Genomic DNA, 57,671 nt, shown 5'->3' on the forward strand with positions numbered 1-57,671 from the left:
GCTTAACTAATGAGTGTCCGTTTTAAAAAGGAACTCAAAATTTAGTCGTTAAAAGCTTAACCTTCCCGACTTGCGCTAAAAAGACAAGTATTATGAGTCCATATTTCTACTTCACCGTTTGCTCTTTGCAATTCGTTTTGAACCCTTTTTGATAAATTATCAAGTGTGGTTCCATAAATCAGAAGAATGGCGCGCTGATAGTTTGCGTGTTGAACAAACGCATTCAATGTTTCAATGTCTTTAGCTATGCCTTTTGATGAACAGTTTCCAGGCTTTACTTCCATCACTAAATAGTTTTCATCCATCGTACCTGGAACATGAACTAAAAAATCAGGCTTTAAGTTATCTAGTCCATTACCACGAACTAAGGGATGACCACCTTTATCAATTTCACCACATAGCGAGTACATCGACTCCTTAGGCCAATGAACTCTCATTTGGTGATATAACTCGTAACAGTAAACTCTCTCTCGGTACGTTACTTTTTCGGAACCAGCTATTGGGAGCTGAAAGTAATTCTCCTTCAAATTAGCTGTAGCTTTTCTTAAAGTTTCATCAAATTGATCCATAGAGAAGGTCCAGGTGAAGTTATTGAGTACGACTCTTTATCACTGCCTGATACTGTTCCCAAACACCGTTCTCCACATCTCTTTGCGCCGTATCAACTAAAGCTTTAAGTGGATCAATTCCACCTTCGATTGCTGCATCTCTCTGAGTAAGATCTTCAACCATATATGAGTATCCATTAGCAGGCTTCCCATCTAAAAATGCCTTCACTTTTATTCTGTTTTCATCAGCCATAATTCGTATTTCATATTCTCTTCCTTGATGAACAAAATACCTATTATCAAATTCCATATGTATTTCCTTAATGTCTGAAAATAATTTTTAGATGTAAAACCTATACTGCCTAGACTTTAATCACCTATCAATTAATTCATTGGTTAAACTGCTACGCACAATGGATCTGGATAAAAAGTTACCTCTCAAACAAAAAATCCCCACCCAAACCGGAGTGCGATTTGTAGCAAGGATTTTAGTATGAGACTTTATTCTCAAGTATGATTCTTTATTACTAGGTATGAAACTTTATTACTACGTTACAAAAAGGGCCTTGCGGCCCTTTCTTATCACTCTACGGTAACTGACTTCGCCAGGTTCCGCGGTTGGTCGACGTCGGTGCCTTTGATGATGGCGACGTAGTACGACAACAATTGTAGCGGTACGGTGTAGATGATGGGGGCGATAAGCGGGTCGCAGTGGGCGACGTCGAGCACGTGCAGCGAGTCGTCACTGCCGAAATGCGCGTTTTTGTCGGCAAACACGTACATGATGCCACCGCGCGCGCGCACTTCTTCAATATTCGATTTCAGCTTTTCTAGCAGCTCATTGTTCGGTGCCACTACAATCACCGGCATATCTTCGTCAATCAACGCCAGCGGGCCGTGCTTAAGCTCTCCGGCGGCATAGGCCTCGGCGTGAATGTACGAAATCTCTTTTAGCTTGAGCGCCCCTTCCATGGCAATCGGATACTGGTCACCACGTCCCAAAAACAGGCTATGATCTTTATTAGCGAAGTCCGATGCCAAGGTTTCGATGGCCTCTTCCAGCGCCAGCGCTTCCTCAATTTTGGCCGGTAGTGACTTCATCGCGGCGACAATTTCGGCTTGCTTATCGGCGCTCATACCACGGTGTTTACCAATCGCCAGCACCAGCATCAATAAACCGGTTAACTGAGTGGTAAAAGCCTTGGTTGAGGCGACGCCAATTTCGGCACCGGCGCGGGTCAAAAACGCCATATCCGACTCGCGTACCATCGACGACGAGCCAACGTTACAAATGGTCAGGCTTGCCCGGTAACCCAGCTCTTTTGATAACCGCAACGCCGCCAATGTATCGGCAGTCTCGCCGCTTTGCGAGATAGTGACTAACAAGCTGTTTGGATGCACAAACGATTTGCGGTAGCGGAATTCGGACGCAATTTCGACGTTACAGGACACATTGGCTTGTGACTCTAACCAGTAGCGCGCCACCATGGCGGCATGGTAGCTGGTGCCACAGGCGACAATTTGCACATGCTCAATGTCTTTTAAAATGTCTTCCGCGCCCTGACCAAAAGTGTCGCTAGCAATACTGTCGGTAGTCAAGCGCCCCTCGAGTACATTGCGAATAGCAATCGGCTGTTCGTGAATTTCTTTCAACATGAAGTGACGATACTGACCTTTGCCACCAGCGTCGTATGTCACATCCGATTCATGCTGCTCACGCTCAACTAAGTTGTCTTGCTGGTCATAAATACGAATTTGCGTACGAGTAATTTCCGCAACATCGCCCTCTTCAAGGTACATAAAACGATGCGTGACCGGCAGTAAGGCTAATTGGTCAGAAGCAACAAAGTTCTCGCCCAACCCCATACCGATCACCAGCGGACTACCCGAACGTGCGACCACCAGTGTTTCTGGCTCACGGGTATCCATAGCAACCATGCCGTAGGCACCGTGCAATTGTCGCACCGCCGCTTTCACGGCTTCCAACAGGCTGCCACAAGTTTTTCGTTCATGATGAATTAGGTGAGCAATCACTTCGGTATCGGTTTGCGAATCAAACTGATATCCCTCGGCTTTTAAAAACTCACGCAAGTGCTCGTGGTTCTCGATAATACCGTTATGCACCACCGCTAATTCGCTACCCGACATGTGCGGATGCGCGTTACACTCAGTAACGCCGCCGTGAGTTGCCCAACGCGTGTGTGCAATGCCGATAGTACCGTTGGTGCCAGCGCTGGCTTGCGCATCAACTAAGGCTTGCACTTTACCCACCCGACGCAGGCTGTCCAATTGTCCGTTGGCATCAATCACGGCAATACCGGCTGAATCGTAACCCCGATATTCCAGGCGCTTTAAGCCCTCAAGCAAAATACTGCTAATACGACGCTCTGAGGTAGCTCCCACAATTCCGCACATAAATGACTTGTCCTATCTTGGTTTATTTTTGCTTTTGTGGACGTTGCCATCCACTGATATTGCGCTGTTTAGCGCGTGCCACCGCCAGTTCACCGTCAGCGACGTCGCGGGTGATGGTTGAACCGGCGCCCACGGTCGCTTGCTGACCAATGCTAACCGGTGCCACCAACGAGCTGTTTGAACCGATAAAAGCGCCATCAGCGATGTCGGTAACAAATTTGTTCACGCCATCATAATTGCAAGTAATGGTGCCCGCACCAATATTCACCTCGGCACCGATGTTGGCGTCGCCTAAGTAGGTTAGGTGGCTGGCTTTGCTGCCCGCACCCATGCGCGTTTTCTTAATTTCCACGAAGTTGCCAACTTGTACGCCATCGGCTAGTTCAGCGCCGGGCCGTAAGCGCGCGTACGGTCCAACGTTAACCGTTTCGCCCAGGCTAGCCCCTTCAATGTGAGAAAACGCCCGGACCCGACTACCACTGCCAATGCGACAGTCTTTTAACACCACGTTAGCTTCGATAACCACGCCATCACCAAGTTCCACATCACCCTCAAAAGTAACGTTGGCATCGATGACCACGTCTTCACCGCAACGCACGCGCCCGCGAATGTCGATACGGGCTGGGTCTAGTAGGGTGGCGCCAGCGAGCATCAACTGTTCGGCTTGACGTAACTGATAAGCCCGCTCTAAAGCGGCTAACTGCACGCGATTATTAGCGCCCTCGACTTCGCTGGCTTGCTGCGGTTGGCAACTTGCAATTTTAACGCCTTCACCGGCGGCCATGGCGACAATATCGGTTAAGTAATATTCGTTTTGCGCGTTGTCATTCGACAACTTGGCTAACCAACGCTTTAAATACTGCCCCGAAGCCACCAAAATACCGGTATTAGCTTCGCGAATTTGTAGTTGCTCGGCATTGGCGTCTTTTTGCTCGACAATCCCCTCAATCGCACCGGCCTTATTGCGCACGATACGACCATAGCCAGTCGCGTCGGGCAGCGTCACGGTTAATAACGCCAGCGCTGACTGCTGCGCCTGTTGCAATAACTGCTGCAAGGTTTCACTGCGGATCAACGGCACATCGCCGTATAACACCAACACCCGATCCTGAGGCTGAATGTAATCTTGCACTTGCTGCACGGCATGGCCGGTACCCAACTGTTGGCTTTGCTCAACCCAATTTAGGCGGTGATGTTGCAGCGCTTGTTTTAATTGCTCACCACCGTGGCCATATACCACATGAATGGCATCGGCATTGAGACTGCTGGCACAGTCGATAACATGCTCAACCATCGGTTTTTGGGCGACCGGGTGCAACACTTTCGGTAACGCCGAACGCATGCGGGTGCCTTTGCCGGCGGCTAATATGACGACGCGTAATGTCATGCTAGATTCTCAACTGGTTGTTTTATACAAATGTAAAGATTGTTAGTGTCCGCCATTCTAACGGTTTTCGGTAACATTTGCAGGCAAAAAGAAAGGCCCACTGGCGTTGCCAATGGGCCTTTTCGTTTACTTTACGGATACTGTCGTTTTAGCGACGCAATTTACGCAACACTTCTAGCTGCGCCAATGCACGTGCCAGCTCGGCAGCCGCTTCGGCATAGCTCAAGTCGGTAGACGAATCGGCAATCGCTTCTTCGGCACGCTTTTTAGCGGCCAGCGCTTGCTCTTCGTCTAGCTCGTTGGCGCGTACCGCGACATCGGCCAGTACCGTGACGTTATGGGGTTGAACTTCCAACACACCACCAGCCACATACATTAACTGCTCAGCACCGTCTTCTTTAACCAAGCGCACCATACCCGGTTTGATCTTGGTTAATAATGGCGCGTGACCTGGGTAAATACCCAGCTCACCCTCGCTACCCGTAACTTGCACGGTAGCCACTTTGCCCGAGAACAATTTTGCCTCGGCGCTGACTACCTCAAGCTGTACCGTTTTAGCCGCCATGCAAACCTCCTAAGTGCTTACAGGTTTTTGGCTTTCTCAGCAGCCTCTTCGATGCTACCAACCATGTAGAACGCTTGCTCAGGCAAGTCGTCATAGTCGCCATTTAAGATGCCACTAAAACCATTAATGGTATCTTTCAGCGAGACATATTTGCCCGGCGCACCGGTAAATACTTCGGCAACGAAGAAAGGTTGTGACAAGAAACGCTGGATTTTACGAGCACGTGATACGGTCAGTTTGTCTTCTTCTGACAGTTCGTCCATACCCAAGATAGCGATGATGTCTTTCAGCTCTTTGTAACGCTGCAACACAGTCTGTACGCCACGTGCAACGTTGTAGTGCTCTTCACCAACCACTAATGGGTCTAACTGACGCGAGGTTGAGCTTAATGGGTCAACCGCTGGGTAAATACCCAAAGAAGCGATATCACGGCTCAACGTAACGGTTGAATCCAAGTGCGCGAAGGTGGTTGCTGGTGACGGGTCAGTCAAGTCATCGGCAGGCACGTATACAGCCTGAATAGACGTGATTGAACCGGTTTTGGTCGAGGTGATACGTTCCTGTAACACACCCATCTCTTCCGCTAGAGTAGGCTGATAACCTACCGCTGAAGGCATACGACCCAGCAATGCAGATACCTCAGTACCGGCTAGGGTGTAACGATAGATGTTATCGACGAAGAACAATACATCACGACCCTCGTCACGGAATTTCTCGGCCATGGTCAAACCGGTCAAGGCAACGCGCAAACGGTTACCCGGAGGCTCGTTCATCTGACCGTAAACCAACGCAACTTTATCCAGTACGTTAGAATCGTTCATTTCGTGATAGAAGTCGTTACCCTCACGCGTACGCTCACCAACACCAGCGAAAACTGAGTAGCCGCTGTGCTCGATAGCGATGTTACGGATAAGCTCCATCATGTTAACGGTTTTACCAACACCGGCACCACCAAACAGACCGACTTTACCACCTTTGGCAAACGGACAAATCAGGTCGATAACCTTGATGCCGGTTTCCAGCAGTTCGTTGGTGTTTGATTGCTCTTCGTAGCTAGGCGCAGCACGGTGAATCGACATCCGATCGTCGGCGCCAATAGGGCCGGCTTCGTCGATTGGTTCACCCAGTACGTTCATGATACGGCCCAGGGTTTTAGTACCCACTGGCACCATAATCGGTTCGCGTGTGTTGTCTGCAGAAGCACCGCGACGTAAACCGTCGGTTGTACCCAGTGCGATGGCACGTACAATACCGCCACCTAACTGTTGTTGTACTTCAAGTACTAAGCCTTGAAGTTCACCATCGGTCACTTTCAGTGCGTCGTAAACTTTAGGCACGGCACTTTGTGGGAACTCAAAGTCCACCACGGCGCCGATAATTTGTACGACCTTACCTTGACTCATGATATTTCCTCTAACTCTTAATTCTGTGGACCTTGCCGTTATACAGCTTCGGCACCAGCAACGATTTCCGAGATTTCTTGGGTAATCGCTGCCTGACGGGCTTTGTTGTAAACCAGTTGCAGCTGATCAATCAGATCTTCAGCATTATCGGTAGCGGCCTTCATGGCTACCATCCGTGCTGCCTGTTCACTGGCTGCGTTATCAACAACCCCTTGGTATACCTGCATTTCAACGAAGCGACGAATCAATGTGTCGAGAATCGATTGCGGATCAGGTTCATACAAGTAGTCCCAGCTACCCGATTGAACTTCATCCTCAGACGTTGCCGCTGGCAACGGTAATAACTGATTCACAACAGGTTTTTGACTCATGGTGTTTACAAAACGGTTGTAAACCACATACAAACGGTCAATATTGCCTTGTTCAAACGCTTGCAGCATGACCTGCACCGAGCCGGTCACTTGGCTAATCGATGGCTTGTCACCCAGGCCCGATACTTGCGCCTGTAATTTGCCACCAAAACGTTTGAAAAATGATGTCGCCTTGCTGCCAATGGCTGCAAAATCGGCTTCTACACCTTGCTCTTTCCAGTCGTTAGCGTGTTTTACCACGAGCTTGAACTCGTTGGCGTTCAAGCCGCCACACAGGCCCCGATCGGTAGAGATAATGATGTAGCCGACGCGCTTCACCTCACGCTCTTCCATAAAAGGATGGCGATATTCGAGGTTGCCGCGTGCCACGTGGCCAATCACTTTGCGAATAGAGTCGGAGTACGGACGGCTTTCAGCCATACGCTCCTGCGCCTTTTTCATTTTTGACGCAGCAACCATCTCCATCGCACTGGTGATCTTCTGAGTATTACCAATACTCGCGATCTTCGTTTTGATTTCTTTACCGCCGGCCATGACGAATCTCCTGTTAACTCAACGACAAATGGCCGCTAACACAGCGGCCACCGACTGTTACCACGATTGCGTCTGCTTGAATTTTTCAAGCGCCGCTTTCAATTTGGTTTCGATGTCGTCGTTATAGTTACCGGTTTTATTAATCTCGGCCATCAGGTCTTTTTGCTCGCTGTTCATATAAGCCAGCAATGACGCTTCAAAATCGCCGATCTTGTCTTGCGCAACGTCTTTCAAGAAGCCTTTCTCAACCGAGAAGATAGACACCGCCATATCGGCAACGCTCATCGGCTCAAATTGTTTTTGCTTCATCAGTTCGGTTACGCGCTGACCATGCTCTAACTGCGCACGAGTCGCTTCGTCAAGGTCAGAGGCAAATTGCGCGAAGGCCGCCAATTCACGATACTGAGCCAAGGCCAAACGAATACCGCCACCCAATTTCTTGATGACTTTAGTCTGTGCCGCACCACCTACACGCGATACCGAGATACCAGCGTTAACCGCAGGACGAATACCTGAGTTAAACAAGTCAGTTTCTAAGAAAATCTGACCGTCGGTGATCGAGATAACGTTGGTCGGTACGAATGCCGATACGTCACCAGCTTGAGTTTCGATGATCGGTAATGCGGTCAATGAACCGGTTTGACCTTTCACTTCACCGTTGGTGTATTTTTCTACATAATCGGCGTTAACTCGCGCTGCACGCTCTAGTAAGCGTGAATGTAGATAGAAAACATCACCTGGATAAGCTTCACGACCTGGCGGACGACGTAACAGCAATGAAATTTGACGATAAGCAACGGCTTGCTTAGACAAATCATCATAAACGATTAACGCATCTTCACCGCGGTCACGGAAGAATTCACCCATGGTACAACCGGCATATGCTGACAGATATTGCAGCGCGGCTGATTCTGACGCCGAAGCGGCAACCACGATAGTGTTTTCCAGTGCGCCGTGCTCTTCCAGCTTGCGTACTACCTGAGCGATAGTCGACGCTTTCTGGCCGATAGCCACGTACACACACTTAATACCCGAGTCTTTTTGGTTGATGATGGCATCAACAGCCAATGCGGTTTTACCGGTCTGACGGTCACCGATGATCAACTCACGCTGACCACGACCGATTGGGATCATCGCATCGATAGACTTATAACCGGTTTGTACCGGCTGGTCGACAGATTGACGATCGATAACGCCGGGGGCGATTTTCTCGATAGGTTCACGGCCTTCGGCTTCGATAGGACCTTTACCGTCAATCGGCTCACCCAGCGTGTTAACCACACGGCCCAGCAGGTTACGACCTACTGGCACTTCTAGGATACGACCCGTTGTTTGAACTTTGTCGCCTTCTTGCAAATCTGCGTACGGGCCCATAACAACGGCGCCGACAGAGTCGCGTTCCAGGTTCAAAGCGATAGCGTAACGGTTACCCGGTAATTCAATCATTTCGCCTTGCATACAATCGGCTAAGCCGTTGATGCGAATGATACCGTCGGTAACAGACACGATGGTGCCTTCGTTACGAGCTTCACTGCTTACGTCGAACTTCTCAATACGTTTTTTGATCAGTTCTGCGATTTCATTTGAATTCAGTTGCATGCTCAAGTCCCCATTAGGATTGCAGTGCATGGGCAAGACGTTCAAGCTTGCCGCGCACGGTGCCGTCAATCACGGTATCACCGGCTTTAATGACTAAACCGCCGACAATCGACGAATCCACACTGCAATTCAGCTTAATTTTGCGTTGCAGACGCTGTTCCAAAGCTTTTGAAATAGCCGTTTGTTGTGCTTTCAGCAGTTTCACTGCCGACGTCACATCAACCGTAACTTCGCGCTCATACTCGGCACGAAACGTCTGATATAAAGTGTCCACCGCCGGTAAGGCCAGCAGCCGATCGTTGTCGGCCATGACGCGAATGAAGTTCTGCGCGTGAGCGTCCAGTTGTTCTTCGCAGACGCCGAGGAATACCTCGGCGACCTTATCAGCAGCGGCAGCGCTTTTCAGAAAAGCGACCATGGTGTCGTCTTTAGCTACCGCGGCAGCAAAAGCTATCATGTCACTCCACTGTTCTACTGCGCTGTGCTCTATTGCAAAATCAAAAGCTGCTTTTGCATAGGGGCGAGCGACCGTAGTCAAATCTGACATATGCGCAAACCCCTCGATTACAGATCAGCGACCAGTTTTTCAACAATGTCACTGTGAGCGCTTTTATCAATTTCACGCTCAATGATTTTTTCTGCGCCAGCGATTGCCAGAACAGCCACTTGCTTGCGTAATTCTTCACGAATACGGTTGCGTTCAGCTTCAACTTCAGCGTGACCAGCAGCAACGACTTTCTCGCGCTCCTCGTGACCGCGTTGAATTTCTTCTTCAACGATGGTGTTGCCACGCTTTTTCGCCTGCTCGATGATCTCAGCAGCCTGTTGTTTAGCTTCTTTCAGCTGTTCAGCGATTTCCTGCTGGGCCTTTTCATAGTCTTTTTGGGCACGTTCGCCCGCAGACAGGCCATCAGCAATTTTTTTCTGACGCTCTTCGATAGCGTTGATGATCGGTGGCCACACGAATTTCATGCAGAACCACACGAACACGATAAACGCGATCGTTTGACCTATAAGAGTAGCGTTGATATCCACAACGGACCTCCTTTACGTTGGTGACCGTCGAATCGCAATTAGCCTGCTACCTGAGTTAAGAACGGGTTTGCGAAAGTGAATAACAATGCAACAGCAACACCGATCATCGCGATAGCATCGATAAGACCTGCAACGATGAACATTTTAACCTGCAGCTGAGGTGCCAGTTCTGGCTGACGAGCTGCTGCTTCTAGGAACTTACCACCCAGCATACCGAAACCTAACGCGGTACCTAAAGCAGCCAGACCGATCATGATTGCAACAGCGATAGCAGTAAAAGCAACTACAGTTTCCATTGATTTCTCCAGTTTTTCAGTAGATTAAAGTTAAAAAATAAAAGTTAAAAAGGATTAATGCTCAGATGAAGCCATGCTTAGATAAACAATGGTCAACATCATAAAAATAAATGCCTGCAAAGTAATAACTATGATGTGGAACGCCGCCCAGATAAAGTGCGCTGGTAACTGGAACAGCCCCATCATGGCAATCAAAATAAAGATCAATTCACCGGCGTAAAGGTTACCGAATAATCGCAACGCTAACGATGCCGGTTTGGCTAACAAGGTAATGCTTTCTAGCACTAAGTTAACCGGCGCCAATGCCCAATGGTTAAATGGCGTTAAGGTCATTTCTTTGGTGAAACCTTTTAAACCTTTGTACTTGATCGAGTAAATAATGATCAGGGCAAAGACACTTAAGCTTAAAGCGAATGTCGTATTCAGGTCGGTGGTCGGTACCACTTTCATGTAAACATCGTGCGGATCGTCGACAAAACCTAACCAATAAGCACCGTACATGGCAGCCGACGGCAACCAGTCAACGGGGATCAAATCCATCAGGTTCATCAAGAAGATCCAGACAAAAATGGTTAACGCCAACGGCGCAATCAGTTTGTCTTTACCATGGAAGGACTCACGCACGCTCTTGTCGACAAACTCGACAATCATTTCGACAAAGCATTGCCACTTGCCCGGTACACCGGTACTGGCTTTCTTTGCCACGGCACGGAACGACCATAAGAAAAGGACACCTAGCAATACCGACCACACAATCGTGTCGACATTCCAGGTCCAAAACCCTGAGCCTATCTGACCATTTTGCAAATGGTGCTTGATATACTCAGTAGCGGTTTGCTCTCCACTTACCATAGTGTTTCCCAATTTACGTTGATTTTAAAAGTAAAATCGGTGCTAGCCACTGCATGGCCAGCGCTGCAACAAAGCCGCTAAATAAAGGCGCTAATGGCAGCGCAAGCAGGCTTAAAACGGCAGCAAATAATCCAGCCGTGAGGATAATTTTTAACCCTTCACCGGCAAAAAAACTTCTTACCACTTGTTGGCTCGAACGCGCGCCAGCATAAGCAAACGCAAATGCGGCAAAGACCATATTTGGCACCACGCTGATCAAGCCGCCAACAATTGCTGCTAAAGCGCTGAAGCTGTCTTTCACGACCAAAAACAATAGCGCGGTCAGCAATGTGGCTAAAATTTGTACCCGTAATAATCGCCGAGCAAGTTGTTTTCCCGTCACATTCATGGCGTTAGACAAGGCGAATTACCCACGGTTGACGCCCACGTAAAGGGCATACTAAAAAACTCGCGCTAGTATAAAGATTTGTCTCGTAAATGCAAACGAAATCGGCGCCCAGCAAGCGAAAGTCGGGCGTTCAACAATTCGTTAACAAGCCCTAAGTCTCTGCTGAGGTTGATTATTTTATGTGCGACAGAATGCCATCAAGTTCATCCAGACTGGTGTAACTGATGACCAGCTTGCCTTGCCCTTTGCGACCATGATTAATCGCGACCCGGGCACCTAGCTTATCGCTAAGGTTTTGCTCGAGGTGTTGGATATTGGGGTCTGGCTCGGCTTTGGGGGTGTCTTTGGGTGGTTCAAGCGTACGTCTTACCAGTTTTTCGGCTTCACGTACGGTCAGTTCTTTAGCCGCGATGGTGTGTGCAACATCACGCTGCTGGTCGCCCTGTAGCGCTAACAATAATTTGGCGTGGCCCAAATCGATGTCGCCACGTTCCAGCAACGTTTTAACATCACTTTCTAAGTTATTTAAACGCAATAAGTTGGTCACCGTAGTCCGCGACTTACCGACCGCCGAGGCGACATCCTGGTGGGTCATTTGAAATTCGTCTAACAAGCGTTGCAAGGCAATCGCTTCTTCCATCGCATTTAAATCTTCACGCTGGATATTCTCGATCAGGGCAATCGCGATTGCCGCTTCGTCGGGTACGTCTTTGACCAAACACGGCACATCACTGAGCTTGGCCAGTTGTGCCGCACGCCAACGCCGTTCGCCGGCGATGATTTCGAAACTGTCGGCGCCCAATTTGCGAACCACGATAGGTTGGATAATACCTTGCGCTTTTACCGATGCGGCTAAATCTTCTAACGCCTCGGGCGACATGTCTTTACGCGGTTGATATTTGCCCGGAGTCAGCTGCTCGACCGGCAGTTTCTGCAGCTCGCCTTTTACCGCTGGCTGTTTACCACTGGCATCGTCGCTAGCCGACTGACGCTGTTGGCTGTTGGTTAAAAGGGCATCTAAGCCGCGTCCTAAACCGCGTTTTTTAGCTGACATGTTTTTGCTCAATCCTTGTCATGACTTTCTTAAAACAATGGCCCGCAAGCCTTAATTAGCGGCTGCTTGCGCTTGTTTTTTGCTTTGCTCTGCACGCCGAATAATTTCACCGGCTAACGATAAATAAGCGCGCGCACCGGTGGACGATTTATCATAATACATCGCCGGCGCTCCAAAGCTGGGGGCTTCCGCCAAACGCACATTACGTGGAATAACGGTACGATACACTTTATCGCCAAAGTGCTGTTTTAATTGTTCCGACACATCGTTCGCTAAGCGATTACGTGGATCGTACATGGTCCGCAAAATGCCCTCGATGGTTAACTTAGGGTTAACCGCATCGGCCAGTTGGTTAACGGTATCCATCAACGCCGTCAGACCTTCTAAGGCATAGTACTCACACTGCATTGGCACCAAAATCGAATCGGCAGCGGCCATTGCGTTAACCGTCAGCATACTTAACGACGGTGGACAATCGATAAAAATGAAGTCGTAGTAATCTTGTACCGCTTCTAGCGCTTTACGTAGACGTAATTCACGGGCAAACACTTCCATCAACTTGATTTCTGCGGCGGTGGCATCACCGTTGGCGGCTATCAGGTGATACTTGCCGTTAGTTTCGGCAACTAACACCTCTTTGGCCGGTTTTTCATCGACTAACAAGTCGTAAATGGTATGTTCGACGTCGTATTTATCGACACCGCTTCCCATGGTCGCGTTACCCTGCGGGTCCAGATCGATGAGCAATACTTTGCGCTTGGTCGCCGCCATTGAGGCCGCTAAATTGACAGCCGTCGTGGTTTTGCCGACGCCGCCTTTTTGGTTTGCAATTGCAATCACTCTAGCCACGGGTGTTACGACCTCTTATGGTTATGCTGCCGCTTTAATAATAACGATATGGCGTTCGCCAATAACGCCAGGGACAACCAGCGGTTTGACTTGTTCAACCAACCAGCGCGACTGCGGGTCGGCGTTTAGTTGTGCAATTTCTTGCTCAGGGTACTGACCTTTCAGGGCGAAAAAACGCCCATCAGCGTTAGTCAAATGACTACACCAACTAAGCATATCATTAAGCGAGGCAAAGGCTCTACTCAGCACGCCATCAAATCCCTCTGGGTCAGTATAATCTTCAACTCGCGCATGTACAGCACTGACGTTGTCGATGCCCAGTTCGTGACAGATCTGGCGAATAAAGCGAATACGCTTACCTAAACTATCGAGCAACACAAATTGCTTGTCAGGTGCGGCAATCGCTAACGGTAAACCTGGCAAGCCTGGCCCGGTACCCACGTCAATATAACGCTGTGCGGTTAAACTCGGCAAGACCACTAAGCTATCGACAATGTGGCGACTCAGCATTTGCTGTGGATCGCGCACAGACGTCAGATTGTAAGCTTTGTTCCATTTGTCTAATAATCCAACCAACGCTAGCAATTGTTGCTGCTGTTCGGCGTTGATGGTCAATTCGGTTTCGGCCAGTAACGAGGTCAGCGTAGCGGCTAACGACTGCTTCACAGGCATATCCTTGCAGTTTGCTTGGGTTTAATAGGATTACGCGCTTTTGCGCAGTAACCCTTGTTTTTTTAGGTGCACCAATAACATCGAAATCGCCGCCGGCGTAATGCCCGAGATACGTGCCGCTTTACCCACCGTTTCGGGTTGATGTTGATTCAGCTTCGCCACCACCTCATTCGAGAGGCCACTGATTTTACTGTAATCGAATGGTATCGGTAAGTGGGTATTTTCATGACGCCGTTGTTTTTCGATTTCGTCTTGTTGACGCTCAATATAACCGGCGTATTTGACCTGAATTTCCACTTGTTCGGCGGCCGCACTCGGCGCCAAGCCGTCACCTAGGGTGTCGACTAGCGCCCGATAACTGACTTCAGGACGACGTAACAGTTCTTCTAAGCTTGCTTCACGCGAAATCGGATTTTTCAGTAAGCCATTTATAGCATCCACTTGTGCATGATCTTTGTGTACCCAAGTACTGCGTAGACGCTGTTGTTCCTGCGCGATGGCTTCCATTTTTTCGCTAAAAGCGGCCCAGCGTTGATCGTCGACTAAGCCCAATTCGCGACCTTTTTCGGTTAGTCGCATATCGGCATTATCTTCTCGCAATAACAACCGATATTCGGCGCGCGAAGTAAACATGCGATAGGGTTCTTGCGTGCCTAGCGTCGACAGATCGTCGATCAATACGCCCATATAGGCTTGATCGCGACGCGGCGACCAGCTGTCTTTACCTTGCACTTGCAAGGCGGCGTTAAGGCCTGCGATTAATCCTTGCGCTCCGGCCTCTTCATAGCCGGTAGTACCGTTGATTTGGCCAGCAAAGAACAAACCTTGAATGTACTTGGTTTCTAACGATTGTTGCAAATCGCGCGGGTCAAAATAATCGTACTCGATGGCGTATCCAGGACGCGTAATATGCGCATTCTCGAAGCCTTTAATCGAGCGCACTAATTGCTCTTGCACATCAAACGGTAAACTGGTGGAAATACCGTTAGGATAAACCTCAAAAGTATCTAATCCCTCAGGTTCGACAAATATTTGATGCGAATGACGCTCGGCAAAGCGTACCACTTTATCTTCAATTGATGGGCAATAACGTGGCCCAACGCCTTCAATTACACCGGAATACATGGGTGAACGATCTAAACCAGCACGGATAACATCGTGAGTTTTTTCGTTGGTATGGGTGATATAGCAAGATATTTGTTGCGGATGATCGCTAGCTTGCCCCATAAATGAAAATAACGGCGTGGGTTGATCGCCAGGCTGTTCTTGCATCACCGAAAAATCAATCGATTTACTGTCTATGCGTGGTGGTGTGCCGGTTTTTAAACGATCAACGCGTAGCGGTAGCTCACGTAAACGCTCGGCTAGGCGATTAGCTGGTGGATCGCCAGCGCGGCCACCTTGATAATTGTCTAAGCCAATATGAATGCGCCCACCTAAAAATGTACCGACAGTGAGTACCACCGTTTTAGCGGCAAACTTTAAGCCCATTTGGGTAACCACACCGACCACACGATCCTGCTCGACGATCAAATCGTCACAACCTTGTTGAAATAACGATAAGTTCGCTTGAGTTTCTAAGCTATGTCGAATTGCGGCTTTGTACAGCTGACGATCGGCTTGTGCTCGAGTAGCTCTAACTGCTGGGCCTTTTGATGAGTTCAATGTACGAAACTGAATACCACCTTGATCAGCAGCTTTTGCCATGGCACCACCCAAGGCATCAATTTCTTTAACCAAATGCCCTTTACCAATACCACCGATTGCAGGGTTACATGACATTTGTCCGAGCGTTTCGATGTTGTGTGTTAGCAGCATGGTCTGACAGCCCATACGAGCTGCCGCTAATGCGGCTTCGGTACCGGCATGTCCGCCACCGATAACGATAACGTCAAAGTGCTGATGATAATGATGTGCCATGTGTACGACCTGTAGCATTTAACAATGCGCTTGAACTGTGATGTTGGTATTGCTCTAGAGCAGATTACCTAAGACTCAAATAGCCGATCATTTTAACGCGTTATGGTGAAAATCGAAATGACTAAATTTTGTTCATTTTGTTAAGAAGCCTGTTTCGTTTCATTTTGAGCGCAATTGAGGTTCGGGTTTAAAAGAAGATCAGTTAAGGATCTTATTTTGATCTTTTCTATTATTACTACTCTTAGCTTCGACTTTTCTGTTGATAAGCGATCTAACTGCCTAAGCTTAAATGATTTTTTAGATCAAGGATCATGTGAGTAAGCGATGATCCAAAGTCTGATCAGACGGTGGATAACTGGGGTGCTTATCCACAATACGATTTATCCCCAGAGTTGTGCTGTGATTATCGACACCCCTTAGGCGATCTTACTCCGATCTTATCCACTTACTGATTTAGCTTGTGGACAAGCTTGTGATTAACACAAACCGATCACCAATAAGTGTTCGATAGTCGCTAAATCAGCCATGTGAATAAGATCATTCAGGATCGGTTAATCGGGCTCAGGTAGTTGTGCTACGGCTTGGCTGAATTGCGGCAGCCAATGACTGGCTTTGACTTCGGGATCGTCTTCTAACATATCGATCTCAAGTCGTGATACTAAGCTTTTTGCACCCAGTTGTTGTAAGCGTTGATCGGCATCGCGGCCGGCGGCGCAGTAGGTGTCGTAACAGGACTCGCCAACCGCGATCACGGCATAGCGCAAATCATCTAAACGGGTTTCGCAGGCGGCCAGTTGCTCGGCAAACTGCAGCATGCTATCGGCGTAATCACCGGCGCCGTGGCTAGCGACGCAAATCAACCAAATACCGGTATTGTCTAGGTCGACGAGATCGGGTTCGTAATGTACACGACATTGGCGGCCGTCAGCATCGAGTAGCTGTTGCAACTGATCGGCGAGATATTCGGTATTGCCGGAGGTGGTACCGACTAAAATATCGATGGTCTTCATCGTTATCCTTTTATCTGTGAGTGATTAGGCTGAGGGTTAAATTTGTACTTGCAGGATCTGGTATTCCTGTAATGCCGCATGATCGGTCATGCCGCTGACCACGTCTTGTAAAAGTCTACAGCGGTAATAAAGCTCTTCGGCCACACTTAATTTACCCTGTTTATCTTTGTTGACTTGTTGATAGGCCGCGAGTTCCTTAGCCGGTAAGCGCTTGTATAGGCGCTGGTTCAATATGGGTCCTTTATCATTTAGCTTTGCAAAATCAGTGGCACTCATGTGCAGTAGGGGGGCGTAGGTATTCAATAGCCCGCTGATCACCTGATAACCTTGCAGCTCGAGTTGTTCCACCTCAGGGTGGTTGAAGACATGTTTAAACGCCACCTGCTTCATGGTTTTAATGATGTGTTGATAGACGCTGCCATCTTCGAGTAATGCGGCGTTGTAGTCTCCGGTGTCGATTGCATCTAGGTGTTCGATAAACTGTTTAGCGGCGTGTTCTACCAAAGGGTGGATAAGGCCGACGCGTAATTCGATAAAAAACTGACCGATATTATCAACGGTTTCTCTCTGGTATTTCTTTTTGGCGTTATCTAACAATTGCTGAAAAGACACCAGTGGTTTCGGTTTACCCGCTTTATCTTTATATCCTTGGTCGATGATGTCCGCGTCGGCATCATCTGTGCCGGTAGCAGCTATGCGTAGTGCGGAGAATTCTTGTTTAAGCAACGCCATTAATTGAGGAATCGTTAAAATACCTTTTTCTACCGCGTCTTCGATGTCGGCCAGGCAATAGGAAATATCATCGGCGGCTTCCATGATATAGGCTATTGGATGACGGCTATGTGGTTGCATCGCAAGTGCTTGCCAAAGTTCGTCGACAAACTCTTTCTCTGACCAGTAAAAGCCTGGCTTCTTTTGTAGGTTATTGCCTTTGGGTTTGGCCTGATAGGCGCCGCGGGTGTATTTCAATAACCCAGCGCTTTGTGCGTAGGTTAGATTAAGTTTTAATAATTTGTGAGTTAATCGTACCGCTTGCGCATTACCTTCAAAATTTTTCAGATCGGTGATCAAGTAGTTGGCTAGTGCGTCTTCGGCACAACCGTGGCGTTGAAAAAGCAGATAGGTATTGGCGTTAAACCAGTCGTTGATGGCGGCTTCACCAAAATGACCGAAAGGTGGATTGCCAATGTCGTGCATCAGGCAAGCCATTTCCACCAAGGTTTCTAATGCGCGATCCATATTGCCTGAGAGTCCCAAACGCGCGCGTTGAGTGCCGTCCAGCTTGTCGATGATTTTACGGACAATGAAGCGGCCATTTTGCTGCACTTCGAGTGAATGAGTCAGACGGCTACGAACGGCGGCGTTTTTTTCTAGCGGGAAAACTTGGGTCTTTTGTTGCAAGCGTCGTACCGCAGCCGATTGCATGATGCGACCGCGGTCGCTTTCATATTGATTTAATAATAAGTCGACTTTTGGCGGCGTTACAGGCCGCTCGAAGCTCGTTCCTTTGCTGTATGGGCGCTTTGCGGTAAGTCGTTTAGTAAAGTCTGCAGGCACGGTGACAGTCCTTGTAGCTAGCTTTAGTGTCAGTCATTGATGACACCAGATTACGATAAGTTGACCAATTTTTCAGCTTGTCTGACTTGGTTTGCGGCTTAACACCCTTTATTCTATTAGGCTCCTAACTAAAACAATGATAAAAGGCGTTTTTCATGCGCGCGCTAAAAATCTTATTAACCGCGGTTATTAGTAGTCAGTTATTAATCGTCGGAGCGGCTCAGGCACAAGCCATTGAGCAGACCAAAGGCCATTTTAAAGACAAATTTAGACAGTTAGACGAGGTGTTACCTACACCGAATGTCTATCGTTCCGCCGCTGGTGAACCTGGTGAGCATTATTGGCAGCAGCAAGTTGATTATCAAATCAATGTTTCACTAGATGAAAAGCGCCGCCGTGTTGAGGGTGCTGAAACCATTCAGTATCACAACCAATCACCTTATACCTTGCGTTATTTATGGGTGCAGCTGGATCAAAATATTTTTAAATCTGATTCAATGGCAGAGGTTACTTCGACTTTCTCGTCGCATCCAGAAACCAGTTTAGGCAATCAAGATAAACCTGCTCGTATTAGTTTGAATCAACTGCGTCGCCAGCAGTTTATGGCCGATAACGAGTTGGGTTATCAAATCAATGCGATCACCGATAAAGCCGGTAAAAAACTGAGTTTTACCATTGTTGGTACGCAAATGCGCATTGATTTAGCCGAGCCGTTGGCACCCTCAAGTAGCACCGAGTTAAACATCGACTTTGCTTTTAATATTATTGAGCAAAAAGCGGTCGGTGGTCGTAATGGCTACGAACATTTTGCCGATGACAAAAATCCTGATGGCAATGATATCTTTTTGCTGGCGCAGTGGTTCCCGCGTTTAGTCGCGTTTACCGACTACGAAGCATGGACTAACAAAGAGTTCTTGGGGCGTGGCGAATTTACGCTGGAGTTCGGCGATTATCAGGTCAATATTGATGTGCCTGCCGATCATATCGTTGCCGCTACTGGTGAATTACAGAATCCACAACAAGTGTTGACCAGTGCTCAGCGCGACCGTTTAGAACAAGCTAAAACGGCTGAACGTCCGGTATTTGTTGTTACCCCAGACGAAGCCTTAGCGAACGAGGAAGCCGGCACTAGCGATCGTAAAGTTTGGCGTTTTGCTGCTGACAATGTGCGTGATTTTGCCTGGGCGTCATCGCGCAAATTCATCTGGGATGCCAAGGGTTATGAGCAGGGCGGTGAAGAACGTCCGTTTGTTATGGCAATGTCGTTCTATCCTAAAGAGGGTGGCGAGTTGTGGGAGAAATACAGCACCGAGGCTGTCATTCACACCATGGAAGTGTATTCGCGTTTTTCATTTGATTACCCCTATCCGGTGGCACAGTCGGTAAATGGCCCGGTAGGTGGTATGGAATATCCGATGATCACCTTCAATGGTCCGCGTACTACCCTGCAGGATGACGGCAGCCGTACCTATTCATTGGCGGAAAAGCGTTTCTTACTGGGTGTGGTCTTCCACGAAGTGGGTCATATTTACTTCCCGATGGTGGTTAATTCAGATGAACGTCAGTGGACGTGGATGGATGAAGGTTTAAATAGCTTCCTTGATGGCGTTGCTGGTCGAGAGTGGGATCCGAGCATTCCTTGGGGCGTTGAACCACGCTTTATCGTCGATTATATGAAGTCAGAAAACCAAGTGCCGATCATGACGCAGTCGGATAGTATTCTGCAATTTGGTCCTAATGCTTACAGCAAACCTGCAGCGGCGCTGAATATTTTGCGTGAAGTCATTTTAGGTCGAGACTTATTCGACTTTGCATTTAAAGAATACGCTCGCCGTTGGAAATTCAAACGGCCAACACCTGCCGATTTCTTCCGCACCATGGAAGAAGCTTCGGGTGTCGATTTGGATTGGTTCTGGCGCGGTTGGTTCTATACCACCGATCACGTCGACATTTCCGTTGACCGTATTTATGAGTTGCGCTTAGACACTCAAGATCCCGATATTGATTTGCAGCGTCGCCGTCAGGAAGATGCCGACAAGCCGGTGTCGTTCTTTGTACAGCGCAATGAGCAAGAGGGTCGTTTGACTTGGGTCGAGAAGAACAAAGACGTACGTGATTTTTATGACGATAACGATCAGTTCACGGCTTCTAACAAACAACGCAATGAATACCAAGATTTTCTGCAGAAGTTGGAGCCTTGGGAACGTAAAGTGTTTGATCGTGCCATCCAAGAGAATAAACATTACTACGTTATCGACTTTAGCAATAAAGGCGGTTTAGTGATGCCGATTCTGCTGCAGCTGACCTACGATGATGGCAGCCAAGAGGATAAGTATATTCCGGCAGAAATTTGGCGTCGTAGCCCAGATGCGGTCAGCAAACTTATCGTCACCGATAAAGCACTGAGTTCGGTTGCGGTTGACCCTAATTGGGAAACCGCCGACGTGGATATCGAAAACAACTATTATCCACGGCGTATCATTCCTTCGCGTATTGAAAGCTATAAAGCAAAAAAACGTGATGGTTTGATCAACCGCGACTTGATGCAAGACGTGAAAGCGGAATTAAAGTCAAATAATGAGACTAACGACTAATGCAGCGTTTATTGTTAGTGTTGGCGTTGTTATTTATGGGGGCGGGCAGCGCGGCTGCCCACCAACTTAAAGCGTCAATTACGACGATTTTGTTTAATCAGCGTACGCATAACATCGAAGTGATGCAGCGCTATTATCTGCATGACGCCGAGCATGCGGTAAAAGAGTTCATCAACCCCAAAGCTGATATCGTAGGTAATGAAAAGACTCGCCAACAATTTAGCGACTATGTCTTAAAAAACTTCCAGATTGCGCGTTTAGACGGTACCGAAATTCCTTTAAAAACGGTCGGTTATGAAGTCGATGGACCGCATTTTTGGGTGTATCAAGAAGTGCCAATTCCTACGGCGATGAAAGGCGTAAAAGTACGTCAAAAAGCGCTTCAGGACTTATGGCCTGATCAGGTTAACTTGGTTAACGTCGAGCGTGCCGGTGATATTCAATCGGTTGAGTTTCACGAAAAGGATAACTGGCTAGCGATCAGCTTTTAAACCTTGCCATAATTTGAGTATTCGCAAATTATGGCATTGTAGAATGACTTCTTAATCCTCTCTATATTCTTATAAGTCTTGTGCTTCGCTGAATTTATATCGCCGGTGCTTTTGCGAATACGCAAATAATTCCGAATTTAACGCAAATACTCTGTAAAACTAGCGTGCTAACAATGAAAAACTGGCGCGGAAGCCTATACTATCAGTATATCCGCTACTTCTGCGGGTTGCTTTTCCAGTAACCCGTTAATAACGACGCCTAACGGTTAAGCCCATTGCGGATCTTATGGGAACGGATTCAATCAGCATAATTACACGGAGGATGCATTATGCGGGGACGACTATTAACTATTGCGGCTACTTTAACTATCACTTTAGCGGGATGCCAACCTAATGACTCCACCACCACCGCTAATAGTTCAGAAAGCGCAACGGTTGAGCGCGACCAAGCTGCCAGTGACATGTTTGCCAAACAATTACCGGCGACTTATCAGGGCACGTTACCTTGTGCCGATTGTGAGGGTATCGTTTATCAGTTGAATCTCATGCCCGATCACCGATACCAACTTCAAATGCGGTATTTGGATGATGGCGACGTTAATAATAGCCATAGCCAACAAGGGTTATGGCAAATCAGTGGTAAGCAGTTGCAACTCGATCAGGAGAGTGCTTTTTCTATCGAGCCCGACGGCGTTTTGCGAAAGCTTGATACTAACGGTCAAGCGATTGATTCTGAACTGAATTATGATCTTTCTCGGCAGCGTGATTATCAACCGTTAAGTAACACCGTCACGATTACCGATACCGAATGGCGGTTGACCGAAATACGCGGAAATGCGGTCACCGAGTTTGTCGACGATGCAAGTCAAGCACCGCATATGACGCTCAATGAGGGCGAGCAGCGGGTCAGCGGTTTTGCTGGCTGCAATAACTTTAACGGTCAGTACCAGAACAGCCAACAACAAATCGAGTTTGCCAAAATCGCGACCACCCGCAAAATGTGTGAGCAAACAATGGCTATTGAAAAGCAATTTGTTGCCACATTAGAGCAAGTGACAGAGTGGTACATCGAAGCCAACAAGCTGTATTTATTGAATGAATCGGGCGATGCTATTGCGGTCTTTAAACCACTGAGTTAAGCGCTCCACAGTGGCTGTTAAAGAAGCAGTATGCCGCTGATTATTGCGGCAACAGTAACCGGTATACCCAGCGCGGCGAACTGCCTAAATCCAATGCTAATGCCGCGCTTTTTAGCAATTTCAACAACGATAATCGACGCTAACGAGCCCTGTAACAGCAGATTGCCAGCGACACTGCTGAAATAGGCGAGCAGGCTGGCTTGGCTGTGACTGAGATTATCAAGCACACTGAGTAGCAGAATGATGGCGGGCACGTTACCAATGGTGTTGCTCGCAACGACGCTAAAGCCAATGATGCCGTTCAACGAGTCAATACTGCCCTGCAGCCAATTCACCACTGTCTGGTTATGGTTATCACTGAGCAAGGCGGTACTTACGGTGTGGGTTAAAACAAATAGGCTAGCGATTAGCACCAGTAGTGGAATATTCGCTTGCTTTAGTACGGCTATGCGGTTTCGAGGCATGCTCAGCAACAGCAGTGCTAAACAGATTAACGATAGTCGTTGTAATGCTTGAGGCCACAGCCAACTGGTTAATGTCATACTGGAAATAACGGTTATAGCAACGGCTAACGTCAGCCATTGTTGATATGACCAGCGTGCTTTTAGCGGTTCTGCTGGCCTGTCTGTGTGTTGCGGTGACTGTAAGTTGCGATATTTCAATAAAACGATGATGACGAACGCTAGCACTAAACTGAGGATTGCTGCGGCTAAGCTTTGCTGCAAATGTTGGGCTTGGCTTAAGCCACTATGGCTGGCCAGAATGATGTTTTGTGGATTACCTAAGATGCTAGCGGCGGAACCGATGTTAGATGCTAAGGCTAAGCCTATCAGTAGGGTCGCGCTATAGGATTGACGGGGTAGTAATAGCAGTAGAGGTGCTAGTAAGGCAACCACAACGTCGTTAATCATGACCATGCTGAGCAGCGCACAACTGAGCATAACCAAACCGAGTAAGGCTAACGGATGTAGCAAGACCAGCCGGCTTGATTGCGAGGTAGCACCACGCAGTTGCGCAAGGTTAGCACCGACTAATAAGAACACCGCCATGATCAACAACGTTTGGCTATCAATGTAAGCAAACGCTTGTGCCGGAGTAATGCCTTCGATTAACGCACAGGCAATGGCAGCGGCAGTAGTTGTGCGTGTACGACCGATTTGCGTGAATGGTAGTGAGCCGCGAGCTAATACCCAAATAACCAATAAGCTGATAATCAGAATGGAAATGTCGGACATAAGTGCTGCTGGTTTGTTGTCGGTGATGTTGGCGAGGTAAGCTATGTTACAACGTTAACTGAATGCTTATCTAGCGAAAAGCGCAAGAGCAGGATCAATGCGAGAGACGTCGGTGCGGCTCAGTCAGGAGAGGTAAATGACCAAAATTTCATCGTTAGCATTAGTCGAAAAGCCCGATACGCCGTTCTTGGCCATCGATAAAAATGTCATGTTACGCAATATTGAGCGCATGCGTAAACACATTGGCTCACGTAGCGACTCGGTCACAATACGGCCACACTTCAAAACCCTGCGCACGCTCGATGCTGCGCCTTATTTGCTAAGCGACCAATCGCAACCCATCACCGTGTCCACCTTAAAAGAAGCCGAAGTGTTGGCCGCTGTTGGCTATAGCAATATGACCTATGCCGTCGGTATTGCTGCGCACAAGCTGCCGCGAGTACAAGCCTTGCTGGCGCAAGGGGTCGATTGTCGCATCATTTTGGATAATCAGGCGCAAGTCACAGCGGTTAATGATTTTTGCCAACAAACTCAGTGCACCATAGCAGTCATGATCGAGCTGGATTGCGATGGCCACCGTGGTGGTATTCGAGCCGATGACGCTGAATTAATTACCCTTGCCCGACAATTGCAAGACGGTGCTGCTGAGTTTCGGGGTGTGCTGACCCATGCCGGCGAGTCCTATCATTGTCATGACGCGCAGCAGTTGCGGCAAGCGGCGCAAGCAGAGGTAGACGCAGCACGACTGGCAAGTCAGCGTTTGCGTGATCAAGGTATTGCTTGTGCCGAAGTTAGCGTGGGTTCGACACCGACGGCGTTGAGCGATGTCGACTTACGCGGTATCAGCGAAGTTCGCGCTGGAGTTTATACGCTGTTTGATTTGGTCATGTACGGTATTGGTGTATGCCAGTTAGCAGATATCGCAGCACGCGTGGTGACGACAGTGATCGGACATAATGCTGAGCGCGGTTGGTTGCTTACCGATGCTGGTTGGATGGCGCTGTCGTCTGACCGAGGTAGTGCTGCAACGTGGCAAGATCACGGCTATGGGCTCGTTGCTGATAGTGCCGGTAACCTATTGCAGGGCTTACAGGTGAGTCAGGCTAATCAAGAGCACGGTGTGATCACCAGAACCGATGGTAAACCGCTGAATATTGAAGATTTCGCTATCGGTACACGGCTACAAATTTTGCCGAACCACGCATGCGCCACGATGGCTATGCATGACCACTATCAAGTATTCGATGATCAAAATCGGCATCAGATTTGGTCGCGAATACGCGGTTGGTAATAAGCACTAACTAAGTTGCTGTTTGTTTACCGGCATCAGGTGATTTTTACACGCCAAGACTGCACCAAATTCGGTCTCTTCGCGTAGCTAATAATATCCTATTAAGTCATCACTGGAGTAATGATGCGTAGTGCAATTCATGAGAGTTTTGGAGAGCCGGCCGACGTCTTAACCTTGGCCGAGCGTGACAAACCGCAACCCGCTGGCAATCAAATTCGGGTAAAAATGACCTTAGCGCCGATTCATAACCACGATCTGTGGACGGTGCGCGGTAACTATGGTTATAAGCCGGAATTACCCGCCATCGGTGGTAGCGAGGCGGTAGGTGTTATTGATGCCGTTGGCACTGAAGTGCAGGGCTTAAAAGTGGGTCAAAGAGTCGCCATAGCGGGCGCGCATGGGACTTGGGCTGAGTATTTTGTTGGGCCTGCTAAAGCGGCGGTGCCGATGCCGGACGAGCTTGACGACGAGATCGCCGCACAGTTGATTGCGATGCCTTTGAGTGCACTGATGTTATTAGAGTTTTTAGCTGTCGATAGCGGGCAATGGGTGATTCAAAACGCCGCTAACGGTGCCGTCGGTAAAACTCTAGCAATGTTAGCCGCTGCGCGTGGCGTCAATGTCATTAACGTGGTACGCCGCGACGATGCTATCGACGAGTTACAGCAACTGGGTATTAAACACATCGTATCCACTGCAAACGACGACTGGCAGCAGCAGGTCAAAGATATTATGGGCGATGACCCGTTAACGGCTGCGGTCGATTCGGTCGGTGGTCGTGAAAGTGGCGAATTACTCAATTTGTTGGGTGAAAACGGTACCTTAGTGTCGTTTGGTTCGATGACCGGTGAGCCGATGACGCTAAGCTCAGGAGACGTTATCTTCAAACAGGCAGTAGTGAAAGGCTTCTGGGGCAGTAAAGTTAGCCAGAATACCAGCGCTGAGGACAAAAAGCGTTTGATCGGCGAATTAATACAACAGGCGACGCAAGGCAAGCTACAGTTACCGGTTGAGGCCATTTATGATTTGCATGAGGCAGCCAAAGCGGCTAAGCACGCCTTGCAAAAAGGCCGCCAAGGCAAAGTGTTGTTGAAAGCTTAAGTGCAAGCCAATAGACGGCATTGTTGAAACGACGACGAATATCCAGGAGGTCATGATGAGCAAGGTTGCTAAGCTATATCGGATGGTCACCGATGAACATATTTGTCCGTACGGATTACGCTCGAAGGACTTATTAAAACGCGAGGGGTATGAGGTCGAGGATCATCCGTTAACCTCGCGTGAACAGACCGACGAATTTAAAGCCAAACATGATGTTAAAACCACCCCACAAACCTTTATTGATGGTCAGCGCATTGGTGGCTACGACGAACTGCGCGAGTATTTTGGTAAAGGCGAAGCCGGTCAGACTGGCACCAGTTACACCCCAGTGATCGCCATTTTTTCGGTCGCCGCGCTACTCAGTCTCGCTTATCAATACGGTTTAGCGGCGGACTACCTATCAATTCGAACATTACTACTGTTCATTGCGTTTGCTATGACCTTGTTAGCAGTACAAAAGCTGCAAGACTTGTATAGCTTTACCACGTCCTTTATTACCTACGATTTATTGGCGATGAAGTGGCTGCGCTATGGCTATATTTATCCGTTTGTCGAGGCATACGTCGGCATCGGTATGCTGGCGCAACTACCGGCTTGGGCGGTGGCGCCGTTTGCGCTATTTATTGGTGTGGTCGGCGCGGTATCGGTGTTTAAAGCGGTTTATATTGATAAACGCGAGCTCAAGTGTGCCTGTGTTGGCGGTGACAGCAATGTGCCGCTGGGCTTTGTCTCGTTGTCAGAAAACCTGTTTATGATAGCCGGTGCGGTGATCATGTTGTTGTGGTGATTGATGCTGCGTCAGCAACCGCGATTTCGGTGCCCAGTTGTTGCAGATAATCTTGCATAAAGGCTAGGCGCCTTTTCGCCTCTTGGCGCGCCGCATGAGTGTGCATTGCGTCAGGTAATCGAAATAGTTTGGTATAAAAATGGTCGAACGTGTAGTGCTTGTCATTCCATTCGCGTTCTTGCGCAAACGGGTCGTCGCCATGATAAAGTTCCACACCCATGCTACTACCGACTTGAATACACCGAGCGATACCGATAGCCCCTAATGCGTCTAAACGGTCCGCATCCTGTACAACTTTTGCCTCTAGGGTCTGGGGTGTGATACCGGCGCTGTAGCTATGTGCGGTAATGGCATGCGTAATTGCATCTAAATGAAGCTCGGGATAATTTATGCTTACCAGAAACTGACGTGCCTTTTGCGCCGCTAGCTGCGAACTTTTTGCTCGTTCCGGATGGTTTTTCGGTAATGAAAAACAATCGTGCAAATAGGCAGCAGGTACCACCACGGCCAAATTGGCGCTTTCATGACGTGCCAACTGTTTAGCATTACTGACCACACGGTTGATGTGTTGCGGGTCATGCGCTGGGTCGGCTGCCATTGTTGCCGCGATGAATTCAATCAATAGTGGTTCATACTTTGCGTACACTATGCACCTCTTTGATAACGGTTTTCACTTCCCGATACAAAAACTACCAAAGATCTTACCAAGCAGGTCGTCGGAGGTGAATTCGCCGGTGATTTCGTTGAGGTGCTGTTGGGTGAGGCGTAGTTCTTCGGCCAGCAGTTCGCCGGCGAGATTGAGGGTCAGTTGTTCTTGGCCTTGCAGCAGGTGTTGGCGGGCGCGGGCGAGGGCGTCTAAGTGGCGACGTCGCGCCATAAAACCGCCTTCGGTGGTGCCTTGGTAACCGACACAGTGTTTTAGGTGTTCGCGTAATAAATCGATACCACGACCAGTTTTCGCCGATAGGTGAAGGACGGGGACACCGCTGACACTATCCATCACCACCGGCTCTTCGCTTAAATCGGCTTTATTGCGAATAACGGTAATCGGAATATCGTCCGGTAAGCGCTCGACAAACTCAGGCCAAATATCGTGTGGATGGGTGGCGCGGGTGTCGTGGCTATCAACCACCATTAATACCCGGTCGGCTTGCCGAATTTCGTCCCAAGCGCGCGCAATACCGATTTGTTCGACTTCGTCGGGGCTATCGCGTAGGCCTGCAGTATCGATGATGTGTAACGGCATGCCTTCAATTTGAATATGCTCGCGCAGCACATCGCGGGTGGTGCCGGCGATGGCGGTAACAATGGCCGATTCACGCCCTGCTAGGGCATTCAATAACGACGACTTCCCGGCATTAGGGCGACCGGCAATAACCACCCGCATACCATCGCGCATTAACGTGCCTTGGCGGGCTTGTAAGTCGATTTCGTGCAGTTGGTCAATGATAGCATCTAAGTCACTGGCGACTTTGCCGTCGCTGAGAAAGTCGATTTCTTCGTCGGGAAAATCAATCGCCGCTTCGACATACATGCGTAGTTGAATCACCGCATCGACTAATTGGTCGATTTTGTATGAAAACTCGCCTTTAAGACTCTGCAATGCCGCACGGGCTGCCTGTTCGGAGGTGGTATCGATTAAGTCGGCAATGGCCTCGGCCTGGGTCAAGTCGAGCTTGTCGTTCATAAACGCGCGCTCGCTAAATTCGCCGGGTTTAGCCAAGCGTACGGAGGGAATAGCTAGCGCCGCTTTGATGATCATATCGATTAACACAGGACCGCCGTGCCCTTGTAACTCGAGCACGTCTTCACCGGTAAATGAATTAGGACCGGGAAAGAACAAAGCGATGCCCTCGTCAAGTAATTGGCCCTGGCTGTCGCGGAATGGCAAATACTCGGCATAACGAGGTTTGGGGCAGTGGCCGAGTAAGGCTTCGGCGACTTGGCGAGCCGCATCGCCGCTAACACGAACAATACCAACACCACCCCGACCGGGTGGTGTGGCTTGCGCTACGATACTGTCGTTGCTGCTGTCGTGCATAGTTTCCGTGCTAGGCCTTAGTTTTTACTATGAGTTACTTCTTCTTGCGATTACCGCGCACCATCAGGCCTTTTTTCTCTAGACCACGATAGATAATTTGCATTTGCGCAATGGTAATCAAGTTGCTGACTAACCAATAGAGTACCAGACCTGCTGGGAACCAGAGGAAGAATACGGTAAATACTACCGGCATATACGTCAGTAACTTCTGCTGCATAGGGTCAGCGGTCGGTGTCGGTTGCAGTCTTTGCATCACGAACATACTGATACCCATCAGAATCGGTAACACGTAGTACGGGTCTTTAGCCGATAAGTCGTTGATCCACAGGAACAGCGGCGAGTGGCGTAACTCCACACTTTCTAGCAGCACCCAATACAATGCTAAGAAGATAGGTAACTGTAACAACATCGGGAAGCAACCGCCGATCGGGTTAACTTTCTCTTCTTTGTACAGCTTCATCATCGCTTGCGACATTTTCTGTCGATCGTCACCGTAGCGCTCGCGTAGTGATTGCATTTTCGGCTGGATCATGCGCATTTTTGCCATCGACACGTATTGTGCTTTGGTCAAAGGGAACAACAACGCTTTGATGATGACGGTCGTCAATACGATGGCCAAACCCCAGTTCAAGACGATGCCATGCAAGAACTGTAGCAACTTAAATAATGGCTGTGCTAACCACCAAAGAATGCCGTAGTCGACGGTCAAATCTAAGTGTGGCGCGATTTCAGCCATGCTGTCTTGGTCTTTCGGACCCGCATAAAGTGTCGACACGAAGGTTTCGGTTTGACCCGGGGCAATGGTTTTGGCCGGCTCGATAATACCGATAACCGCTTGGTTGTTACTAGCGGTTTGGGTAAACAGGCGGTTTTCTTGGCTTTGACGCGGTATCCAAGCTGAGGCGAAATAATGCTCTAACATACCGGCCCAACCCTCGTTGGTGGTGATGTTCAGGCTGCGCTCTTTGATATCGTCAAAGGTGTACTTTTCGTACCGCTCATTATCAGACGAATACGCTGCACCGCGATAGGTCGGCATGACCATGCTGCCGCTGCCTTCGTTCATGCTTTGCTTAAGCTGGCCATAAAACTGCATGGTTTTGGCGCTATCGCTAGCATTGGTGACTTCATAAGCGACGTCGATGGCATAACTGTTGCGCGTAAAGGTGAACAGTTTTTTTATCGTTGAACCGTCGTCGGTGGTGAACGTCATCGGAATAGTCAAGCTATCGCCAGTAAGCGTGTACTCACTTTTCTCGGTAGAGAAGGTAGGGCGACCGCGATTGGAATCGGTACCATCGGCACCGATTAAGCCCGATTGAGCGATATAAACGTCACCCGCTTGATTGTGTAATAACTGAAACTTAGCGTCAGATTCTAACGAACGGCTAAATTGCATCAGTTCGGCGCTGATGATATCGCCGCCGCGGCGGTCGATAATGGCATCAAAAACGTCGGTTTGTACACGCACATAGCGATCACTATTGGCGCTGATATCGTTGTCGCTACCCGGCACGCTGCTACTGCTATTAGTAGCCGAAGGCACGCTGTCGCCGCCACTGGTGGCTCTAGGCATGTTGCTGTCGGTGCTGGTCGAAGTTTGGCTAGTTTGGTTCGCGCGTTCGGTGCCAGGCGCGGTTTCAACCATCCAGGTTTGATATAAGAAAAAGCTGACAACTAAAAACGCAATCAGCAATATCGAACGTGGCGAATTCATAATGTCTTCGTCTCTGTTGTTTGCTTGGGTGGAACCGGATCAAAGCCGCCGGGATGCCCCGGGTGACATTTGACGATACGTTTTACTGCTAACCAGCTTCCTCGTATCACTCCGTGAGTTTCTATCGCACTTATGGCATAGCTAGAACAGGTCGGATAGAACCGACAGCGAGGCCCCAAGAGCGGACTGATCAGCTTTTGGTAGACGCGGATGACTGCGATTGGTATTGCTCGCAGCGCCTGCTTAACTTTGACCATAACTTATCCAATAGTCGTCTGAGTTCGTCGTTGTTCAGGTCGGTAATACCTGATTTGGCGATGATGACAATATCGAAAGCGGGTATTTTATACTGTTTTAAGCGAAAAGACTCCCGTATCTGACGTTTTATTCGATTTCTATCGACAGCACGTTTCGCACGCTTTTTACCGATGACTACGCCAATGCGCGCTTGACCCTGTTGATTAGGGCTTGCCAGCATCGTCAATTGACTAGTAACGGCTTTAACAGGAGGATTGGAGAATACGGTTTGGAAGTGTGCAGGAGTCAGCAGACGTGACTCCCGCGAATAAGGATAGCTAGTCACTCAGCGAGTGCTGCTTAGGCGCTCAGTACTTTACGGCCTTTCGCACGACGACGTGCTAATACTTTGCGGCCGTTAGCGGTTGCCATACGAGCACGGAAGCCGTGAGTGCGCTTGCGTTTTAAAACGCTTGGTTGAAATGTTCTTTTCATAACGTTATCCGTCGGTCAGTTGTTAATCTTCACGCTGGCCGAGATTTGCCGAAGCTTACCAAACGTGATCGCCATTTAATTAAGAGCGCGGATATTAGCGATTTAGGCGATGAAAGTCAACGTCATTCAGCGTTAAAAACGATCATAATTGATCCGATGATTAGGCGCTGGCAGGACAATACTGATAAATGTTAAATATCCACAAAGTTGGCGCGTATTTTGATATGGGGTGTGGATAACGGGCGAAAAAGCATAAAGTACTGGATCGAAAACCAGTTGACAAAAGTATTTAAAACGGTTCCAGATAATTTGTAAAATCTTCGCTCCAGCCCCTAAAAAATCTAGAGATCGCGAACTTCATGCAGTACAATCAAATGAGGATAAAATAATCATAACGTGTTAGGAGAAGGGTGTGAATAATTCGCTTTGGCAACAATGCACAGAACGTTTGCAAGGTGAATTGTCGACGCAGCATTTTAACACCTGGATCCGGCCGCTACAGGCGGAGCAAAACGACGAAACCCTAGTCTTGTTTGCGCCCAACAGTTATGTCGTCGATTGGGTTAAAGATAAGTATCTGAATTTGATCAATGATTACTTGTCGGAGATCTGTGCCGATAAAGCTCCCAGTATTTCTTTACAGGTAGGGGGGATTTCCAGCGCTAGCCAAGCTACGGTGGGTCATGCCTCGATTAACAGCCAGGCGCGTAAGTCTCCTTGGGATCAAGCTGGATCGCGACAACACAGTCCGAGCACACCGACCGCAGTAGAAGCGACTTTTGAAAGTAATGTTCATCCTGAGTATACCTTTGACAACTTTGTTGAGGGTAAATCTAATCAGCTAGCTCGCGCCGCTGCCATTCAAGTGTCGGAAAACCCCGGCGGTGTTTATAACCCACTGTTTGTATACGGTGGCACGGGTTTAGGTAAGACCCACTTGTTGCATGCCGTCGGTAACGGCATTTTGGCGCACAAGAAAAACGCAAAAGTGTTTTATATGCGAGCCGAGCGTTTTGTTCAGGATATGGTTAACGCGATAAAGAATAACTCGATTAACGAGTTTAAGCGCTATTACCGCTCGGTCGATGCATTGTTAATCGACGATATTCATTTCTTTGCTAATAAAAAGGGTTCTCAAGAAGAATTCTTTCATACTTTCAATGCCTTACTCGAAGGCAATCAACAAATTATCATGACTAGCGACCTCTATCCGAAAGAAATTGAAGGTGTCGAGGACCGTTTGAAGTCGCGTTTCGGTTGGGGACTGACTATCGCTATAGAGCCACCCGAATTAGAAACGCGGGTGGCGATTTTGATTCGTAAGGCGCAAGAGCGCGGTTTGCAGTTACCTCACGAAGTGGCATTTTTTATCGCTAAACGTTTGCGTTCTAACGTGCGTGAATTAGAGGGTGCGTTAAATCGGGTTGCCGCTAATGTTAATTTGACCGGGCGTGCCATCACTATCGACTTTGTACGTGAAGCACTGCGCGATCTCATCGCTGCGCAAGAAAAGTTAGTTACCGTGGAAAATATTCAGAAGACGGTGGCTGAATACTACAATATCAAGATGGCTGACTTGCTGTCTAAACGACGCAGCCGCTCGGTAGCCAGACCGCGACAATTAGCGATGGCGTTAGCCAAAGAACTGACCAATCATAGTTTGCCAGAAATCGGCGATGCTTTTGGTGGCCGTGACCATACAACGGTTTTGCATGCGTGTCGTAAAATCCAAGAATTAAAAGACGCGCAACATGATATAAAAGAAGACTACAGAAATTTAATCAGGACGCTTTCGTCTTAATCGGACTGCGATAAGGGATCGTGCACATGAAATTTTCCATCAGCCGTGATGCGTTTTTGAAGCCTCTGCAAGTGGTTAGCGGGGCCGTGGAACGTCGACATACACTACCTATTTTAGCCAATGTCTTGATTCGTGCTGAGCAGGATCAGATCCGTTTGACCGGGACCGATTTAGAGGTCGAGCTGGTTTCTACGGTTACCAGTGGCGCCACCGAGCCGGGCAATATTACCGTACCGGCAAAAAAGCTACTGGATATCATCCGTAGCTTACCTGATGGTGCGCCTATTGAGTTTTCTGCGTCGGAGGAGCGAGCCACTATCCGCAGTGGGCGCAGTCGTTTTACGTTAAGCACTTTACCCGCCGCTGACTTTCCCAATATTGAAGATTGGGAGAGTGATATTAATTTGGTGATAGAGCAGGGTGTACTGAAATCGGTAATGGAACGCACGCATTTTTCTATGGCTAATCAAGATGTGCGTTATTATTTGAATGGCATGTTGTTTGAGACCGATAGCGCGCTGCTACGTACGGTCGCCACCGACGGCCACCGTTTGGCGATGAGTAGTTGTTCATTAGGGCAAACTAATGTGCCGCAGCGGCAAGTGATTGTACCGCGTAAAGGTGTGATGGAATTGTTGCGCTTACTAGACGATAGCGATGCTGAAGCGACGCTGGCGATTGGTAACAATCACATTCGCATTGAAACCGGTGGTTTATCGTTTACCAGTAAATTGGTTGATGGGCGTTTTCCTGACTATCGCCGAGTGTTGCCTTCGGGCGGTGATAAGGTGGTGTTGGCAGACCGAGATTTGTTACGTCAGGCTTTTGTACGTGCGTCAATTTTGTCGAATGAGAAGTTTCGTGGTGTGCGTTTAAATCTAGCCTCGGGTGAGCTGTGTATTACGGCTAATAACCCAGAACAAGAGCAAGCCGAAGAAGTGATCGAAGTCGACTATCAGGGTGACTCGTTGGAAATCGGTTTTAACGTCAGCTATTTGCTCGATGTGCTCAATAATATTGAGAGTGAGCAAGTTCGTATTACGTTAGCTGATTCGAATAGTAGTGCTCTGGTCGAGAGCACGCTGGACGATTCGTCGTTATACGTTGTGATGCCAATGCGCCTTTAATGGTTATTAACGAACTTTCACTGACTCAGTTTCGGAATTTCGAAACCCAATCGTTGGCCCCACATGCTGGGGTCAATTTGATCTACGGGGATAACGGTTCCGGTAAAACCTCGTTAATTGAGGCAATTTATTGTCTCGGCTTTGGTCGTTCATTTCGTCCTGGTAGCTTCAGGCAGTTAGTCCGTCATGGCGCGGATGCATTGACGTTGTTTGCCGTTTGTCATGATGAGCAGCAATCTCGTACCGATCGTATTGGCTTGCGTCGCACCTTGCAGGGCGACTTACAGCTCAGAATCAATCGTGAAGATGAAAAGCGCTTTGCGGCGATAGCTCGTTTAGTGCCTGTCCAATTGATGACGCCAGAAAGCATAGAATTGGTATTGGGTGGTCCCAAGTTCAGGCGACAATTTATCGATTGGGGTGTGTTCCACGTGGAACAACAGTTTTATCGAGACTGGCTATCTTTCTCTAAATTGTTGAAGCAACGAAACAGTTTGCTCAAGCAAAGACGTTGGCACAAAGAAGGTAAGTATTGGGACGACCAGCTTTCTCTATATGGTGAGCGAGTTAACACACATCGAGAGCAATACGTGATAGGCTTAGAGTCTGTCATTGATAAGGTGCTTTCGGTTTTTCTACCTGAATACGAATTTAAATTTGATTTGAAATCAGGTTGGGATAAAGGCTTGGGTTACGCTGAAGCTATACAAAAGCACCAAGAACAAGATCTCCGCTACGGACATACAACGGTGGGTCCTCACAAAGCGGAATTTCGCTTGTTAGCAAACGGCGAAGATGCCCGGAATTTGCTATCGCGTGGGCAGTTAAAGCTATTAGTAGCCGCGTTGAAATTGGTTCAGGGCAACTATTTTTATGAGAAGACCGGCCGTCGATGCATTTATTTAGTAGACGATCTGGCGGCCGAGTTGGACGCTCAGAATCAAGTTAAATTTAGCGATGCGTTGATGAAAACGGGTTCACAGGTTTTCGTTACTAGTATCTCCGCACAAGGTATAATGGCGGGTATCGATGCGGGTAACGCGAAGATGTTCCACGTGGAACACGGAAAATTAAAAGAAGATAATTGAGATTCAAACTATGGAAGATAATAACTACGGCTCATCCAGTATTAAGGTACTAAAAGGTTTAGACGCTGTTCGTAAACGACCTGGCATGTACATTGGTGATACAGATGATGGTACGGGGCTACATCACATGGTCTTCGAGGTCGTCGATAACTCTATCGATGAGGCTTTGGCGGGTCATTGCTCTGACATTATTGTCACCATTCATTCGGACGGTTCGGTTTCTGTTCGCGATGATGGTCGTGGTATTCCGGTAGATATTCACGAAGAAGAGGGGGTCTCGGCAGCGCAGGTCATCATGACCGTTCTTCATGCTGGCGGTAAGTTTGATGATAATTCATATAAAGTTTCTGGCGGCCTGCATGGAGTAGGTGTGTCGGTTGTTAACGCACTGTCTGATAAGCTGCGGTTGACCATCAAGCGTCAACAAAAGACTTGGCAGCAAATTTACAAGCTTGGTGAGCCAGAAGAAGAATTGAAGGCTATCGGCGATGCCGATAAGACCGGCACAGAAATTCGTTTTTGGCCAAGTCCAAAAATCTTCTCAGACGTTGAGTTTCATTACGACATCTTGGCAAAGCGTCTGCGTGAGCTGTCATTCCTAAACTCGGGTGTGTCGATTCGTTTAGTCGATGAACGCGATGAGCGTCAAGACCACTTTATGTATGAGGGCGGTATCTCTGCCTTCGTGAGCTATTTAAATAAGAGCAAAACGCCAATTCACGCCGATGTATTTCATTTCAATACCGAGCGTGAAGATGGTGTAGCGGTAGAAGTTTCGATGCAGTGGAACGACTCCTACCAAGAGAATATCTATTGCTATACCAACAATATTCCGCAGCGCGATGGTGGTACTCACTTAGCCGGTTTCCGTTCAGCATTAACTCGTACGCTGAACAACTATATGGAAAAAGAAGGCTACAATAAGAAGAACAAATCAAACTCATCGGCAACGGGTGATGATGCTCGTGAGGGTTTGACCGCGGTTATTTCGGTTAAGGTTCCAGATCCCAAATTCTCATCTCAAACCAAAGATAAGCTGGTTTCATCTGAGGTTAAGACCGCTGTTGAACAGGCCATGGGTGAGAAACTAGCTGATTACCTGTTAGAGAAGCCTAACGAAGCAAAGGTTATTGTTGGTAAAATCATGGATGCGGCACGAGCACGCGAAGCGGCTCGTAAAGCGCGTGAAATGACTCGCCGTAAAGGTGCGTTAGACCTGGCTGGTTTGCCGGGTAAATTGGCCGACTGCCAAGAAAAAGACCCAGCCCTCTCTGAACTTTATATTGTGGAGGGTGACTCGGCGGGCGGTTCTGCTAAACAGGGCCGTAATCGTAAAAACCAAGCTATCTTGCCATTGAAAGGTAAGATCCTGAACGTCGAAAAAGCTCGCTTTGATAAGATGTTGTCGTCGCAAGAGGTGGCTACACTGATCACGGCGATGGGCTGTGGTATCGGCCGTGATGAATACGATCCGGACAAAACCCGTTATCACCGCATCATTATTATGACCGATGCCGATGTTGATGGATCGCACATTCGTACATTGCTATTGACCTTTTTCTACCGTCAAATGCCTGAAATCATCGAGCGTGGTTATATCTATATTGCCCAGCCACCGTTATATAAGGTGAAAAAGGGTAAGCAAGAAACTTATATTAAAGATGACCCAGCCCTGATCGGTTACCTGACTAGCCTGGCCTTAGATAATGCCTCGCTGCATCCGAACCCAGATGCTCCGGGTGTATCGGGCGAGCATTTAGAAAAATTGGTTAACGGCTATCAAATGGCACAGGAAAATATTAAGCGTTTAAGCCGTCGTATTCCTGAGTCGTTCTTGCAGCGTCTGTTTTATGCGCCGCGTTTAACCGATGAGCGGTTAAAAGACGAGAGCTATATGCAGCAGTGGGCGGAGACATTAACCGCCGACTTAACCTCGCGCGAGGTCAACTCAGCCACCTATAGCATCAAAATTAATCGTGACGAAGAACGCGATTTATTCTTACCGCTAGTACGTGTTCGCCAGCACGGTCTGGATACCGATTATCCGTTAAGCTACGAGTTTTTGAACTCACGTGATTATGAGCAAATCGTCACGGTGGGTGATGAGATCAATGGCTTAATCGAACCCGAGGGTGGTTTGGTCAGACGTGGCGAGAAAGAGCAACCGGTAGCGCATTTTGTTGATGCGGTCGAATGGCTGATCAACGAGTCTAAACGAGGCTTGTATATTCAGCGCTATAAAGGGTTGGGTGAGATGAACCCTGATCAGTTATGGGAAACCACGATGGACCCTGAAACTCGTCGTATGCTGCGCGTAACCATCGAGGATGCCATCGGCGCCGACCAACTGTTCACGACCTTAATGGGTGACGATGTTGAGCCACGCCGCGCATTCATCGAAAATAACGCACTGAAAGTAGCAAACCTCGACGTCTAGTTATCGCCATTTACTGGCTAATACGAAAAAGGGGCTACCCGCTGGGTAGATCCTTAATTAGGCGAGCAGCTACTGCCACATCCCGCACAACGACTACCGCAGCATTTCAGCATTCTCCCTGAGTTATCGGCACAGAGAACACTACAGCAACTTTTCTCATCACCGCCTATGCTAATAGCACCATCACCGAATGTTTGGTAATCGCTAGATGTGTCCTTTTCACAGGTGTTGATATCAGTTTCTATATCAACGGGTTTAGCCACGAACTCGATATAGCCATCGTCACCGGTACTTAACGATACGGTCTGATTCAGTTTTGCTAAGGCTTCCACATCATTAATAATTACCCAGCGACGGCTTTTCTTATCCCATTGTAATACTTGAGTTTTAACGAAGAACTCTTGGTCGCTTTTGGTGCCAGTCATTAATCTTAATTCGACAGTGGGAAAGGGGCTGTCGTTAGGTTCTACAAAGGTGACAGTCGCCTCTTTGCCAGCCACGACGGTGACGGTTGGGTCGAATATTCGACCGTCATTCATCACGATTTTAGCTGCTACCTCAAAGCCATCACGTTGCATCGTTGTGCTGCCTGTTTCTTTGGCGTAGCCTATCTGACTCCATAACAATTGCCCTGTCGATAACAGTAGCGCTACACACAGACATTGTTGAAATCGTTTAAAAAGAGGAAGGTCAAACATAGGGCTAGCTCCTTTCGTTGGTGAACGAATATGAGCATAGCAAAGGCCATCGTTAGCGATTATTTATGGTACAAACACAACGATAGTGTCGACTAACGGCCATTAAAAAGGCCGCACTGGTGCGGCCTTAAACGGGTAAGCGAAGCGCGATTACTGTAATAGCGAAATATCGGCAATTTGCAGGAAGGCTTGCCGCAATTGATTTAACAAGGCCTGGCGATTCTGACGAATCGCGGCGTCGTCATCGTTAACCATGACGTTGTCAAAAAACGCATCAATACTATCACGTAGCTCAGCCAGCGCCTTCAACGCGACCGTGTAGTTGCCCGCGGCCACTGCAGGGGTCACTATCGCCTCAACCGCCGTTAATTGTTCGGCTAGATGCTTTTCTTGTGGCGCAACCAACAATTGACTATCGACTTGTTGCGGTAACTCGCCGTCAAGCTTCGCTAGAATGTTGCTGACGCGTTTATTCGCAGCAGCTAAGCTAGCAGCTTGCTCCAAGCCTCTAAACTCGCTCACGGCTCTCACTCGCGCATCAATGTCTGCTGGGCGTGTCGGACGGTTTGCTAGTACCGCCTGAATTACGTCAACCGCGATACCTTGTTCCTGATACCAGGGACGGCAACGACTCAAGACAAACTCGACCACTTGCTCAACGGTATCCTTATTGGTCAAGCGTTCGCCAAAACCGTCGCGTGCGTCTTGTACTAAATCCCGCAAATCTAAAGCCAGCGGTGTTTCGGCGATAATGCGCAACAGCCCAATAGCCGCCCGACGTAGCGCAAAGGGGTCGCGGTCACCTTTAGGCACCTGACCGATGCCAAAAATACCGACTAGCGTATCCAATTTATCGGCTAAGGCGACCGCCGCACCGGCGGCGCTAGTGGGCAGCACATCGCCGGAAAAGCGCGGTAGATAATGCTCGTAAATAGCGCTAGCAACCGCTTCGCCTTCGCCATCATGACGAGCGTAGTGCATACCCATCACGCCTTGGGTCTCTGGAAACTCAGACACCATTTGCGTGGCTAAATCGGCCTTCGCCAGTAACCCTGCGCGTGTTGCCACACTGGCATCGGTCTGCATACGAGAGGCAATCTTTCCCGCCAGCGCACTAATGCGTTCGCATTTGTCGGCCATCGAGCCCAATTGCTTCTGGAACAGAACATTAGCTAAGTCTTGCAAACGGCTTTCTAGACGATGTTTTTTATCGCTATTAAAAAAGAACTGAGCGTCGGCTAGGCGTGGTGTAACAACGCGTTCGTTACCCGCAATAATTTGGCTGGCATCGTGACTCTCAATATTGGTCACGAAGATAAAGCGCGGTAGCAACTGACCGTTCTCGTCTTCTAACGGAAAGTAACGTTGGTCGTCCTTCATAGTAACAATCAACGGTTCTTTCGGTACATCAAGAAAGTCCTTCGAGAAGCTGGCATCTAACACTACCGGCCACTCCACCAGCGCGGTGACTTCTTCCAACAACTCGGCGTCGGGCGCAATTCGACCTGCTAACTCGGCGGCTCGCGCGGCGATAGCGTCGGCAATCTTTTTTTGCCGTTTAGCAAAGTCGGCAATCACATAGGCATCGTGTAAGGCCGTCTCGTAATCATCGGCATGTTGCAGTTCAAAACCTTGCGGGCTATGAAAACGATGGCCTTGAATATGACGTGCGCTAGCGATACCAAGCGCTGTACCAGCGATCAACTGGTCGCCGTACAGCAGCGTATAGGTATGGACGGGACGAATAAACTGGGCGTCGCTATCACCCCAGCGCATCGGCTTGGGGATCGGCAGTTGTTTCAGCGCTTGCTCGACAATCTCAGGCAATAGCTCAGACAACGTTTGACCTTTCACTTCAGCTTTGTGAAGTAACCACTCACCTTTGTCGGAGCTCAGGCGTTCTGCTTGGTCGACAGTAATACCCTTGGAGCGAGCCCAACCTTCAGCGGCCTTTGTCGGCTTGCCCTCGGCATCAAAAGCGACGTCGACTGACGGGCCGCGTTTCTCGACAACTTTATCGGCCTGCTGCTCGGCTAATGATTCGATGTAAACGGCTAAGCGGCGCGGCGTAGCATAGGGTTTAACTTGGCCATGTGTTAACTCAGCCTGTTGCAAGCCACTGACGACCGCGTTGCTGAAACTCTCGCTTAACTGTTTTAGTGCTTTCGGTGGCAGCTCTTCGGTGCCCAGCTCGATCAATAAATTCTGTTGGCGCATCAGTCAACTCCTTTGGTCGTCGCGGCGTTACCACACAGTGGAAAACCCAAGCCTTCACGGGCGGCATAATAGGCTTCGGCACAAGCCTTGGCCATGGTTCTGACGCGCAAGATATAACGCTGCCGTTCTGTTACCGAAATGGCATGCCGAGCATCAAGCAAGTTAAAGGCATGTGAGGCCTTCATCACTTGTTCGTAAGCCGGTAATGGGAGGTTCTTTTCAATCAGCAGTTGGCACTCTTTCTCGCACTCGTCAAAGCGACCAAAAAGCACGTCGACGGCGGCGTATTCAAAGTTATAAGTGGACTGCTCAACTTCGTTCTGATGAAACACGTCACCGTATAAAATTTTGCCCCGAGGACCGTCGGTCCAGACTAAATCGTAGATGCTATCGACGCCCTGAATATACATCGCTAAGCGTTCCAGACCGTAGGTGATTTCGCCAGCGACGGGCTTACACTCCAAGCCACCCACCTGTTGGAAGTAAGTGAATTGTGTCACTTCCATACCGTTTAACCAGATCTCCCAGCCTAAGCCCCAAGCGCCCAGAGTGGGGGATTCCCAGTTGTCTTCTACAAAGCGAATATCGTGCACCAACGGATCAAAGCCGAGTAGCTTTAACGAGCCCAAGTAAAGCTCCTGAATATTCTCGGGAGAGGGCTTTAACATCACCTGAAACTGATAATAATGTTGTAAGCGATTCGGGTTTTCGCCGTAGCGACCATCGGTCGGCCGGCGACAGGGCTGTACATAGGCAAAACTGGCCGGTTCGGGGCCAATCGCACGCAAGAAGGTCATCGGATGAAAGGTACCAGCGCCGACTTCCATATCTAACGGTTGTACTACGGCACAGCCTTGCTGCGCCCAATAATCTTGGAGGGCTAAAATGAGACCCTGAAAGGTTTTGACATCGTATTTGGCCATTGCTAAATCTCGATTTTTCCGGTGAAACGGCAATTTGGCGTTGATTATAACCCTTGTGCGGCGTAGGTTATAGGGCTAAACCCCGATTCATCAGATTTGTTGCCAGAATGTCACAAGATCACCTTAGTCGCTGTGGTTGGTGCGGTGATAGCGCCGATTATCAGGCTTATCACGACCACGTTTGGGGACGGCCAGTAGCCGCTAGCCAAGAGCTATTTGAGAAGCTCTGCTTAGATGGTCAACAGGCAGGTTTAAGTTGGATAACCATTTTGCGTAAGCAGCAGGGATACCGCGACGCCTATTGCCAGTTTGACCCGGCCGCCATCGTTCAGATGCCCAATCAGCAACGAGAAAAGCTCATTGAAAACCCTGAAATCATTCGTAATAAATTGAAAATAAAATCAATTTTTCAGAATGCTGAAGCCTATTTGCGGTTGCAGGACGAGGGTATCGACTTTAATCAGTACCTTTGGTCATTTAGCGATGGTCAGCCGCGGATTCATCGCTGGCAGCAACTGAGTCAGGTGCCAGTCTATGACGATGTTGCTGAAAAGATGTCTAAGGCATTGAAAAAAAGAGGCTTTAACTTCGTGGGACCGACCATCTGTTACGCTTTTATGCAAGCGGTAGGAATGGTTAACGACCACTTAGTCGATTGTCATTGTTATGCCGATGTGTGTCAGCAGGCAGAACAGTTTACCCTGTAGAGTCCGTCATCACATTGCTTTAAAATGCTCAGCACCATTACTCTCAATCAACCAGAACAGCGATAGTAACCATGATAGAAATTGTTCTTGCCGATTATCAAAATCCCCGTCACCGTCAAGCGCTTACTGCCATGCTAGATGATTATGCGCGGGATCCGATGGGCGGTGGTGAGCCTATTAGTGACGACGTTCGTGAGCGTTTAGTGGATGAAATGGCCAAGCGTGAGCATGTCTTTTCTTTACTGGCGTTTGACGACAATCAAGCGGTAGCTATTGCTAATTGTGTCGAGGGCTTCTCGACTTTTGCTGCGGCGCCGGTGATGAATATTCATGATATTGCGGTGGTTAAAACGCATCGTGGACAAGGGATTGCACAACGTTTGTTAAGCGAAGTACGTACTCTGGCGGAGTTCCGTGGTTGCTGCAAATTAACGTTGGAGGTGCTGGCCGGTAATGAAGTGGCGAAAAGTGCTTACCAACGCTTTGGTTTTAAACCGTATCAACTCGACGACGCTTACGGCCGCGCCGAGTTTTGGCAGTGTTATTTGAATTAGCCAGTCCTGATGATCATGCCAAGCCCTTACGAATGACGTAGCGGTACGGCGGGTGCGCTGTGGCAGAGAATTCCAAGCGGTGGTCCATGAAGCGACAAAAGCTAGGAATGTCGCGTGTAGTGGCTGGATCGTCGGCGATAATCTCTAAACTATCGCCGTCTTGCATTTGCCGTATTTTCAAACGGATCATCATTACCGGCTCGGGGCAGCGTAGGCCTAAGGTATCTAATTGTTCGTCCGCCGCTTGCGTAAACATCGCTGAAAACCTTTCTTTATCGAATAAAAAAGCCGCTCCGGCAAAAACGCGGGAGCGGCTGGCGATTTTTTCGGCAAAGGTGACGCTATGGAGTCATTATACGCGCTCAAACACCGTCGCAATGCCCTGACCTAAGCCGATACACATGGTGGCTAAGCCCAAGCTGGCGTCACGCTCTTCCATCAAGTTGATCAGCGTGGTCGAAATACGCGCGCCAGAACAGCCCAGTGGGTGACCCAGAGCAATGGCGCCACCATTTAAATTGACCTTATCGTCAGCCTTATCCAACAAGTCGAGCGCCTTCAGTACTGGCAGCGATTGTGCGGCAAAGGCCTCGTTCAGCTCGACTAAATCGATGTCGTTGATACTCAGGCCGGCACGTTTGAGTGCTTTTTGCGTTGCTGGCACTGGGCCATAACCCATGATTGACGGGTCACAGCCAGCCACGGCCATCGAGCGAATACGTACGCGCGGCGTTAAACCCAGCGCCTTGGCCTTATCAGCGGTCATGATCAACACCGCTGCAGCACCATCAGATAGCGCCGACGAAGTGCCAGCCGTCACCGTACCATTGGCTGGATCAAACACCGGCCGCAAGGCTGCTAATGACTCTGCCGTGGTTTCTGGACGGATAACTTCGTCGCTGGTGACGCGATGTAATATGCCGTCAGCATCGTGACCGTTGATAGGCAGGATTTCTTTAGCAAAACGACCCTCTACGGTAGCTTTATGCGCTAACTGATGCGAACGTGCGCCAAAAGCGTCTTGTTGTTCGCGCGAGACACCGAACTTCCGTGCCAGTAATTCGGCGGTCATACCCATCATACCTGCCGCACGGGCTACCGATTTGTTCAAGCCTGGATGAAAATCCAGACCGTGGTCCATCGGCACGTGACCCATATGTTCGACGCCACCGGCAATAAAGATGTCGCCGTCACCATTATTAATGGCTCGCGCGGCATCATGAATAGCCTGCATTGACGAGCCGCATAGACGGTTAACGGTAACACCGGCAACATGATGTGGAATGCCCGCTAATAACGAGGCATTACGAGCGATATTAAAGCCTTGTTCTAAGGTTTGCTGAACGCAGCCCCAATAAATGTCTTCTAACTCGTTAACATCGACTTGTGGGTTACGACGCAGCAACCCTTTCATTAATTCTGCTGATAAATCTTCAGCGCGCACGTTGCGAAAAACGCCACCCTTAGAGCGGCCCATCGGTGTACGAATACAGTCTACGATTACGATATCTTTCATCATTAATCCTCCATCAAGCCTGGCACTTAGGCAAAGTATGAGCCACCAGACTTGGCTTTTTCGCGCAGCCCGTCGGTCACTTGATAAATTTCACCGAGGTGAGCGTATTGGTCGGCTAAGGCTACGAATTTGTCTAAGCCAAGCGTTTCTAGGTAACGGAACGGTCCACCACGGAATGGCGGAAAGCCGAGTCCGTACAGCATCGCCATATCGGCTTCGGCAGCTGAACCGACAATACCTTCCTCTAAGCAACGAATAGTTTCGTTAACCATCGGGATCATGCAACGCGCGATGATTTCGTCAGCCGACTTCTCGGTGCCGTCGATATTCAATAACTGATAGACGCTATCGTCTTTTTCTTTCGTTGGACGGCCTTTTTTATCGACGCCATACTGATAGAAGCCCTTGCCATTCTTTTGACCGTAGCGATCGGCGGCGGCCAACTTGGCAATGGCATTGTCTTCGTCACGAGGCATGCGGCTCGGAAAGCCCTCGGCCATCACCTTGGTACAATGATCGGCGGTATCAATACCGACGACGTCACTAAGGTAAGCAGGGCCCATAGGCCAGCCAAATTGTTTTTCCATGACTTTATCGATGGCAGCAAAATCGACGCCTTCTTTCAGCATGCCAGCAAAGCCCGCTAGGTAAGGGAACAGCACGCGATTAACCAAAAAGCCGGGGCAATCGTTGACAACAATCGGGGTCTTGCCCAGTTTCAGCGCGTAAGCGACCACTGCTGCCACGGTTTCGTCGGAGGTTTTCTCACCACGGATAATCTCTACCAAGGGCATTTTGTGCACCGGATTAAAAAAGTGCATACCGCAGAAGCGTGACGGATCGTTGAGATTCTTCGCTAAGGCATCGATAGAAATGGTCGAGGTATTCGACACAATGATAGCGTCATCGCCGACGGTCGCTTCGGTTTGCGCCAACACTTTGCCTTTTACGTTGGGATTTTCGACCACTGCCTCAACGACAATGTCGACACCTTTTAAGGCATCATCAAGTAAGGTCGGTGTGATAGACGATAACACTTTGATCATTTTGGCGTTATCGGCTTTACCGCGTTGTACTGCCTTAGATAGGATCTTACCGGCTTCTTTCATGCCCAGATCCAGGGCTTCTTGGCGAATATCTTTCATCACCACCGGTACGCCTTTATAGGCCGACTGATAAGCAATGCCGCCACCCATGATACCGGCGCCCAGCACTGCCGCGTGCTTAATTTCTTTGCTGGCCGCTTTGCTATATTTCTTAGCTTTACCCTTAACCGCCTGATCGGCCAAGAAAATGCCAACTTGTGCGCGACAGGCGTCGGTTTGAGTTAACTTAACAAAAGCCTCGTTTTCAGCTTTTAAAGCGCCTTCACGTTGTTGGCGGGCACCGTTTTCGATAGCCGCAATGGCGGCATGAGGCGCCGGATAATGTTTACCGGCCTTGGCCGCGACCATGCCTTTAGCGGTCGTCAGCGTCATCGTCAGTTCGGTATCGTTGGCTTGCAACGGTTGCAGTTTTGGCTCTCGCTTAGCGCGCCAATCAAGCTCACCCTCGGCCGCTTGCTTAGCGACTTTTAGGGCGGCTTCGGTTAATTTTTCTGGGGCGACGACGGCGTCGATAAAGCCCACTTTTTGAGCCTCTTCGGCGCTGTTATTCTTACCGGTGGTGATCCACTCTAAGGCATTGTCAGGGCCAATCACACGCGGTAAGCGCATGGTGCCGCCAAAGCCCGGGATCAGACCCAGTTTAACTTCTGGCAAGCCGACAGTAGCGCTGGTGTCGGCGACACGATAGTCACAGGCTAACAGTGTTTCGCAGCCGCCACCCAAAGCAAAGCCTTTAACCGCCGCTACCGTGGGTACCGGCAAGTCTTCTAATTGGTCGAACACGCGTGAGGCTTTGGCCACCCAGGTGGTGGTTTTGTCCAAGTCGGCAAATAACTTCAAGAACTCGGTAATATCGGCGCCGACAATAAAGGTTGGCTTACTTGAGGTGACGATAACTCCCTTAAGGGCGTCGGTATTTGCCAATTCTGTTAGCGCGGCACTGAATTCTTCTAAGGTCTTCTGGTCGAATTTATTGACCGAACCGTTGGCGTCGAACTGTAGTTCGGCGTAACCCGGCTCGATAAAATCAACCCGAAGGCTTTCACCTTGATAAATCATGTTGGGTCTCCCACGATTTCCAGTAGTTACTGGAGGTTACTGATTCTTTGTTAGCTTTCGGTTATGGTAGACAGAGTTTGGCGCGAAAGCTGTCACTTTTCAATGACTATTTAAACATGCGTTTGAATATATGAAAGTATTTGTTCAGGCATTACTCATTTTTAGTTGTATGGTCAGCTTTACGGCTGTTGCCGATAGCGACTCGGTGCAGTTTGATAGCGAACCATACAGTACAGAGCAGGCGGCCATACGCGGTCAGCAACGGGCGTTATTCGAAAAGGCAGAATACGCCGCCAAACGCGGCCGTATGCTGGAATATCAGCGCTTGTTACAGCAATTAGACGACTACCCGCTGACGCCTTATTTGGAGCTTATCCGCTTACAGCGGGTCGGTTATTTGGCCAATGAAGACCGCGTTGTGGCGTTTTTAGAGCAGTATCAAGGCTCGCCGCTGGATTGGCAGTTGCGCGGTCGCTGGCTTGATTATTTAGCTAAAAAAGACGAGGGTGAGCGCTTTTTGCGTGATTTTCGTCAGCCCGGGTCGACCGAACACCAATGTCTTTATCTGACTTATCAGCACCAGCAAGGCATAGACGCGGCCACCTTCAATACAGCGGTAAAAAACTTATGGCTGCACGGCGAATCGTTGCCCTCCGAGTGTGATCCGGTGTTTGCGCTCTGGCGAGAACAGCAGCAATTAACGCCGGCGCTGGTATGGCAGCGTATACAGCTGGCCGCAGAGGGCGGTAGCCACTCCCTTATCCCATATTTACAAGGGCTTTTACCGGAACCGCAACGTTATTTGGCTGACCGCTATTACGAGGTGCGTCGTGATCCTAGTCAAGTGAGTCATCTGCAGCGTTATCCGGGTCAGTTTCCCGAACAAGAAGCTGAAATCATTACCTATGCGTTACGTCGGTTAATCTGGCGCGATCCTGATTTAGCTTTAGAAACGTTTAAACAAGCAGCCCGTAAAGTTGCTTTTAGTTATGAACAGCGGCAACGTATTTATGATGCCTTTGCGGTGGCGCTGAGTGTCGAAGAACATCCGCAAGCCTTAGTTTGGCAACAACGCATTCCGCCGGAAAACCTGTCGGAACGAGTTTTACAATGGCGTTTAGCGGAGCTGCTACGGCAGCAGGATTATGCCGGTTTATTACAGTTGATCGGGCGTTTACCGAGTACTGTGCAACAAGGCAATATATGGCGTTACTGGCGTGCCCGAGCACTGGAACAGGAGGGCGACCCCTTAGCTGCACAAGGGCTGTTCATGGATTTAGCCGACGAACGGCATTATTACGGTTTCTTGGCAGCCGCTTGGTTAAAACAACCGGTCAGTTTGGCGCAGGACCCCATACAGGTGGCGCCCACTGTGTTACGCAAGATTGTTAACATGCCCGCGGCACAGCGCGCCTACGAATTTTTGCAGTTAGAACGGCCGGTGGCGGCGCGCCGCGAATGGCAATATTTGCTTTCGCAGTTGTCGGTGAGTGAGCAGCAGGCTGCCGCGATTGTCGCTAATCAATGGGGTTGGCACGATCAGGCTATTTTCGGTTTGGCGCAGGCTGGCTACTATGACGCCGTTAAGATCCGCTTTCCGTTAGCCTATTATGATGATTTACGGCGGGGCGCCGAACAAGGATGTTAACTGGGCATTAGCTATTACTCGTCGGGAAAGTGCGTTTCGTAATGATGCTTATTCGAGTGCCGGGGCGCGCGGGCTGATGCAAATACTACCGAGTACCGCTAAGTATTTGCATAAAAAGTCGGTGTCGCGGCTGGAACTGCATAATCCGAGTTTGAATACGCGCTTAGGCACCGCTTATCTGGGGGATTTAAAAGCGCGTATGAACGGTAATTGGGTGTTAGCGACCGCCAGTTATAACGCGGGGTACTACCGTGTACGAGATTGGTTACCGGACCAGCCGATGCCCTTAGACATTTGGATTGAGCTGGTGCCTTATCACGAAACTCGCGATTATTTGAAAGCGGTGTTAGCGTATCAGCAGATTTATCAATTAATTAATGGTGGTAACGAGAACATCTTTGATGCCTTGGTCGAGATGACCATTAGCAAACAGGATTAATCGTGAAAAACCTGATTTGGCGACCCTGATGTAAACAACATAAGGCGAGGGCAGCGCGATGACCCCAGCTTGGCTTGAGCTTGCAACGCTGTACCAAGACCACATACAACTGCTGCAACAACGTTATCAACAAGCGTTAGCGCGAGAATCGCTGACCACCTTGGCGATTCATGCGGGACAGCTAAAACGGCATTTTTTTGATGACCGGGTATACCCATTTAAAGCCAATCCCTATTTTTGCCAATGGTTGCCGCTGCCACAACAACCGCAGAGTTGGCTGGTATTACGCGAGCAGCAAGCGCCATTATTAGTGATCCATGCTACGCCCACCGAAAAGCTGTTGTTACAACCCTTATTACGCCAATTGCAGGGGTTAGGTTGGTTAATTGATTACATCAACACGCCGGAGGCCATCGAACGCTTTCTGCCTTATCATAAGCAGCAAGCGGCTTATTTAGGCGAGCATATCGATGTGGCAAAGGCGCTGGGTTTTGAGCACATCAATCCGGAATCGCTGATCAACTTTTTAAATTACCGACGCGTAATTAAAAGCGACTATGAGTTAGCCTGCATCGGTAACGCTGCACGTCGTGCACTTGCTGGCCAAGAATTAGCTGCACAAGCGTTTACTGGCGGCGCGTCGGAGTTTACTTGTTGGTTAGCTTACTTACGTGGCAGCGGCTTACGCGAATCCGAATTACCCTACGCTGTGCAGTTGCAACAGCGGCAAAGTGCTGGACAACGACTGATGTTGATTGATGGTGGCGCTGATTTTGCTGGTTATGCTGCCGCTATAACGCGAACTTATTGCACGCGTGATGATGACGCCGCCGACTTAATGGTGGCTCTTGAGCAAGTTACCTTGGCTTTGGTCGGGCATTTAACCCCAGGTACTGCCTATGCTGACATCGAATCGTTAGCGCAACAGCAGTTAGCCAATTTACTGTGCGCATTCGGGCTGATTAAACTGGCGCCTGAGGACATTGTTGAGCAGCGTTTAACACAATACTTTATGCCTTACGAAAGTGCTTGTTTAGTGGGCTTACAAGCGCGTGATGTGGGCGCCTATTTGGCTGACGAACGCGGTACACCGATCCCGCCGCCAGCGCATTTACCGCAGCTTAAGACGACGCTGACGGTGGCGCCGAGGCAGGTGTTTCGTATCGGTATGGGTGTCTATTTTATTGACAGTCTGCTACAAAGACTGGCAGAGTCGCGCCACCGTCGACAAATCGATTGGCAACGAGTCGAACAATTTCGATTGTTAGGTACCATTCGCGTCGAGGATAATGTAGTGGTGCGAGCGAACCATAGTGACAATCTGAGTCGAGTAGCAGGATAACTTAGTGGCTGGATACCCGATACCGGCGCGTGATCATGAACACGAACTGGTGATTAAACAGAGTCGATTTATTGCCTGTGTGGCAGCGGTAGCCGACAGTGCGGCTGCGCAACAGTTTTTGTTGCGTGTAAAACAACGCTGGCCGGGCGCGAGCCATTACTGCACGGCGGCCATTGCTGGGGCGCCAGAAGACAGTCAAAGTTACGCTTGTAGCGATGATGGTGAGCCCTCGGGAACGGCGGGCAGGCCGATGCTGAATGTTCTACTGAATCAACGTATCGGCGAGATTGCGGTGGTCGTGGTACGTTATTTTGGTGGTATTAAGTTGGGCACTGGCGGCTTGCAACGTGCATACACGCAGGTGGTCGTCGAGAGCTTAAAGAGCTTACCGGTTAGTCATCGGGTTGTGCGTCGGCGTTACCAATTACGTTGCGATTATGCTGACCAAAGTGCCGTTGACTATGTACTACATCGTCATCAAGCCATGTTAATTGCTAGCGATTATGGTGCCAGCATTCACTTGACCATCAGTTTGGAGCCTGAAAAACGCGATATGTTAGACACCGATTTGTTGGCGCAGACGCAAGGACGAGTGCAGACCGAGGCGACCGGCTGATATGCGTTATCGTGGCATTTTACGTATTCTTGGGATGCTCATTGGCGTCTTTTCTTTCACGCTATTGCCGCCTGCGGTGGTGGCGTTAATCTATGGTGACGGCGGTGGACTAGCGTTTATTGCCAGCTTTGTCATCAGCTTGATTATTGGCTTTTTGGTATGGAATCCGCAGCGCCACGTGCGCACCGACTTAAAGGCGCGTGATGGTTTCTTATTGACGGTGCTGTTTTGGACGGTACTGGGTGCGGTTGGTACCTTACCCTTTATTTTGACCACCGAATTGCCGTTGTCGGTTACCGACGCCGTGTTTGAATCGTTTTCTGGCCTCACCACCACCGGTGCTACGGTGATTACCGGTTTAGATAGTTTGCCACACAGCATTCTGTTCTATCGGCAGCAACTGCAATGGTTTGGTGGTATGGGTATCATCGTGTTAGCGGTGGCCATTTTGCCGATGCTGGGTATCGGTGGCATGCAGTTGTATCGGGCGGAAATGCCGGGGCCGTTAAAAGACGCCAAAATGACTCCCCGTATCGCCGACACGGCTAAACATTTGTGGTTTATTTATTTGTTTTTAACCATCGCTTGCGCCAGCGCTTACGCCTTTGCTGGCATGAGTTGGTTTGACGCCATTTGCCATGCATTTTCGACGGTCGCGATTGGTGGTTTTTCGACCCACGATGCCAGTTTGGGCTATTTTGCCAGCAGCCAAATTAATATGATTTGCGTGGTGTTTTTGCTGTTGTCGGGGGTTAATTTTGCAGTGCACTATGCCGCAGTGACACAACGTTCGCTACTGATGTATTGGCGCGACCCTGAAAGCAAGGCCTTTATCGTTATTTTGTCGGTGCTGATGCTGGTGGTGTTTTTCACGTTACTTTCGCACGACGTTTACAGCAATACCGAACAAACCTTTGACCAAGCGCTATTGCAGTCGGTTTCAATCAGTACAACCGCGGGTTTTGCGACCGCTGACTTTTCCGCCTGGCCGGTGTTTTTACCTTTACTCTTGTTGTTTGCCAGCTTTATTGGCGGCTGCGCCGGTTCCACCGCGGGTGGCTTGAAGGTGATCCGGGTATTACTGTTATACCGTCAGGGCATTCGTGAACTGAACCGCTTAGTGCACCCGAAAGCGGTTTATTCGGTGAAATTAGGCAATCGTGCATTACCTAACCGTGTCATCGAGGCCATTTGGGGCTTCTTTTCGGCTTATGCGTTGGTGTTTGTGGTCGTCATGCTGGGCTTGCTGGCGGTTGGCTTAGACGAAGTTAGTGCGTTCTCAGCCACCGCTGCCTGTTTGAATAACTTAGGGCCGGGGTTGGGCAGCGTCGCCGCCAACTACGCCGATGTACCGGGTTTAGGTAAGTGGTTTTTGGTGATTGCTATGCTGTTTGGACGCTTGGAAGTGTTCACTCTGTTGGTGCTATTCACACCAACATTTTGGCGTTCGTAATTCCCTAGCTAGCACAGTAGCCCAACGTTAAAAGAACATGGCGCTGGGCTGGAATAACCGCTCGACCTCGCCGATATACTTCTTATCGACTAAGAACAAGATGACGTGGTCGTCAGACTGAAGAATGGTTTCGTTATGTGCCATCATCACCTCGTTACCGCGCACCACGGCACCGATAGTAGTGCCCGCTGGCAGCTTAATGTCGCGGATGGCTTTACCAACCACTTTCGAGGTATTTTCGTCGCCGTGGGCGATGGCTTCGATGGCCTCGGCAGCACCTTTACGCAGTGAGTAAACATTCACAATGTCGCCACGTCGGACGTGCGTTAGCAGTGCCGATACCGTGGCGCGTTGTGGCGAGATAGCGATATCGATATCGCCACCCTGAACCAAGTCAACGTAGGCATTACGCTGAATCAATACCATGGTTTTTTTGGCGCCCATGCGCTTGGCTAACATCGCCGACATGATGTTGGCTTCGTCGTCGTTAGTTACCGCAATGAATACATCGGTATCTTCAACGTGCTCTTCCATCAGCAGCTTTTGATCGGAAGCATCGCCGCAGAACACTAAGGTGTGCTCAAGTTGTTGAGATAGTAATTCGGCTCGTTCTTGCGAGCGTTCGATTAGCTTAATGCGATGGTCGTCTTCAAGACGTTTAGCTAACCCTGCGCCGATATTACCACCACCAACAATCATGATACGGCGATATTGATTCTCGAGCTTTTGTAGCTCTTGCATCACGGTGCGTACGTAACGGGTATCGGCAATAAAGAAAATCTCATCGTCGGCTTCGATAACCGTAGTACCCATGGGCTTGATCGGTTGTCCTTGACGGAAAATGGCGGCAACCCGGGTATCAATATTGGGAATATGCTCGCGTAACGTCGAGATAGCATGACCAACCAGCTTGCCGCCGTAATAGGCTTTAACCGCTACCAAGCTGGCGCGGCCACTGGCGAACTCCATGACTTGTAACGCTCCTGGGTAGTCGACCAGGCGTTTAATGTAACTGGTCACTAGTTGTTCCGGCGAGATGATGTGGTCGACTGGAATATCTTGATTGTGGAATAGCTGATCTTTAAAACGGATATATTCTTCTGAGCGAATACGCGCGATTTTGGTCGGCGTATTGAACATGGTGTAAGCGATTTGGCATGCGATCATATTAGTTTCGTCGCTGCTGGTCACCGCTATTAGCATGTCGGCGTCTTCAGCGCCGGCACGACGCAGGGTATCGGGATGGCCGCCATGGCCGACTACCACACGTAAATCGAACTTATCTTGAAGCCCTTCTAGCAGGCGAGTATCGGTATCGATGATAGTGATATCGTTGCGCTCACCGACCAAATTTTCGGCCAATGTTCCACCCACTTGGCCTGCGCCTAAGATAATGATTTTCATGCTTGTTTTTCCATCACTGCGTAAAAGAAGCCATCGCCCTCAGCTGTTCCCGGTAGGCGCTGCCAGCAACCCTCAAGGACACCCGCAACAGGGTTATCTGCTGTTGCAATAGGCAGTAGTCGGGCATCCGCATGCCGTGCTAAGAATGCCGCTATTTGCGCACTGTTTTCATCGGTTAAGACCGAGCAGGTGGCATAAAGTAAGCGTCCGCCAACGGCTAGTGTCGGCCACAAGTTATCCAGCAAGCGCTGTTGAGTAGCTGTTAACGTAGCGATATCGTCAGCGCGGCGCAACCATTTGATATCGGGGTGGCGACGAATAACACCGGTAGCCGAGCAGGGTGCATCTAGCAAAATGGCTTGAAACGGCTGTCCATCCCACCAACTATCGGTAGCCGCGGCATCGGCGCAAACTAACTGGGCCTGATAACCGCCGCGCTTTAGGTTTTCGTCGACGCGTTGCAGGCGACGCTCGTCGACATCTAACGCGGTCATGCTTAACTCGCCGTGGCAATGCTCTAGCATGTGGACGGTTTTGCCGCCAGGTGCCGCACAGCAGTCTAATACGCGCTGACCGGTTTGTGGTTGTAGCAAGGCTGCGCAAGCTTGGGCGGCAACATCTTGTACCGAAACGTCACCCTCAGCAAAACCTGGCAGCTGCTGTACTGCGACAGCGTGTGTTAACCGCAGTGCTGACGCAACATGTGGGTCGGCAACACTATCGATGCCTTGCTGTTGTAAGCGCTGCTGATAGTCGGTGCGTGTTTGTTTAGCTAGATTAACCCGCAACCACATGGGCGCTTGTTGATTATTAGCCTGCATAATGTCGGTCGCGCGTTGTTGCCCGTAGTTGTCAATTAAGCGCTGTTGTAGCCAGCGCGGATGAGCTAAATCATCGCTATCAACTTGCTGTTCGATGCTGGCTTGATTACGCAGAAAGTTACGTAGCACGCCGTTTACCAAGCCCTTGTGACGTGGCAATTTGAGTAACACGGCGGCTTCTACGGTTGCTGCAACGGCGGCATGGGTTTGCGTATTTAAACCGACAATTTGATAAATACCGACCAGCAATAAGTAATGCAGCGGCTTCATTTTAGCGCGTAAGGGCTTTTCTAATAACGCATTGGCGTAGGCATTGTAACGCGGTAAGTGACGTAGTACGCCGTAGCAAATTGCTTGAGCTAAGGCCTGATCGCGCGCATTTAACTGCTGTTGACGGCTAGCTTGTGGCAGGGCATCGCTTAATGAACGACCATTTTCCAATACCTGAAACAAGGCTAAGGCTGCGACAGCACGACTTTGCGCACCGGATGCCTGCGTTTGAGAGGATGCTTTAGCGGATAAATTCACAATAATGATTGTCCTGGGCTAAACCAGTCGGCCCGACCATTAAGCGCATCGGCAGCGCTCATCGGCTTTTTCCCGGGTGGTTGCAAGCGCGTGATGGCAAGCGCTTGGTCTGCGGTCTGCACGACAATGCCGTGTTTGTCAGCGCGCAAAATTTGGCCTATTGGAGCCTTGCTATCGCCAGCGACAACTTCGGCTTGTTGCACTTTAATTATGTGTCCAGCAACACTAAACCATGCACTGGGCCAAGGCGTGAAGGCGCGCACGTTACGTTCCAATTGCGCCGCCGATTGCGACCAATCAAACTGGCCTTCTTCTTTGCTAAGTTTTTTCGCGTAGGTGCTAAGCGAGTCATCTTGTGCTTGCGCCTGCTGTTGTCGCTCGGGTAACGCTAGCAGGGTATTGACTAACGCCTGCGGACCTAGCTCTGCCAGCTTACTGTATAAGCTGGCGCTAGTGTCGTCTGGACTGATAGGGCAACGTTGCTCTAGCAACACTGGGCCGGTGTCTAAGCCGGCTTCCATTTGCATGATCGCCACGCCCGACTCTGGGTCGCCGGCCCAAATAGCACGCTGAATTGGCGCTGCACCGCGCCAACGCGGTAATAACGAACCGTGCACGTTGATGCAGCCAAACTTGGGTATATCTAACACCGCTTGCGGCAATAGCAAACCATAAGCAACCACCACCATGACGTCGGCTTGGTATTGGCTTAAGCGTTGCTGGCTATCGCTAGCTTTCAGACTCAACGGCTGTTCTACGGGAATATCGTGCTGTATGGCGAGCTGCTTAACCGCACTGGCTTGCAAGTGTTTACCACGTCCAGCGGGGCGATCAGGCTGCGTATAAACGGCTACCACCTCTAGTTCGGGCTGAGCGAGTAACGCCGCTAAATGACGTTCGGCAAATTCTGGCGTACCGGCGAAAACAATGCGCATGTTTAAGCGTCCACCATCTTCTCGCGTAAGCGTTGCTCTTTTTCTAATTTTTTGCGGATGCGCTCACGCTTTAATGGCGATAAGTAGTCGACGAACAGTTTACCGTTCAGGTGGTCGATTTCGTGTTGAATACAAATTGCCAATAGGCCTTCGGCGGTTTTACTAAAACGCTCGCCGTGTTTATCTAACGCCGAGACGGTGACTTTACTAGCGCGTTCAACTTTGGCGTAAACGCCGGGAAAAGAAAGACAGCCTTCTTCGTTGGTGAAATCGCCCTCAGACTCTGTAATCTCAGGATTGATAAACACCAGTGGCTCGTTCTGATCTTCGCTACAGTCAGCGACGAACAATCGCTTATGAACATCGACTTGGGTTGCAGCCAACCCCACACCTTGCGACTCGTACATAGTCTCAAACATGTCGTCAATCGTCGTGCGCAGCGCCTCGTCGACTTGTGCGATGGGCTCTGCCACGGTGCGTAACCGTTCATCGGGATACTTTAATACTGCTAACTTTGCCATATCAATCATCTTGCTTGCTTCAACTACACTAATTTTAGCGCATTTTGGGGGGTAAAAGACAGTCCATGCAACAACGACTATTGGCATTGGCGATGGCGCTAGCCAGTGCGCCAATTCAAGTACAACGGCGCTGGGCGCCGATGTTAACGCAGCGATCATCGCAAGCAGCGATTATCGCTATCGAGCAAGACGTTGATATTCAGCGGCGAGTCGTGCCATTACAGCGGCTTGCCGAGCGTTTTCTTGGCGTGAAGGGGCGAGGCTGGACGCACATCGGTTGTCGGGATTATCCGACGCTGTTACGAGAAATTAAGAGACCGCCCGTTATCTTGTTCTATCACGGCGATATCCGTTTAGCACAGCAGCCTGCGGTGGCTATTGTGGGTAGCCGAAAAGCATCAACAACCGGTTTGCATAACGCGGCTTGGCTGGCTCAGCAGTGCTGTCAACGCGGCTGGGTGGTGGTAAGTGGCTTGGCAATGGGAGTCGATGCTGCCGCGCACCGTAGTGCATTGGCGCATGGTCGAGCCATCGCCGTACTCGGGGTTGGGTGCGATTATATTTACCCACGCCGCAACCGTTTGCTACAACAGCAGATCGCGGAGCAAGGGCTGTTGTTAAGCGAGTTTATTCCAGGAAGTCCGGCAAAAAGCGATCATTTTCCGCGCCGCAACCGTATTATTAGTGGATTAAGCCAGGTAACGACCGTAGTGGAAGCCACGCTCGCCAGTGGTTCGATGACGACGGCGGCTTATGCACTGGAACAGAATCGAGATGTCGCCGCCTTCAGCGGTTCCATGTGGAACAGTGCGTACGATGGCTGTCATCGGTTGATTCAGCAGGGTGCGTTTTTGATGACAGGCGAGCAAGGGCTGGATGAATTATTACCGATACTTGAAAAACAGCCGCAACCGGTCGTTAGTTCGCAAAAACCGATGAATAAGGCACCGAGTAGCGACAATAAAGGCTTGGCAAGCCAGAAATTGTTAGCTAATGTGGGAAATGAAGCAACATCATTAGACCGTCTGGTTGAGCTTACTGGATTGTCCATAGCCGAAGTCAGTGAGCAAATGTTGTTGCTTGAAATTGCTGGTCGTGTTGAAGCTGTTCCGGCTGGCTATATAAAAATGGGGAGGCGCTGACGATGT

55 protein-coding genes (1 of these 55 running past the window's edge) are annotated in these 57,671 nt (G+C 49.3%); 19 read left to right on the forward strand and 36 right to left on the reverse strand.

The features are described 5' to 3' along the window. Nucleotides 1-56: 56 nt before the first annotated feature. The 19 genes from A10D4_RS07815 to dgt all read right to left on the reverse strand — a co-directional run bounded on the left by A10D4_RS07815 (nt 57) and on the right by dgt (nt 18,455). On the reverse strand, nt 57-569 hold the full coding sequence (locus A10D4_RS07815) for a hypothetical protein (RefSeq protein WP_008488812.1): 513 nt from the start codon (nt 567-569) through the stop codon (nt 57-59). A gap of 19 nt (nt 570-588) precedes the next feature. After that, nucleotides 589-858: a hypothetical protein gene (locus tag A10D4_RS07820; protein ID WP_008488813.1), complete on the reverse strand. Its 270-nt coding sequence runs from the start codon at nt 856-858 to the stop codon at nt 589-591. A gap of 272 nt (nt 859-1,130) precedes the next feature. Next, nucleotides 1,131-2,963, reverse strand: coding sequence for a glutamine--fructose-6-phosphate transaminase (isomerizing) (glmS, locus tag A10D4_RS07825; RefSeq protein ID WP_008488814.1), 1,833 nt, complete (start codon nt 2,961-2,963; stop codon nt 1,131-1,133). Nucleotides 2,964-2,985: 22 nt separating this feature from the next. Then, on the reverse strand, nt 2,986-4,350 hold the full coding sequence (gene glmU, locus A10D4_RS07830; protein WP_008488815.1) for a bifunctional UDP-N-acetylglucosamine diphosphorylase/glucosamine-1-phosphate N-acetyltransferase GlmU: 1,365 nt from the start codon (nt 4,348-4,350) through the stop codon (nt 2,986-2,988). A 148-nt stretch (nt 4,351-4,498) separates the two neighbouring features. Beyond that, on the reverse strand, nt 4,499-4,915 hold the full coding sequence (locus tag A10D4_RS07835; protein WP_008488816.1) for a F0F1 ATP synthase subunit epsilon: 417 nt from the start codon (nt 4,913-4,915) through the stop codon (nt 4,499-4,501). A gap of 17 nt (nt 4,916-4,932) precedes the next feature. After that, a complete protein-coding gene (atpD, locus tag A10D4_RS07840; protein WP_008488817.1) occupies nt 4,933-6,318 on the reverse strand; it encodes a F0F1 ATP synthase subunit beta in 1,386 nt (461 codons plus the stop codon). A 38-nt stretch (nt 6,319-6,356) separates the two neighbouring features. Beyond that, nucleotides 6,357-7,223 (reverse strand): F0F1 ATP synthase subunit gamma, encoded by an 867-nt coding sequence (gene atpG / locus A10D4_RS07845; protein ID WP_008488819.1) that lies wholly within the window; start codon nt 7,221-7,223, stop codon nt 6,357-6,359. 57 nt (nt 7,224-7,280) lie between these two features. Continuing rightward, nucleotides 7,281-8,822, reverse strand: coding sequence for a F0F1 ATP synthase subunit alpha (gene atpA, locus A10D4_RS07850; protein WP_008488820.1), 1,542 nt, complete (start codon nt 8,820-8,822; stop codon nt 7,281-7,283). Nucleotides 8,823-8,835: 13 nt separating this feature from the next. After that, nucleotides 8,836-9,369 (reverse strand): F0F1 ATP synthase subunit delta, encoded by a 534-nt coding sequence (atpH, locus tag A10D4_RS07855; RefSeq protein ID WP_008488821.1) that lies wholly within the window; start codon nt 9,367-9,369, stop codon nt 8,836-8,838. Nucleotides 9,370-9,386: 17 nt separating this feature from the next. Next, nucleotides 9,387-9,857 (reverse strand): F0F1 ATP synthase subunit B, encoded by a 471-nt coding sequence (gene atpF, locus A10D4_RS07860; protein WP_008488822.1) that lies wholly within the window; start codon nt 9,855-9,857, stop codon nt 9,387-9,389. A 38-nt stretch (nt 9,858-9,895) separates the two neighbouring features. Then, nucleotides 9,896-10,153, reverse strand: a complete 258-nt coding sequence (atpE, locus tag A10D4_RS07865) for a F0F1 ATP synthase subunit C (RefSeq protein ID WP_008488823.1) — start codon at nt 10,151-10,153, stop codon at nt 9,896-9,898. A 54-nt stretch (nt 10,154-10,207) separates the two neighbouring features. Beyond that, entirely contained in the window at nt 10,208-11,005 is a 798-nt protein-coding gene (gene atpB / locus A10D4_RS07870; RefSeq protein ID WP_008488824.1) for a F0F1 ATP synthase subunit A, read from the reverse strand. Nucleotides 11,006-11,018: 13 nt separating this feature from the next. Next, complete coding sequence (locus tag A10D4_RS07875) at nt 11,019-11,405, reverse strand: ATP synthase subunit I (protein ID WP_156812109.1); 387 nt, start codon at nt 11,403-11,405, stop codon at nt 11,019-11,021. A 160-nt stretch (nt 11,406-11,565) separates the two neighbouring features. After that, the gene (locus A10D4_RS07880; protein WP_008488827.1) at nt 11,566-12,447 is read right to left on the reverse strand and encodes a ParB/RepB/Spo0J family partition protein; all 882 of its coding nucleotides are present in this window, start codon (nt 12,445-12,447) and stop codon (nt 11,566-11,568) included. Between the two features lie 51 nt (nt 12,448-12,498). Next, nucleotides 12,499-13,296 carry a ParA family protein gene (locus A10D4_RS07885; protein WP_008488828.1) on the reverse strand — a complete coding sequence of 266 codons (798 nt, stop codon included), beginning with the start codon at nt 13,294-13,296 and terminating at the stop codon, nt 12,499-12,501. 21 nt (nt 13,297-13,317) lie between these two features. Beyond that, nucleotides 13,318-13,962, reverse strand: coding sequence for a 16S rRNA (guanine(527)-N(7))-methyltransferase RsmG (gene rsmG, locus A10D4_RS07890; RefSeq protein ID WP_008488829.1), 645 nt, complete (start codon nt 13,960-13,962; stop codon nt 13,318-13,320). Between the two features lie 36 nt (nt 13,963-13,998). After that, nucleotides 13,999-15,888, reverse strand: a complete 1,890-nt coding sequence (mnmG, locus tag A10D4_RS07895; protein WP_008488830.1) for a tRNA uridine-5-carboxymethylaminomethyl(34) synthesis enzyme MnmG — start codon at nt 15,886-15,888, stop codon at nt 13,999-14,001. A gap of 551 nt (nt 15,889-16,439) precedes the next feature. Next, on the reverse strand, nt 16,440-16,898 hold the full coding sequence (locus A10D4_RS07900) for a flavodoxin domain-containing protein (protein ID WP_008488831.1): 459 nt from the start codon (nt 16,896-16,898) through the stop codon (nt 16,440-16,442). A gap of 36 nt (nt 16,899-16,934) precedes the next feature. Further along, complete coding sequence (gene dgt / locus A10D4_RS07905; RefSeq protein ID WP_008488832.1) at nt 16,935-18,455, reverse strand: dGTPase; 1,521 nt, start codon at nt 18,453-18,455, stop codon at nt 16,935-16,937. Between the two features lie 155 nt (nt 18,456-18,610). Here dgt and A10D4_RS07910 point away from each other — a divergent pair, with 155 nt between their 5' ends. From A10D4_RS07910 to A10D4_RS07920, 3 genes are all read left to right on the forward strand, one after another. Then, nucleotides 18,611-21,049 (forward strand): M1 family metallopeptidase, encoded by a 2,439-nt coding sequence (locus tag A10D4_RS07910; protein WP_008488833.1) that lies wholly within the window; start codon nt 18,611-18,613, stop codon nt 21,047-21,049. After that, nucleotides 21,049-21,540, forward strand: coding sequence for a DUF6702 family protein (locus tag A10D4_RS07915; RefSeq protein ID WP_008488834.1), 492 nt, complete (start codon nt 21,049-21,051; stop codon nt 21,538-21,540). The genes A10D4_RS07910 and A10D4_RS07915 overlap by 1 nt, the downstream gene beginning before the upstream one ends. A gap of 329 nt (nt 21,541-21,869) precedes the next feature. Further along, on the forward strand, nt 21,870-22,679 hold the full coding sequence (locus tag A10D4_RS07920; protein WP_008488835.1) for an META domain-containing protein: 810 nt from the start codon (nt 21,870-21,872) through the stop codon (nt 22,677-22,679). A gap of 17 nt (nt 22,680-22,696) precedes the next feature. Here A10D4_RS07920 and A10D4_RS07925 read toward each other — a convergent pair whose 3' ends face one another. Next, nucleotides 22,697-23,914 carry an SLC13 family permease gene (locus tag A10D4_RS07925; RefSeq protein ID WP_008488836.1) on the reverse strand — a complete coding sequence of 406 codons (1,218 nt, stop codon included), beginning with the start codon at nt 23,912-23,914 and terminating at the stop codon, nt 22,697-22,699. A 136-nt stretch (nt 23,915-24,050) separates the two neighbouring features. Here A10D4_RS07925 and A10D4_RS07930 point away from each other — a divergent pair, with 136 nt between their 5' ends. From A10D4_RS07930 to A10D4_RS07940, 3 genes are all read left to right on the forward strand, one after another. Further along, complete coding sequence (locus tag A10D4_RS07930; protein ID WP_008488837.1) at nt 24,051-25,205, forward strand: alanine racemase; 1,155 nt, start codon at nt 24,051-24,053, stop codon at nt 25,203-25,205. A 120-nt stretch (nt 25,206-25,325) separates the two neighbouring features. Beyond that, nucleotides 25,326-26,306, forward strand: a complete 981-nt coding sequence (locus A10D4_RS07935) for a zinc-binding dehydrogenase (protein ID WP_202801436.1) — start codon at nt 25,326-25,328, stop codon at nt 26,304-26,306. A 55-nt stretch (nt 26,307-26,361) separates the two neighbouring features. Further along, nucleotides 26,362-27,093 (forward strand): MauE/DoxX family redox-associated membrane protein, encoded by a 732-nt coding sequence (locus A10D4_RS07940; RefSeq protein ID WP_008488839.1) that lies wholly within the window; start codon nt 26,362-26,364, stop codon nt 27,091-27,093. Here the strand turns inward: A10D4_RS07940 and A10D4_RS07945 are convergent. From A10D4_RS07945 to rpmH, 6 genes are read right to left on the reverse strand one after another with little or no spacing between them, the layout of a single operon-like run. Then, the gene (locus A10D4_RS07945) at nt 27,077-27,739 is read right to left on the reverse strand and encodes an HD domain-containing protein (RefSeq protein ID WP_008488840.1); all 663 of its coding nucleotides are present in this window, start codon (nt 27,737-27,739) and stop codon (nt 27,077-27,079) included. The two genes, A10D4_RS07940 and A10D4_RS07945, sit on opposite strands and share 17 nt — an antisense overlap. A gap of 24 nt (nt 27,740-27,763) precedes the next feature. Continuing rightward, nucleotides 27,764-29,134 (reverse strand): tRNA uridine-5-carboxymethylaminomethyl(34) synthesis GTPase MnmE, encoded by a 1,371-nt coding sequence (gene mnmE, locus A10D4_RS07950; RefSeq protein WP_008488841.1) that lies wholly within the window; start codon nt 29,132-29,134, stop codon nt 27,764-27,766. 34 nt (nt 29,135-29,168) lie between these two features. Next, nucleotides 29,169-30,851 carry a membrane protein insertase YidC gene (yidC, locus tag A10D4_RS07955; RefSeq protein WP_008488844.1) on the reverse strand — a complete coding sequence of 561 codons (1,683 nt, stop codon included), beginning with the start codon at nt 30,849-30,851 and terminating at the stop codon, nt 29,169-29,171. Beyond that, nucleotides 30,848-31,108 (reverse strand): membrane protein insertion efficiency factor YidD, encoded by a 261-nt coding sequence (yidD, locus tag A10D4_RS13870; protein ID WP_008488845.1) that lies wholly within the window; start codon nt 31,106-31,108, stop codon nt 30,848-30,850. Before yidD ends, yidC begins: the two co-directional genes overlap by 4 nt. Then, complete coding sequence (gene rnpA / locus A10D4_RS07960; protein ID WP_040502769.1) at nt 31,042-31,434, reverse strand: ribonuclease P protein component; 393 nt, start codon at nt 31,432-31,434, stop codon at nt 31,042-31,044. The genes yidD and rnpA overlap by 67 nt, the downstream gene beginning before the upstream one ends. A gap of 14 nt (nt 31,435-31,448) precedes the next feature. Beyond that, nucleotides 31,449-31,583: a 50S ribosomal protein L34 gene (gene rpmH / locus A10D4_RS07965; RefSeq protein WP_008488847.1), complete on the reverse strand. Its 135-nt coding sequence runs from the start codon at nt 31,581-31,583 to the stop codon at nt 31,449-31,451. 412 nt (nt 31,584-31,995) lie between these two features. On the opposite strand from rpmH, the gene dnaA reads away from it, so the two are divergent. The 4 genes from dnaA to gyrB are packed head-to-tail and all read left to right on the forward strand — an operon-like array spanning nt 31,996 to nt 38,036. Beyond that, on the forward strand, nt 31,996-33,384 hold the full coding sequence (gene dnaA / locus A10D4_RS07970) for a chromosomal replication initiator protein DnaA (RefSeq protein ID WP_008488848.1): 1,389 nt from the start codon (nt 31,996-31,998) through the stop codon (nt 33,382-33,384). 26 nt (nt 33,385-33,410) lie between these two features. Then, nucleotides 33,411-34,511: a DNA polymerase III subunit beta gene (gene dnaN, locus A10D4_RS07975; protein WP_008488849.1), complete on the forward strand. Its 1,101-nt coding sequence runs from the start codon at nt 33,411-33,413 to the stop codon at nt 34,509-34,511. Next, nucleotides 34,511-35,599, forward strand: a complete 1,089-nt coding sequence (gene recF, locus A10D4_RS07980) for a DNA replication/repair protein RecF (protein WP_008488850.1) — start codon at nt 34,511-34,513, stop codon at nt 35,597-35,599. Before dnaN ends, recF begins: the two co-directional genes overlap by 1 nt. Before the next feature lie 10 nt (nt 35,600-35,609). Further along, nucleotides 35,610-38,036, forward strand: coding sequence for a DNA topoisomerase (ATP-hydrolyzing) subunit B (gene gyrB, locus A10D4_RS07985; protein ID WP_008488851.1), 2,427 nt, complete (start codon nt 35,610-35,612; stop codon nt 38,034-38,036). A 53-nt stretch (nt 38,037-38,089) separates the two neighbouring features. On the opposite strand, the gene A10D4_RS07990 is transcribed toward gyrB, so the two are convergent. The 3 genes from A10D4_RS07990 to glyQ form a co-directional block, all read right to left on the reverse strand. Continuing rightward, complete coding sequence (locus A10D4_RS07990) at nt 38,090-38,734, reverse strand: hypothetical protein (RefSeq protein WP_008488852.1); 645 nt, start codon at nt 38,732-38,734, stop codon at nt 38,090-38,092. Nucleotides 38,735-38,884: 150 nt separating this feature from the next. Continuing rightward, the gene (gene glyS / locus A10D4_RS07995; RefSeq protein ID WP_008488853.1) at nt 38,885-40,951 is read right to left on the reverse strand and encodes a glycine--tRNA ligase subunit beta; all 2,067 of its coding nucleotides are present in this window, start codon (nt 40,949-40,951) and stop codon (nt 38,885-38,887) included. After that, entirely contained in the window at nt 40,951-41,874 is a 924-nt protein-coding gene (glyQ, locus tag A10D4_RS08000) for a glycine--tRNA ligase subunit alpha (protein WP_008488855.1), read from the reverse strand. Before glyQ ends, glyS begins: the two co-directional genes overlap by 1 nt. A 107-nt stretch (nt 41,875-41,981) precedes the next feature. Between glyQ and A10D4_RS08005 the strand changes: the two genes are divergently transcribed. Beyond that, on the forward strand, nt 41,982-42,581 hold the full coding sequence (locus tag A10D4_RS08005; protein WP_008488857.1) for a DNA-3-methyladenine glycosylase I: 600 nt from the start codon (nt 41,982-41,984) through the stop codon (nt 42,579-42,581). Nucleotides 42,582-42,652: 71 nt separating this feature from the next. Beyond that, complete coding sequence (locus A10D4_RS08010) at nt 42,653-43,135, forward strand: GNAT family N-acetyltransferase (RefSeq protein WP_008488858.1); 483 nt, start codon at nt 42,653-42,655, stop codon at nt 43,133-43,135. 13 nt (nt 43,136-43,148) lie between these two features. Here the strand turns inward: A10D4_RS08010 and tusA are convergent, their stop codons facing one another. The 3 genes from tusA to fadB all read right to left on the reverse strand — a co-directional run bounded on the left by tusA (nt 43,149) and on the right by fadB (nt 46,816). Beyond that, nucleotides 43,149-43,391 (reverse strand): sulfurtransferase TusA, encoded by a 243-nt coding sequence (gene tusA, locus A10D4_RS08015; protein ID WP_008488859.1) that lies wholly within the window; start codon nt 43,389-43,391, stop codon nt 43,149-43,151. Between the two features lie 96 nt (nt 43,392-43,487). Beyond that, entirely contained in the window at nt 43,488-44,651 is a 1,164-nt protein-coding gene (gene fadA, locus A10D4_RS08020; RefSeq protein WP_008488860.1) for an acetyl-CoA C-acyltransferase FadA, read from the reverse strand. A gap of 26 nt (nt 44,652-44,677) precedes the next feature. Beyond that, the gene (fadB, locus tag A10D4_RS08025) at nt 44,678-46,816 is read right to left on the reverse strand and encodes a fatty acid oxidation complex subunit alpha FadB (protein WP_008488861.1); all 2,139 of its coding nucleotides are present in this window, start codon (nt 46,814-46,816) and stop codon (nt 44,678-44,680) included. 130 nt (nt 46,817-46,946) lie between these two features. Between fadB and A10D4_RS08030 the strand changes: the two genes are divergently transcribed. From A10D4_RS08030 to A10D4_RS08045, 5 genes are read left to right on the forward strand one after another with little or no spacing between them, the layout of a single operon-like run. Beyond that, a complete protein-coding gene (locus A10D4_RS08030) occupies nt 46,947-48,464 on the forward strand; it encodes a murein transglycosylase (RefSeq protein WP_156812110.1) in 1,518 nt (505 codons plus the stop codon). Then, nucleotides 48,430-48,903: a lytic transglycosylase domain-containing protein gene (locus A10D4_RS14085; protein WP_237738537.1), complete on the forward strand. Its 474-nt coding sequence runs from the start codon at nt 48,430-48,432 to the stop codon at nt 48,901-48,903. The genes A10D4_RS08030 and A10D4_RS14085 overlap by 35 nt, the downstream gene beginning before the upstream one ends. A 58-nt stretch (nt 48,904-48,961) precedes the next feature. Next, entirely contained in the window at nt 48,962-50,245 is a 1,284-nt protein-coding gene (pepQ, locus tag A10D4_RS08035; RefSeq protein ID WP_008488862.1) for a Xaa-Pro dipeptidase, read from the forward strand. A gap of 4 nt (nt 50,246-50,249) precedes the next feature. Beyond that, nucleotides 50,250-50,861, forward strand: a complete 612-nt coding sequence (locus tag A10D4_RS08040) for a YigZ family protein (RefSeq protein ID WP_008488864.1) — start codon at nt 50,250-50,252, stop codon at nt 50,859-50,861. 1 nt (nt 50,862) lies between these two features. Next, nucleotides 50,863-52,314 carry a TrkH family potassium uptake protein gene (locus tag A10D4_RS08045; RefSeq protein WP_008488865.1) on the forward strand — a complete coding sequence of 484 codons (1,452 nt, stop codon included), beginning with the start codon at nt 50,863-50,865 and terminating at the stop codon, nt 52,312-52,314. Nucleotides 52,315-52,341: 27 nt separating this feature from the next. On the opposite strand, the gene trkA is transcribed toward A10D4_RS08045, so the two are convergent. The 4 genes from trkA to def are packed head-to-tail and all read right to left on the reverse strand — an operon-like array spanning nt 52,342 to nt 56,523. Next, nucleotides 52,342-53,718, reverse strand: coding sequence for a Trk system potassium transporter TrkA (gene trkA, locus A10D4_RS08050; RefSeq protein WP_008488866.1), 1,377 nt, complete (start codon nt 53,716-53,718; stop codon nt 52,342-52,344). Then, nucleotides 53,715-55,067, reverse strand: coding sequence for a 16S rRNA (cytosine(967)-C(5))-methyltransferase RsmB (gene rsmB / locus A10D4_RS08055; protein WP_008488867.1), 1,353 nt, complete (start codon nt 55,065-55,067; stop codon nt 53,715-53,717). The genes trkA and rsmB overlap by 4 nt, the downstream gene beginning before the upstream one ends. Beyond that, the gene (gene fmt / locus A10D4_RS08060; RefSeq protein ID WP_008488868.1) at nt 55,064-56,002 is read right to left on the reverse strand and encodes a methionyl-tRNA formyltransferase; all 939 of its coding nucleotides are present in this window, start codon (nt 56,000-56,002) and stop codon (nt 55,064-55,066) included. Before fmt ends, rsmB begins: the two co-directional genes overlap by 4 nt. Before the next feature lie 2 nt (nt 56,003-56,004). Further along, nucleotides 56,005-56,523 (reverse strand): peptide deformylase, encoded by a 519-nt coding sequence (gene def, locus A10D4_RS08065; RefSeq protein ID WP_008488869.1) that lies wholly within the window; start codon nt 56,521-56,523, stop codon nt 56,005-56,007. Nucleotides 56,524-56,588: 65 nt separating this feature from the next. On the opposite strand from def, the gene dprA reads away from it, so the two are divergent. Both dprA and A10D4_RS08075 read left to right on the forward strand, forming a co-directional pair. Then, nucleotides 56,589-57,665 carry a DNA-processing protein DprA gene (gene dprA, locus A10D4_RS08070; RefSeq protein WP_008488870.1) on the forward strand — a complete coding sequence of 359 codons (1,077 nt, stop codon included), beginning with the start codon at nt 56,589-56,591 and terminating at the stop codon, nt 57,663-57,665. A 2-nt stretch (nt 57,666-57,667) separates the two neighbouring features. Further along, nucleotides 57,668-57,671, forward strand: the start of a protein-coding gene (locus tag A10D4_RS08075) for a DUF494 family protein (protein ID WP_008488872.1). Its footprint extends 470 nt past the window's final position; the window shows 4 of its 474 coding nt (coding positions 1-4); the start codon lies at nt 57,668-57,670; its stop codon lies beyond the right edge, outside the window.

Origin of the sequence: Idiomarina xiamenensis 10-D-4, from assembly GCF_000299895.1 — a bacterium.
Taxonomy (GTDB): domain Bacteria; phylum Pseudomonadota; class Gammaproteobacteria; order Enterobacterales; family Alteromonadaceae; genus Idiomarina; species Idiomarina xiamenensis.

Coding starts and splice junctions, on each gene's coding strand:
- A10D4_RS07815 (WP_008488812.1), bottom strand. CDS start 569: ATGGATCAATTTGATGAAACTTTAAGAAAAGCTACAGCTAATTTGAAG.
- A10D4_RS07820 (WP_008488813.1), bottom strand. CDS start 858: ATGGAATTTGATAATAGGTATTTTGTTCATCAAGGAAGAGAATATGAA.
- glmS (WP_008488814.1), bottom strand. CDS start 2,963: ATGTGCGGAATTGTGGGAGCTACCTCAGAGCGTCGTATTAGCAGTATT.
- glmU (WP_008488815.1), bottom strand. CDS start 4,350: ATGACATTACGCGTCGTCATATTAGCCGCCGGCAAAGGCACCCGCATG.
- A10D4_RS07835 (WP_008488816.1), bottom strand. CDS start 4,915: ATGGCGGCTAAAACGGTACAGCTTGAGGTAGTCAGCGCCGAGGCAAAA.
- atpD (WP_008488817.1), bottom strand. CDS start 6,318: ATGAGTCAAGGTAAGGTCGTACAAATTATCGGCGCCGTGGTGGACTTT.
- atpG (WP_008488819.1), bottom strand. CDS start 7,223: ATGGCCGGCGGTAAAGAAATCAAAACGAAGATCGCGAGTATTGGTAAT.
- atpA (WP_008488820.1), bottom strand. CDS start 8,822: ATGCAACTGAATTCAAATGAAATCGCAGAACTGATCAAAAAACGTATT.
- atpH (WP_008488821.1), bottom strand. CDS start 9,369: ATGTCAGATTTGACTACGGTCGCTCGCCCCTATGCAAAAGCAGCTTTT.
- atpE (WP_008488823.1), bottom strand. CDS start 10,153: ATGGAAACTGTAGTTGCTTTTACTGCTATCGCTGTTGCAATCATGATC.
- atpB (WP_008488824.1), bottom strand. CDS start 11,005: ATGGTAAGTGGAGAGCAAACCGCTACTGAGTATATCAAGCACCATTTG.
- A10D4_RS07880 (WP_008488827.1), bottom strand. CDS start 12,447: ATGTCAGCTAAAAAACGCGGTTTAGGACGCGGCTTAGATGCCCTTTTA.
- mnmG (WP_008488830.1), bottom strand. CDS start 15,888: ATGGCACATCATTATCATCAGCACTTTGACGTTATCGTTATCGGTGGC.
- A10D4_RS07900 (WP_008488831.1), bottom strand. CDS start 16,898: ATGAAGACCATCGATATTTTAGTCGGTACCACCTCCGGCAATACCGAA.
- A10D4_RS07910 (WP_008488833.1), top strand. CDS start 18,611: ATGCGCGCGCTAAAAATCTTATTAACCGCGGTTATTAGTAGTCAGTTA.
- A10D4_RS07915 (WP_008488834.1), top strand. CDS start 21,049: ATGCAGCGTTTATTGTTAGTGTTGGCGTTGTTATTTATGGGGGCGGGC.
- A10D4_RS07920 (WP_008488835.1), top strand. CDS start 21,870: ATGCGGGGACGACTATTAACTATTGCGGCTACTTTAACTATCACTTTA.
- A10D4_RS07925 (WP_008488836.1), bottom strand. CDS start 23,914: ATGTCCGACATTTCCATTCTGATTATCAGCTTATTGGTTATTTGGGTA.
- A10D4_RS07930 (WP_008488837.1), top strand. CDS start 24,051: ATGACCAAAATTTCATCGTTAGCATTAGTCGAAAAGCCCGATACGCCG.
- A10D4_RS07935 (WP_202801436.1), top strand. CDS start 25,326: ATGATGCGTAGTGCAATTCATGAGAGTTTTGGAGAGCCGGCCGACGTC.
- A10D4_RS07940 (WP_008488839.1), top strand. CDS start 26,362: ATGAGCAAGGTTGCTAAGCTATATCGGATGGTCACCGATGAACATATT.
- mnmE (WP_008488841.1), bottom strand. CDS start 29,134: ATGCACGACAGCAGCAACGACAGTATCGTAGCGCAAGCCACACCACCC.
- yidC (WP_008488844.1), bottom strand. CDS start 30,851: ATGAATTCGCCACGTTCGATATTGCTGATTGCGTTTTTAGTTGTCAGC.
- yidD (WP_008488845.1), bottom strand. CDS start 31,108: ATGGTCAAAGTTAAGCAGGCGCTGCGAGCAATACCAATCGCAGTCATC.
- rpmH (WP_008488847.1), bottom strand. CDS start 31,583: ATGAAAAGAACATTTCAACCAAGCGTTTTAAAACGCAAGCGCACTCAC.
- dnaN (WP_008488849.1), top strand. CDS start 33,411: ATGAAATTTTCCATCAGCCGTGATGCGTTTTTGAAGCCTCTGCAAGTG.
- recF (WP_008488850.1), top strand. CDS start 34,511: ATGGTTATTAACGAACTTTCACTGACTCAGTTTCGGAATTTCGAAACC.
- gyrB (WP_008488851.1), top strand. CDS start 35,610: ATGGAAGATAATAACTACGGCTCATCCAGTATTAAGGTACTAAAAGGT.
- A10D4_RS07990 (WP_008488852.1), bottom strand. CDS start 38,734: ATGTTTGACCTTCCTCTTTTTAAACGATTTCAACAATGTCTGTGTGTA.
- glyS (WP_008488853.1), bottom strand. CDS start 40,951: ATGCGCCAACAGAATTTATTGATCGAGCTGGGCACCGAAGAGCTGCCA.
- glyQ (WP_008488855.1), bottom strand. CDS start 41,874: ATGGCCAAATACGATGTCAAAACCTTTCAGGGTCTCATTTTAGCCCTC.
- A10D4_RS08005 (WP_008488857.1), top strand. CDS start 41,982: ATGTCACAAGATCACCTTAGTCGCTGTGGTTGGTGCGGTGATAGCGCC.
- A10D4_RS08010 (WP_008488858.1), top strand. CDS start 42,653: ATGATAGAAATTGTTCTTGCCGATTATCAAAATCCCCGTCACCGTCAA.
- tusA (WP_008488859.1), bottom strand. CDS start 43,391: ATGTTTACGCAAGCGGCGGACGAACAATTAGATACCTTAGGCCTACGC.
- fadA (WP_008488860.1), bottom strand. CDS start 44,651: ATGAAAGATATCGTAATCGTAGACTGTATTCGTACACCGATGGGCCGC.
- fadB (WP_008488861.1), bottom strand. CDS start 46,816: ATGATTTATCAAGGTGAAAGCCTTCGGGTTGATTTTATCGAGCCGGGT.
- A10D4_RS08030 (WP_156812110.1), top strand. CDS start 46,947: ATGAAAGTATTTGTTCAGGCATTACTCATTTTTAGTTGTATGGTCAGC.
- A10D4_RS14085 (WP_237738537.1), top strand. CDS start 48,430: ATGATTTACGGCGGGGCGCCGAACAAGGATGTTAACTGGGCATTAGCT.
- pepQ (WP_008488862.1), top strand. CDS start 48,962: ATGACCCCAGCTTGGCTTGAGCTTGCAACGCTGTACCAAGACCACATA.
- A10D4_RS08045 (WP_008488865.1), top strand. CDS start 50,863: ATGCGTTATCGTGGCATTTTACGTATTCTTGGGATGCTCATTGGCGTC.
- trkA (WP_008488866.1), bottom strand. CDS start 53,718: ATGAAAATCATTATCTTAGGCGCAGGCCAAGTGGGTGGAACATTGGCC.
- fmt (WP_008488868.1), bottom strand. CDS start 56,002: ATGCGCATTGTTTTCGCCGGTACGCCAGAATTTGCCGAACGTCATTTA.
- def (WP_008488869.1), bottom strand. CDS start 56,523: ATGGCAAAGTTAGCAGTATTAAAGTATCCCGATGAACGGTTACGCACC.
- dprA (WP_008488870.1), top strand. CDS start 56,589: ATGCAACAACGACTATTGGCATTGGCGATGGCGCTAGCCAGTGCGCCA.